Source organism: Streptomyces sp. Root431, assembly GCF_001426585.1.
Classification (GTDB): domain Bacteria; phylum Actinomycetota; class Actinomycetes; order Streptomycetales; family Streptomycetaceae; genus Streptomyces; species Streptomyces stackebrandtii.
Window position 1 is genome coordinate 562,197 of sequence record NZ_LMEI01000012.1, and the last position, 56,458, is coordinate 618,654.

50 protein-coding genes, 1 tRNA gene, 1 pseudogene and 1 riboswitch (1 of these 53 running past the window's edge) are annotated in these 56,458 nt (G+C 72.2%); of the genes and pseudogenes, 26 read left to right on the forward strand and 26 right to left on the reverse strand.

Annotation, left to right across the window (positions count from 1 at the left end; all coding sequences use genetic code 11):
- A protein-coding gene (locus ASC82_RS24735) for a hypothetical protein (protein WP_056652076.1) crosses the window boundary here: on the forward strand, nt 1-1,264 show its 3' portion. It extends 359 nt beyond the left edge of the window; only the last 1,264 of its 1,623 coding nucleotides appear in the window; its start codon lies beyond the left edge, outside the window; its stop codon occupies nt 1,262-1,264.
- Nucleotides 1,254-2,981 (forward strand): hypothetical protein, encoded by a 1,728-nt coding sequence (locus tag ASC82_RS24740; RefSeq protein ID WP_056652079.1) that lies wholly within the window; start codon nt 1,254-1,256, stop codon nt 2,979-2,981. The genes ASC82_RS24735 and ASC82_RS24740 overlap by 11 nt, the downstream gene beginning before the upstream one ends.
- Nucleotides 2,982-3,099: 118 nt before the next feature.
- Here the strand turns inward: ASC82_RS24740 and groL are convergent, their stop codons facing one another.
- The 4 genes from groL to thrC all read right to left on the reverse strand — a co-directional run bounded on the left by groL (nt 3,100) and on the right by thrC (nt 7,271).
- The gene (groL, locus tag ASC82_RS24745) at nt 3,100-4,722 is read right to left on the reverse strand and encodes a chaperonin GroEL (RefSeq protein ID WP_024760532.1); all 1,623 of its coding nucleotides are present in this window, start codon (nt 4,720-4,722) and stop codon (nt 3,100-3,102) included.
- A gap of 333 nt (nt 4,723-5,055) precedes the next feature.
- Nucleotides 5,056-5,259 (reverse strand): cold-shock protein, encoded by a 204-nt coding sequence (locus tag ASC82_RS24750; protein ID WP_015035246.1) that lies wholly within the window; start codon nt 5,257-5,259, stop codon nt 5,056-5,058.
- A gap of 436 nt (nt 5,260-5,695) precedes the next feature.
- A complete protein-coding gene (locus tag ASC82_RS24755) occupies nt 5,696-5,971 on the reverse strand; it encodes a MoaD/ThiS family protein (RefSeq protein ID WP_024760531.1) in 276 nt (91 codons plus the stop codon).
- A gap of 13 nt (nt 5,972-5,984) precedes the next feature.
- Nucleotides 5,985-7,271: a threonine synthase gene (gene thrC, locus ASC82_RS24760; protein ID WP_056652082.1), complete on the reverse strand. Its 1,287-nt coding sequence runs from the start codon at nt 7,269-7,271 to the stop codon at nt 5,985-5,987.
- 18 nt (nt 7,272-7,289) lie between these two features.
- A riboswitch (SAM riboswitch) is annotated at nt 7,290-7,434 on the reverse strand.
- Nucleotides 7,435-7,593: 159 nt separating this feature from the next.
- Here thrC and ASC82_RS24765 point away from each other — a divergent pair.
- From ASC82_RS24765 to ASC82_RS24775, 3 genes are all read left to right on the forward strand, one after another.
- Nucleotides 7,594-8,562 carry a glucosyl-3-phosphoglycerate synthase gene (locus ASC82_RS24765; protein WP_056652084.1) on the forward strand — a complete coding sequence of 323 codons (969 nt, stop codon included), beginning with the start codon at nt 7,594-7,596 and terminating at the stop codon, nt 8,560-8,562.
- A 38-nt stretch (nt 8,563-8,600) separates the two neighbouring features.
- Entirely contained in the window at nt 8,601-10,460 is a 1,860-nt protein-coding gene (locus ASC82_RS24770) for a DUF11 domain-containing protein (RefSeq protein ID WP_056652089.1), read from the forward strand.
- Nucleotides 10,461-10,594: 134 nt separating this feature from the next.
- Nucleotides 10,595-12,037 carry a trehalose-6-phosphate synthase gene (locus ASC82_RS24775; protein ID WP_056652093.1) on the forward strand — a complete coding sequence of 481 codons (1,443 nt, stop codon included), beginning with the start codon at nt 10,595-10,597 and terminating at the stop codon, nt 12,035-12,037.
- Between the two features lie 27 nt (nt 12,038-12,064).
- On the opposite strand, the gene ASC82_RS24780 is transcribed toward ASC82_RS24775, so the two are convergent.
- A complete protein-coding gene (locus ASC82_RS24780; RefSeq protein WP_056652097.1) occupies nt 12,065-12,427 on the reverse strand; it encodes a helix-turn-helix domain-containing protein in 363 nt (120 codons plus the stop codon).
- Between the two features lie 98 nt (nt 12,428-12,525).
- Here ASC82_RS24780 and ASC82_RS24785 point away from each other — a divergent pair, with 98 nt between their 5' ends.
- Nucleotides 12,526-13,428, forward strand: coding sequence for an NAD(P)-binding domain-containing protein (locus ASC82_RS24785; protein WP_056652100.1), 903 nt, complete (start codon nt 12,526-12,528; stop codon nt 13,426-13,428).
- A 144-nt stretch (nt 13,429-13,572) separates the two neighbouring features.
- Nucleotides 13,573-15,885: an immune inhibitor A domain-containing protein gene (locus ASC82_RS24790; RefSeq protein ID WP_056652102.1), complete on the forward strand. Its 2,313-nt coding sequence runs from the start codon at nt 13,573-13,575 to the stop codon at nt 15,883-15,885.
- Nucleotides 15,886-15,918: 33 nt separating this feature from the next.
- On the opposite strand, the gene otsB is transcribed toward ASC82_RS24790, so the two are convergent.
- The 3 genes from otsB to ASC82_RS24805 form a co-directional block, all read right to left on the reverse strand.
- Nucleotides 15,919-16,764, reverse strand: a complete 846-nt coding sequence (otsB, locus tag ASC82_RS24795) for a trehalose-phosphatase (protein WP_056652105.1) — start codon at nt 16,762-16,764, stop codon at nt 15,919-15,921.
- 72 nt (nt 16,765-16,836) lie between these two features.
- The gene (locus tag ASC82_RS24800; protein WP_056652108.1) at nt 16,837-17,088 is read right to left on the reverse strand and encodes a DUF3263 domain-containing protein; all 252 of its coding nucleotides are present in this window, start codon (nt 17,086-17,088) and stop codon (nt 16,837-16,839) included.
- Between the two features lie 32 nt (nt 17,089-17,120).
- A complete protein-coding gene (locus ASC82_RS24805; protein ID WP_056652110.1) occupies nt 17,121-18,404 on the reverse strand; it encodes an extracellular solute-binding protein in 1,284 nt (427 codons plus the stop codon).
- Nucleotides 18,405-18,789: 385 nt separating this feature from the next.
- On the opposite strand from ASC82_RS24805, the gene ASC82_RS24810 reads away from it, so the two are divergent.
- From ASC82_RS24810 to ASC82_RS24820, 3 genes are all read left to right on the forward strand, one after another.
- A complete protein-coding gene (locus ASC82_RS24810; protein ID WP_056652114.1) occupies nt 18,790-19,740 on the forward strand; it encodes an ROK family protein in 951 nt (316 codons plus the stop codon).
- On the forward strand, nt 19,740-20,894 hold the full coding sequence (nagA, locus tag ASC82_RS24815) for an N-acetylglucosamine-6-phosphate deacetylase (RefSeq protein WP_056652117.1): 1,155 nt from the start codon (nt 19,740-19,742) through the stop codon (nt 20,892-20,894). Before ASC82_RS24810 ends, nagA begins: the two co-directional genes overlap by 1 nt.
- Nucleotides 20,895-21,017: 123 nt before the next feature.
- Nucleotides 21,018-21,938 (forward strand): 1-phosphofructokinase family hexose kinase, encoded by a 921-nt coding sequence (locus ASC82_RS24820; protein ID WP_056652121.1) that lies wholly within the window; start codon nt 21,018-21,020, stop codon nt 21,936-21,938.
- Nucleotides 21,939-22,002: 64 nt separating this feature from the next.
- Here ASC82_RS24820 and ASC82_RS24825 read toward each other — a convergent pair whose 3' ends face one another.
- Together ASC82_RS24825 and cdgB are read right to left on the reverse strand one after the other, a co-directional pair.
- A complete protein-coding gene (locus ASC82_RS24825; RefSeq protein WP_056652124.1) occupies nt 22,003-22,971 on the reverse strand; it encodes a CBM35 domain-containing protein in 969 nt (322 codons plus the stop codon).
- A 108-nt stretch (nt 22,972-23,079) separates the two neighbouring features.
- Nucleotides 23,080-24,900: a diguanylate cyclase CdgB gene (gene cdgB, locus ASC82_RS24830; RefSeq protein ID WP_056652127.1), complete on the reverse strand. Its 1,821-nt coding sequence runs from the start codon at nt 24,898-24,900 to the stop codon at nt 23,080-23,082.
- A gap of 428 nt (nt 24,901-25,328) precedes the next feature.
- Between cdgB and ASC82_RS24835 the strand changes: the two genes are divergently transcribed.
- Nucleotides 25,329-25,895 (forward strand): flavin reductase family protein, encoded by a 567-nt coding sequence (locus ASC82_RS24835; RefSeq protein ID WP_079039453.1) that lies wholly within the window; start codon nt 25,329-25,331, stop codon nt 25,893-25,895.
- A 33-nt stretch (nt 25,896-25,928) separates the two neighbouring features.
- On the opposite strand, the gene arfB is transcribed toward ASC82_RS24835, so the two are convergent.
- Entirely contained in the window at nt 25,929-26,369 is a 441-nt protein-coding gene (arfB, locus tag ASC82_RS24840) for an alternative ribosome rescue aminoacyl-tRNA hydrolase ArfB (protein ID WP_024760515.1), read from the reverse strand.
- Between the two features lie 115 nt (nt 26,370-26,484).
- On the opposite strand from arfB, the gene ASC82_RS24845 reads away from it, so the two are divergent.
- Both ASC82_RS24845 and ASC82_RS24850 read left to right on the forward strand, forming a co-directional pair.
- Complete coding sequence (locus tag ASC82_RS24845; protein WP_056652132.1) at nt 26,485-27,060, forward strand: TerD family protein; 576 nt, start codon at nt 26,485-26,487, stop codon at nt 27,058-27,060.
- 124 nt (nt 27,061-27,184) lie between these two features.
- Nucleotides 27,185-27,712 carry a GNAT family N-acetyltransferase gene (locus ASC82_RS24850; protein WP_056652135.1) on the forward strand — a complete coding sequence of 176 codons (528 nt, stop codon included), beginning with the start codon at nt 27,185-27,187 and terminating at the stop codon, nt 27,710-27,712.
- Nucleotides 27,713-27,719: 7 nt separating this feature from the next.
- Here ASC82_RS24850 and ASC82_RS24855 read toward each other — a convergent pair whose 3' ends face one another.
- On the reverse strand, nt 27,720-29,135 hold the full coding sequence (locus ASC82_RS24855) for a M1 family metallopeptidase (protein WP_056652138.1): 1,416 nt from the start codon (nt 29,133-29,135) through the stop codon (nt 27,720-27,722).
- Nucleotides 29,136-29,249: 114 nt separating this feature from the next.
- A pseudogene (locus ASC82_RS24860) lies at nt 29,250-29,769 on the reverse strand (heme-binding protein).
- A gap of 380 nt (nt 29,770-30,149) precedes the next feature.
- Between ASC82_RS24860 and ASC82_RS24865 the strand changes: the two are divergent.
- The 3 genes from ASC82_RS24865 to ASC82_RS24875 all read left to right on the forward strand — a co-directional run bounded on the left by ASC82_RS24865 (nt 30,150) and on the right by ASC82_RS24875 (nt 33,338).
- On the forward strand, nt 30,150-31,328 hold the full coding sequence (locus ASC82_RS24865; RefSeq protein WP_056652142.1) for a sensor histidine kinase: 1,179 nt from the start codon (nt 30,150-30,152) through the stop codon (nt 31,326-31,328).
- A gap of 55 nt (nt 31,329-31,383) precedes the next feature.
- Entirely contained in the window at nt 31,384-32,004 is a 621-nt protein-coding gene (locus ASC82_RS24870) for a response regulator transcription factor (RefSeq protein WP_024760510.1), read from the forward strand.
- Between the two features lie 92 nt (nt 32,005-32,096).
- A complete protein-coding gene (locus tag ASC82_RS24875; RefSeq protein ID WP_056652145.1) occupies nt 32,097-33,338 on the forward strand; it encodes an FAD-dependent monooxygenase in 1,242 nt (413 codons plus the stop codon).
- A gap of 101 nt (nt 33,339-33,439) precedes the next feature.
- Here ASC82_RS24875 and ASC82_RS24880 read toward each other — a convergent pair whose 3' ends face one another.
- Together ASC82_RS24880 and ASC82_RS24885 are read right to left on the reverse strand one after the other, a co-directional pair.
- Entirely contained in the window at nt 33,440-34,252 is an 813-nt protein-coding gene (locus ASC82_RS24880) for an ABC transporter permease (protein ID WP_056652148.1), read from the reverse strand.
- On the reverse strand, nt 34,249-35,313 hold the full coding sequence (locus tag ASC82_RS24885; protein WP_056652152.1) for an ATP-binding cassette domain-containing protein: 1,065 nt from the start codon (nt 35,311-35,313) through the stop codon (nt 34,249-34,251). Before ASC82_RS24885 ends, ASC82_RS24880 begins: the two co-directional genes overlap by 4 nt.
- Nucleotides 35,314-35,390: 77 nt before the next feature.
- Between ASC82_RS24885 and ASC82_RS24890 the strand changes: the two genes are divergently transcribed.
- From ASC82_RS24890 to ASC82_RS24910, 5 genes are all read left to right on the forward strand, one after another.
- Entirely contained in the window at nt 35,391-36,716 is a 1,326-nt protein-coding gene (locus ASC82_RS24890; RefSeq protein ID WP_079039454.1) for a sensor histidine kinase, read from the forward strand.
- Nucleotides 36,717-36,784: 68 nt separating this feature from the next.
- Nucleotides 36,785-37,456 (forward strand): response regulator transcription factor, encoded by a 672-nt coding sequence (locus ASC82_RS24895; RefSeq protein WP_056652544.1) that lies wholly within the window; start codon nt 36,785-36,787, stop codon nt 37,454-37,456.
- 13 nt (nt 37,457-37,469) lie between these two features.
- Entirely contained in the window at nt 37,470-37,970 is a 501-nt protein-coding gene (locus tag ASC82_RS24900) for a hypothetical protein (RefSeq protein ID WP_024760505.1), read from the forward strand.
- A gap of 105 nt (nt 37,971-38,075) precedes the next feature.
- Nucleotides 38,076-39,239 carry an NAD(P)-binding protein gene (locus ASC82_RS24905; protein WP_056652155.1) on the forward strand — a complete coding sequence of 388 codons (1,164 nt, stop codon included), beginning with the start codon at nt 38,076-38,078 and terminating at the stop codon, nt 39,237-39,239.
- 64 nt (nt 39,240-39,303) lie between these two features.
- A complete protein-coding gene (locus tag ASC82_RS24910) occupies nt 39,304-40,302 on the forward strand; it encodes a zinc-binding dehydrogenase (protein ID WP_056652157.1) in 999 nt (332 codons plus the stop codon).
- Between the two features lie 111 nt (nt 40,303-40,413).
- Here the strand turns inward: ASC82_RS24910 and ASC82_RS24915 are convergent, their stop codons facing one another.
- The 4 genes from ASC82_RS24915 to ASC82_RS24930 are packed head-to-tail and all read right to left on the reverse strand — an operon-like array spanning nt 40,414 to nt 42,938.
- Entirely contained in the window at nt 40,414-40,743 is a 330-nt protein-coding gene (locus ASC82_RS24915; protein WP_056652160.1) for a hypothetical protein, read from the reverse strand.
- Nucleotides 40,744-40,752: 9 nt separating this feature from the next.
- Nucleotides 40,753-41,250, reverse strand: coding sequence for a GNAT family N-acetyltransferase (locus ASC82_RS24920; RefSeq protein ID WP_056652162.1), 498 nt, complete (start codon nt 41,248-41,250; stop codon nt 40,753-40,755).
- Between the two features lie 19 nt (nt 41,251-41,269).
- Nucleotides 41,270-42,163 (reverse strand): aminoglycoside phosphotransferase family protein, encoded by an 894-nt coding sequence (locus ASC82_RS24925; protein WP_056652164.1) that lies wholly within the window; start codon nt 42,161-42,163, stop codon nt 41,270-41,272.
- A gap of 10 nt (nt 42,164-42,173) precedes the next feature.
- Nucleotides 42,174-42,938 (reverse strand): thioredoxin domain-containing protein, encoded by a 765-nt coding sequence (locus ASC82_RS24930; RefSeq protein ID WP_056652167.1) that lies wholly within the window; start codon nt 42,936-42,938, stop codon nt 42,174-42,176.
- A 184-nt stretch (nt 42,939-43,122) separates the two neighbouring features.
- On the opposite strand from ASC82_RS24930, the gene ASC82_RS24935 reads away from it, so the two are divergent.
- A complete protein-coding gene (locus ASC82_RS24935; RefSeq protein WP_056652169.1) occupies nt 43,123-44,514 on the forward strand; it encodes an FAD-dependent oxidoreductase in 1,392 nt (463 codons plus the stop codon).
- Between the two features lie 51 nt (nt 44,515-44,565).
- On the opposite strand, the gene ASC82_RS24940 is transcribed toward ASC82_RS24935, so the two are convergent.
- On the reverse strand, nt 44,566-46,626 hold the full coding sequence (locus ASC82_RS24940) for a restriction endonuclease (protein WP_056652172.1): 2,061 nt from the start codon (nt 46,624-46,626) through the stop codon (nt 44,566-44,568).
- A gap of 260 nt (nt 46,627-46,886) precedes the next feature.
- Between ASC82_RS24940 and ASC82_RS24945 the strand changes: the two genes are divergently transcribed.
- A complete protein-coding gene (locus tag ASC82_RS24945) occupies nt 46,887-47,435 on the forward strand; it encodes an SMI1/KNR4 family protein (protein ID WP_056652176.1) in 549 nt (182 codons plus the stop codon).
- A gap of 95 nt (nt 47,436-47,530) precedes the next feature.
- On the opposite strand, the gene ASC82_RS24950 is transcribed toward ASC82_RS24945, so the two are convergent.
- Nucleotides 47,531-47,607 (reverse strand) — tRNA-Thr (locus ASC82_RS24950).
- 181 nt (nt 47,608-47,788) lie between these two features.
- Here ASC82_RS24950 and ugpC point away from each other — a divergent pair.
- The 3 genes from ugpC to ASC82_RS24965 all read left to right on the forward strand — a co-directional run bounded on the left by ugpC (nt 47,789) and on the right by ASC82_RS24965 (nt 50,345).
- Nucleotides 47,789-48,886, forward strand: coding sequence for a sn-glycerol-3-phosphate ABC transporter ATP-binding protein UgpC (gene ugpC, locus ASC82_RS24955; protein WP_024756345.1), 1,098 nt, complete (start codon nt 47,789-47,791; stop codon nt 48,884-48,886).
- A 246-nt stretch (nt 48,887-49,132) separates the two neighbouring features.
- The gene (locus ASC82_RS24960) at nt 49,133-49,543 is read left to right on the forward strand and encodes a hypothetical protein (RefSeq protein WP_056652178.1); all 411 of its coding nucleotides are present in this window, start codon (nt 49,133-49,135) and stop codon (nt 49,541-49,543) included.
- A gap of 85 nt (nt 49,544-49,628) precedes the next feature.
- Nucleotides 49,629-50,345 (forward strand): nucleotidyltransferase family protein, encoded by a 717-nt coding sequence (locus ASC82_RS24965; RefSeq protein ID WP_056652181.1) that lies wholly within the window; start codon nt 49,629-49,631, stop codon nt 50,343-50,345.
- A 101-nt stretch (nt 50,346-50,446) separates the two neighbouring features.
- Here the strand turns inward: ASC82_RS24965 and ASC82_RS24970 are convergent, their stop codons facing one another.
- The 5 genes from ASC82_RS24970 to ispD form a co-directional block, all read right to left on the reverse strand.
- Nucleotides 50,447-52,111: a DoxX family membrane protein gene (locus ASC82_RS24970; protein ID WP_056652184.1), complete on the reverse strand. Its 1,665-nt coding sequence runs from the start codon at nt 52,109-52,111 to the stop codon at nt 50,447-50,449.
- Between the two features lie 104 nt (nt 52,112-52,215).
- A complete protein-coding gene (rlmB, locus tag ASC82_RS24975; RefSeq protein WP_056652187.1) occupies nt 52,216-53,172 on the reverse strand; it encodes a 23S rRNA (guanosine(2251)-2'-O)-methyltransferase RlmB in 957 nt (318 codons plus the stop codon).
- 80 nt (nt 53,173-53,252) lie between these two features.
- Nucleotides 53,253-54,653 carry a cysteine--tRNA ligase gene (gene cysS, locus ASC82_RS24980; RefSeq protein ID WP_056652190.1) on the reverse strand — a complete coding sequence of 467 codons (1,401 nt, stop codon included), beginning with the start codon at nt 54,651-54,653 and terminating at the stop codon, nt 53,253-53,255.
- 74 nt (nt 54,654-54,727) lie between these two features.
- Nucleotides 54,728-55,285: a 2-C-methyl-D-erythritol 2,4-cyclodiphosphate synthase gene (gene ispF, locus ASC82_RS24985; RefSeq protein ID WP_056652193.1), complete on the reverse strand. Its 558-nt coding sequence runs from the start codon at nt 55,283-55,285 to the stop codon at nt 54,728-54,730.
- Nucleotides 55,275-56,024: a 2-C-methyl-D-erythritol 4-phosphate cytidylyltransferase gene (gene ispD / locus ASC82_RS24990; RefSeq protein WP_056652196.1), complete on the reverse strand. Its 750-nt coding sequence runs from the start codon at nt 56,022-56,024 to the stop codon at nt 55,275-55,277. The genes ispF and ispD overlap by 11 nt, the downstream gene beginning before the upstream one ends.
- Nucleotides 56,025-56,458 lie beyond the last annotated feature (434 nt).

Here is a 56,458-nt window from a genome sequence, read left to right on the forward strand (position 1 = left end):
CCGACCGCACATCGGTGTCTCCGAGATGTCCTGGAACCGCGCCACCACCAGCTACGACCAGCGCCAGGCCGTCCTCTCCGGGAAGACGACCCTCTGGAACCCGGCGACCGGCGACCGGACCGCCGCGCCCCAGGGCACGAAGGTGTCGCTCAAGATCAGCACGTACTCCGGCAACTACGGCACCATCACCACCACGGCCACCACTCGCGCGGACGGCACCTTCTCGGTGCCGGTCACCCCGAACGGCTCGGTGCAGAGCGGCACCGCGACCGTGGTCACCGCCGGCACCGTCAACGACCCGGACGCCGACGCCTACATCCCGTCCCTGGGCGTCGACCCGCTCGTCTACCGGATCAGCGCCAACGTGAACAAGTACCGCGTGCTCGCAGGTACGAACGTGCAGGTCACCGGGCATGTGCAGCGGTACACCCCGAGCGGCTGGAAGCCCTTCGCGGGCGCCCCCGTCGTCGGGACCGGCACGGAGCCGGGCTACAACGACACGACCGCGGTGAACGTCCTGGGCGGTGCCACCTCCTCCGCGACCGGCACCTTCTCCTTCGCCGCGAAGGCCCAGTACAGCACCGACTTCGTGTACACCTCGCTTCGGCCCTCGGTGTACATCCAGAACTCCCGCGCGTTCGACCGCAGCGACATCGTCGTCCCGCAGCAGTTCACGTTCTCCCCGTACGTGATCACCCTGGACGAGCACGGCACGGTCACCGCCACGGGCGGGTTCAACGGCTACTGCACCGTCACGCAGCCCGTACAGCTCCAGGCCTCCCTGGACGGCGGACGCACCTGGCGCGTCCTCCGCTCCGGCACGAACAACACGTACTGCGGCTACAAGTTCGTCGTCCAGGGCTACGCGAGCGCCCTCTACCGGGTCCACCACCCGGAGACGAACGAGTTCGTCGCCAAGGCCGGTCCGTCCCTGAAGCGGGCCCGCACGCCCAGCCGCTTCTCCGCCTTCACCATCAGCCCCACCCGGCCCGCGGTGAACGGCAAGATGACCGTCTCCGGCACCGTCCAGCGGAAGGTCGGCGGCCTCTGGAAGCCGCTCGCCGGGGCCAAGCTGACCCTGGTCTTCAAGCCCCGGAACGAGAGCCAGTGGTACTGGGTGACCAAGAGCATCACCACCGACAGCAGCGGCCGGTTCAGCTACCGCGCCACCGCCTACGAAGACGGCTCCTGGGCCGCGTACCTCAACACGACGGGGACCTACTTCTACAGCGAGACGAAGGCGGTCTACATCGATGCGCGCTGACCTCCGCCCCTCCCGCTCCCTCACGGCGCGCCTCACGGCGCGCCTGACGGCCGGCCTGGCCGCCGCCGCCGCCCTCGCCGCAACGACCCTGGCCGTCACGGCCGGGCAGGCCTCGGCGGCCGACCCGCTCGTCGGCGTCGGCCGGGCCGTCACCGACGACGCCCAGCGCGGCATCTTCCAGGTGACCGCCTGGACCGACGCCCCGCAGGCGAGGATCACCCGTGTCTCGGCCAAGGTCCGGCAGGGCGACACCGTCCTCGTCGACATCCCGACCCTTCCCGTGGTGCCCGACCCCTGGGACCCGTCGGTGGCCAACCTCTTCCGGCTGCCGGACACCGCCGTGCTGAAGCTCGTCGAGGACGGCGGCCGCATCCCGGCCCTCGGTACGTACGCCATCGACGTCACCGCCACCGACTCCCTCGGCAACAAGGTGACCCGCACCGACGCCGGACAGCTCGACTTCCGGCTCCGCCCGGAACTCACCTTCGACCCCGGCAAGCCCACCTACGCCGACCGCAACGCCCGCCCCTCGGGCACCCTCGTCGGCATCCAGCCCGGCTCGGGGGACCGCGTTCCGCTGGTCGGCCGGCCGGTCTCCGTCGAGCGCCTGGCCCCCGTGAAGACCGCCGCGCAACAAGCGGTCACCGACGCGGCCGGCCGGTTCACGGCGGCGCCGTACCCGGTGCCCAGCGCGGATCTCGAAGCCGGGACCAGGTTCCACGCGGCGTTCACCGACGACTCGGCCGAGGTCCACGGCACCGTGGAGGACTACCGCGATCTCTCCGTGTGGGTGCCGCGCAAGGTGGCCGTCACCGCCACCGCCGACAAGAAGCGGGCGCTCAGCGGGCAGACCGTCACCATCAGCGGCCGGATGACCGACCCGGCGGCGGCGAACGCCCCGGTCGCGGACCACCCGGTCCGCGTGCGGCTCGGCGGCCCCTACGGAACGGGCCCGAACGCGACCGTCCGGACGAGTGCGGACGGCCGGTTCACCGCGCGGCTCGTCGCCGCCGCGGGCAGGTACTCGGGCGGCTGGACGGTCGAATCCTCCGACCGGTACGTGGACTTCCCGACGCGCTCCGGCGCGCTGGCCATCCCCCTGGAATCCCGCACCGACCTGACCTCCATCCGCCTCTCCGCCGACGGCCGGGTCACGGTCTCCGGCACCTTCCGCGCCCGGTACGAGACCGACCCGTCCTTCCCGGCGGCGCAGTTCGTCCGGCTGGAGCAGCTCGTCGGCGGCGGCTGGAAGGCGATCGCCTGGGCGAGCGTGAACTCGGCCTACTACAACGACTTCACGCTCTCGGCGGCGAGCAAGGGCGGCTGGTTCCGCGTCCGGCACCTCACCACCGACGACTTCGCCGAGTCCGTCACCCCGTCGTTCCGGCTGACCCGGCTCGACACCCGGATCGTCTCCCTGAACGCCGGCCCCGAGCCGGTCGCCAAGGGCGGGTACGTGACGGTCACCGGCGGGCTCCAGCACTACGCGGACTTCAACTGGCGCGCGTACGCGAACGCCCCGGTCGTCCTGCAGTTCCAGCCGCGGGGCTCCACGGCCTGGAAGCAGATGGCGACCGGCCGCTCGAACGCGAGCGGCAACGTCTCCCTGAAGGCGAAGGTGACCGGGGACGGCACCTGGCGCATCCGCCACTACGGCGACGCCAAGCACTTCAACACCCCGGCCTCGGCCGGCGGTGACTACGTCGACATGCGCTGACCGAGCGCACCACGGCACACCACAACGCCCGAGGGCGGCACCCCCCTGCTGGGGAGTGCCGCCCTCGGTCGCGTTCAGCAGTACAGCGGTACTGCGATGAACCACCGATCCCGGAGGATCAGAAGTCCATGTCACCGCCCGGCATGCCGCCGCCGGCCGGCGCGGACGCCTTCTCCGGCTTGTCGGCGATGACGGCCTCGGTGGTGAGGAACAGCGCGGCGATCGACGCGGCGTTCTGCAGCGCGGAGCGCGTGACCTTCGCCGGGTCGATGATGCCCTCGGCGATGAGGTCGACGTACTCGTTGGTCGCGGCGTTCAGGCCGTGGCCGACGGGCAGGTTGCGGACCTTCTCCGACACGACGCCGCCCTCGAGGCCGGCGTTGACGGCGATCTGCTTCAGCGGAGCGTCGAGCGCCTTGCGGACGATGTCGGCACCGGTGGCCTCGTCACCCTCGAGCTCGAGCTTGTCGAAGACGCCATCGGCCTGCACCAGGGCGACGCCGCCGCCGGCGACGATGCCCTCCTCGACGGCCGCCTTCGCGTTGCGAACGGCGTCCTCGATGCGGTGCTTGCGCTCCTTGAGCTCGACCTCGGTCGCGGCACCGGCCTTGATGACCGCAACACCGCCGGCGAGCTTCGCCAGGCGCTCCTGCAGCTTCTCGCGGTCGTAGTCGCTGTCCGAGTTCTCGATCTCGGCGCGGATCTGGTTCACGCGACCGGCGACCTGCTCGCTGTCACCGGCACCGTCGACGATGGTGGTCTCGTCCTTGGTGATGACGACCTTGCGGGCGCGGCCCAGCAGGTCGAGGCCCGCGTTCTCCAGCTTGAGGCCGACCTCCTCGGAGATGACCGTGCCGCCGGTGAGGATGGCGATGTCGTTCAGCATGGCCTTGCGACGGTCGCCGAAGCCCGGGGCCTTGACCGCGACGGACTTGAAGGTGCCGCGGATCTTGTTGACGACCAGGGTCGACAGGGCCTCGCCCTCGACGTCCTCGGCGATGATCAGCAGGGGCTTGCCCGACTGCATGACCTTCTCCAGCAGCGGGAGCAGGTCCTTCACGGAGGAGATCTTGGAGTTGACGATCAGGAGGTACGGGTCGTCGAGCGACGCCTCCATACGCTCCATGTCGGTGGCGAAGTACGCCGAGATGTAGCCCTTGTCGAAGCGCATGCCCTCGGTGAGCTCGAGCTCCAGACCGAAGGTCTGCGACTCCTCGACGGTGATGACGCCTTCCTTGCCGACCTTGTCCATCGCCTCGGCGATGAGCTCGCCGATCTGGGTGTCGGCGGCGGAGATGGAGGCCGTCGAAGCGATCTGCTCCTTGGTCTCGACATCCTTCGCCTGCTCGAGGAGGGCGCCGGAGACGGCCTCGACGGCCTTCTCGATGCCGCGCTTGAGGGCCATGGGGTTGGCACCGGCGGCGACGTTGCGGAGGCCCTCGCGGACGAGCGCCTGGGCGAGAACGGTGGCGGTGGTCGTACCGTCGCCGGCGACGTCGTCCGTCTTCTTGGCGACTTCCTTGACCAGCTCGGCGCCGATCTTCTCGTACGGGTCCTCGAGCTCGATCTCCTTGGCGATGGAGACACCATCGTTGGTGATCGTGGGGGCGCCCCACTTCTTCTCGAGGACGACGTTGCGACCCTTGGGGCCGAGGGTGACCTTGACGGCGTCAGCGAGCTGGTTCATGCCGCGCTCGAGACCGCGCCGGGCCTCCTCGTCGAACGCGATGATCTTGGCCATGTGAAGTGGTCCTCCCGGACATGGGGTGGATAACGCTCCAGGACCGCGCCGACGCCCGCGACGGACGGCCTCCGGATGCTCCGCGTGGTTCCTTGCCCCACCCGGCCGGCGGCCTCGTCTGCCCGATCCTCGTAGCACTCTCACCTTCCGAGTGCTAACGCCAATGATTAGCACTCGCCCTAGGAGAGTGCAAGCGACTCTCGACTTTCGGGCACCTCTGGCGCCACCCCCGCAGCCGCCCCCGCACAGGTGTGGGAACGCGCGAGGGGCCCGCGTCCCCTCAGGGATGCGGGCCCCTCGACGGCGTTGCGTCGGTGGCCGATCGCGCCGCGCTCAGACGGCGAGCTTGACCATGTCCGCCTGCGGACCCTTCTGGCCCTGCGAAATCTCGAACTCGACCCGCTGCCCCTCTTCGAGGCTGCGGTAGCCATCCATCTGGATCGCGCTGTAGTGGACGAAAACATCCGCACCACCGTCGACCGCGATGAAGCCGTAGCCCTTCTCCGCGTTGAACCACTTGACGGTGCCCTGAGCCATGCCTAACTCCCCTATTACTGGCCCTTGCGCGGGAACCGCACTTCGCGGACCCGGGTCAGACCCTGCGCCGGAACGCGTCGACCGCCGCTGAATGTATCTGCCCAACTGCCCTCTGCAACAGGTCATTCGAGCGAGAATTCTGGGCACGGCGGAAAGGGGAATTAGGGAGAATCCCCGGAGTTCCGGGGCAAGTCGGGCCCGGCAAAACGCGCAGAACGTACACAACGCACACGCACTTTGGCTGCTTCCTGTCGCGCAGGGACGCATTCTCATATGCGTCCGGCATGAGCAGCGGAGGGGACTTCCCCAACTCTACCCCGCTCAACCATGCAGAATTGCCCCCTCCGCTTTATGGAGCGGAAGGGGCAATTCAAGAAAGACGGGACAACTTATGCGACGGGTGGGGCGGTTCGGGAACCGCCCCACCCGTGCCGGATCAGCCTCCGGCGACGGCCGGAATGATCGAGACGCCCGCGCCGGCCGGGGTGGCCGTCTCCAGGCCCTGCTCGAAGCGCACGTCGTCGTCGTTCACGTAGACGTTGACGAAGCGGCGCAGCTTGCCCTGGTCGTCCAGGACGCGGGCGGCGATGCCCGTGTGGTTCTTCTCCAGGTCCGCGATGACCTCGGCGAGGTTCGCGCCCTCGGCCTGGACCTCGGACTGCCCGCCCGTGTAGGTGCGGAGGATGGTGGGGATGCGGACGTTCACGGCCATGTCTTCGTACCTCTCAGAGGGCGAGGCCCGCGGCGCGGAACGCGTCCAGGCTCGGTCGGATGGTGGCGGTCGCCTGCGAGCCCTCGGCCACGGCGTCCAGGGTCTTGAGGCCGTCGCCGGTGTTCAGCACGACGGTGGTGAGCTCCGGGTCGATCAGACCGGCCTCGACGAGCTTCTTCGTGACGCCGACGGTCACGCCGCCCGCGGTCTCGGCGAAGATGCCCTCGGTCTGGGCGAGCAGCCTGATCGCGTCCACGACCTGCTCGTCGTTGACGTCCTCCACGGCGCCGCCGGTGCGGCGGGCGATGTCGAGGACGTACGGGCCGTCGGCCGGGTTGCCGATCGCGAGCGACTTGGCGATCGTGTTCGGCTTCTGCGGACGGACGACGTCGTGGCCGGCCTTGAAGGCGACGGAGACCGGGGAGCAGCCCTCGGCCTGGGCGCCGAAGATCTTGTACGGCTTGTCCTCGACGAGGCCCAGCTTGATGAGCTCCTGCAGACCCTTGTCGATCTTGGTGAGCTGCGAGCCGGAGGCGATCGGGATGACGAGCTGGTCGGGGATGACCCAGCCGAGCTGCTCGCAGATCTCGTACGCCAGCGTCTTGGAGCCCTCGCCGTAGTACGGGCGGAGGTTGACGTTGACGAAGCCCCAGCCCTCGCCGAGCGGGTCGCCGATGAGCTCGGAGCAGAAGCGGTTGACGTCGTCGTAGTTGCCCTCGATGGCGACGAGGTCGCCGCCGTAGACGCCGGCCATGACGACCTTGCCCTGCTCCAGGTCGTGCGGGATGAAGACGCAGGAGCGGAAGCCGGCGCGGGCGGCGGCGGCGCCGACGGCGCCGGCCAGGTTGCCGGTGGAGGAGCAGGAGAGCGTGGTGAAGCCGAAGGCGCGGGCGGCCTCGATGGCCTGCGCGACGACCCGGTCCTTGAAGGAGTGGGTCGGGTTGCCCGAGTCGTCCTTGACGAAGAGCTTGCCGGGGGCGACACCGATCTCGCGGGCGAGGTTGTCGGCCTGGACGAGCTTGGTCCAGCCCGGGTTCAGGTTCGGCTTCTCGGCGACGTCGGCCGGGACGGGCAGGAGGGGGGCGTAGCGCCAGATGTTGGCGGGGCCTGCCTCGATCTGCTTGCGCAGCGCCTCGGGGTCACCGGTGGGGAGGTCGTACGCGACTTCGAGAGGTCCGAAGCAGAGTTCGCAGGCGAAGATCGGTCCGAGTGCGAAGACTTCACCGCATTCGCGACAGGAAAGCCCGGAAGCGGGACCGAGGTCGACGGTGGTGGCGGAAGCGACGGTCTGTACAGCCATTGGAGGCGAGGCCCTTTCTCCTCATCTTTCCCATGGCGAATTTTTCGCCATGAGACGGATTTGGCACCTTCCCGAGTCGGGGACCTCGCTGGAGGACGAGTAACCGACTGGAGGGTTGCCGGGGCTTCAACGGGCCGTTTCCCTCTGCCCCTCTGGATGAGCGGTATTCGATTGTGAAGTGCGGTGAAGTCCTTGCGGGCTTCGTTCCTGCGCTCCGACGCGGGCGGCACCCCGACGTGCATCGGGCATCCGCGTTGTTCAAGACTGTAACCGAAGGCCTGGAAGCTTGGACGGGCCGTCCGTACCGCGAGATGGAGATCACGTGCTGGAAGAGGTGGAGCGCTGGCTGGACCGGCGGTCCTGGTCCGTGGCTGACCGGCCGATGGAGCGGATCCTCGCCGCCAAGCGAAACACGAAGGTCAGCGTCGTGCTGCCGGCGCTGAACGAGGAGGCGACGGTCGGCGACATCGTCGCCGTGATCCGCCGCGAGCTGATGTCCGACGCGGTGCCGCTCGTCGACGAACTGGTGGTCCTCGACTCGGGCTCCACCGACCGTACGGCGGAGGTGGCCGCGGCGGCCGGGGCACGGGTGGTCGCGCGGGACGCGATACTCCCCCGGATACCGGCCGTCCCCGGCAAGGGCGAGGTCCTGTGGCGGTCGCTCATGGTGACGAGCGGGGACGTGGTCTGCTTCGTCGACGCGGACCTCAGGGACTTCTCGGCGGACTTCGTGACGGGGATCGTGGGCCCGCTGCTCACCGACCCGGACGTCGACTTCGTCAAGGCGATGTACGACCGCCCCTTCGGCACTGAACTCGATGGGCTCGCCTCCGGCAAGACCCCAGGTCAGGGCGGCCGTGTCACGGAGCTGGTGGCGCGCCCGCTGCTCAATCTCCACTGGCCGCAGCTGGCCGGCTTCGTCCAGCCGCTCGGCGGCGAGTACGCGGCGCGGCGCTCGCTGCTCGAACGGCTGCCCTTCCCCGTCGGTTACGGAGTGGAGCTGGGGCTGCTCGTCGACGCGCTGCACACGGTGGGCCTGGACGGGCTCGCCCAGGTGGACGTGGGCGTGCGCAAGCACCGGCATCAGGACGAGCGGGCGCTGGGCCGGATGGCGGCGGCGATCTACCGGACGGCGCAGCTGCGGCTTTCGCGCGGGCACCTGGTGCGGCCGCGGCTGACGCAGTTCGAGCGGGGCGAGGAGGGGTTCACTCCCCGGACCTACGCGGTGGACACGGAGGAGCGGCCGCCGATGCTCGACATCACGGAGTACACGCGCCGCCGCGTGGCGTAACGCCACCAGATGATCCGTTTTGCCTACATTGCCCTTTTATGCGCTTCAGACAACAACACCTGGGCAGTGTGGCGGCGGTCGTCGGCCTCGTGGCGGCCTCGCTCGCGCTGGCGACGGCCGGGACGGCCTCGGCGGATGTCGTCGAGCCCTTCGGCAAGCGGTACGACGAGTCGCTGTACGGCGACTTCGCCACGATCGGCAACACGGTCATGGGGTGCCCCACCTCCCCCGCCGACATGGCGGCACGCTGCAGGACGGCGTCGGCCGGGCAGGGCTCCGACAACAACAACACCTTCGAGATGCACCGCAGGGACGCGGCCGGCCTGTCGCCCGACTTCGGCTCCAGCACCGGCCACGTCGTGATCCCGGCGGGCGCCGAGGTCGCGTACGCCCGGCTGTTCTGGGGCGGCAACGACGGCACGTACAAGGGGCCGAGCGGGGCGCAGCTCACGCGCTGCGACATCTCCGGCGCCAACGTCGAGTTCTCCCCCGGCGACCCGGCGACGACCGCGCCGGTGATCAAGGTCGGGGCGGGGGCCGCGACCCCGGTCTCGATCGACAGCATGGTGACGGACCCGGCCGACACCAACGGCCCGCACTACTACACGGGCGAGTCGGACGTGACGGCCGCCTTCGCGGGCGTCTCGGGGACGGACGCGCAGGTGGCCGTCGGCAACATCTGGGCGCCGACGGGCAAGGGCTGCGTGGGCGGCTGGTCCCTGACCGTCGTCCACAAGTTCCCGGGCCCGGACCCGGTGAAGGCCCCCGAGCGGCGGAACGTGTACGTCTACGGCGGCCACGTCCTGCAGCGCTCGACCTCCCCTGCGACGACCATCACCGTCGACGGCTTCCACCGGGGCCCCGGCACCGTGCGGGCGAGCGTCACCGCGTACGAGGGCGACTGGAACACCCCGGGCGACAAGTTCCTCGTCGACGGCAAGAACGTCACCGAGGGCCACACCGGCAACACCAACAACTTCTTCATCAGCGAGGACGACGGGGCCGTCACACCCAAGCTCGTCAACAACCTGAGCATCGACGCCAAGGCCTTCGACGTCCCGGCCGGAGCGGTCCCGCCGGGCGCGAGCAAGGCCGATCTGACCTTCTCGACGAGCGGCGACACGTACGTACCGTCGGGCCTCGCCTTCTCCGTGCCGGTGCCCGACCTGGAGATCACCAAGACGGCGAGCCCGCGCACGGTGAAGCCGGGCGACACCCTCACGTACACGATCACCGCGAAGAACATCAGCGCGGTCGACTACCCGAACGCCAAGTTCAGCGACGACCTGACCGGGAACCTCGACGACGCCGACTACAACGGCGACGTGCGGACGGACCTGCCCACGGGCACGGTGTCGTACACGAAGCCGAGGATCGGCTTCGTGGGGAACATCCCCGCGGGGAAGACGGCCACCGTCACGTACTCGGTGAAGATCAAGAACCCGGTGACCGGCGACGGGAAGCTCCGCAACAGCGTCGAGGTGGAGAGCCCGCGCTCCAACTGCGGCACCGGCAGCGAGGACCCGGCCTGCGTGGTGGCCCCGGTGATCGACAAGCCGAAGCCGACCCCGACGCCGACGCCCACCCCGACGGACCCGACGGAGCCCTCGAACTCGCCGACGCCGACGACCCCGGCGCCGACCGAGCCCACGGACTCCCCGTCGGGCTCCCCCACCTCCCCCGCACCCTCCACCTCGGTGCCGGCGTCGACGTCGGCTCCGGCGAACACGTCCACCCCCGTCCCCCCGGCCCCCGGGCCGCACGGCCAGAACGGCGGCTCGATGGCCGAGACGGGCAGCAGCGGTGAGCGGCTGTGGCTGCTCGGCGCGCTCGGCGTGGCACTCGCGGCGACGGGCCTGGTGGCGAAGGCGGCGATGCGCGGCCGACGCGACCTCTGATCCCCCGGATCCCCTGCGGATCCCCCGCGGATCCCCCGCTGACGCTCGCTGACCCCCGTTGACCCTCCGTGGCCGGATCGGCCCGTCTCGTATACGTACGTTTGAGCGTTTACGGGACGGGCTAGGTTCGCCACATGGCTACTGTGCTCGTGGCATCCAACCGGGGACCCGTCTCGTACACGCTCGGCGAGGACGGTGAGCTCGACGCCCGCAGGGGTGGCGGCGGCCTGGTCTCGGGCCTGAGCGCCATCGACTCGCAGGACAGCCTGTGGGTGTGCGCGGCGCTCGGCGAGGGCGACCGGGAGGCCGTACGGCGCGGGGTCGCCGAGCCCGGCGTGCGGATGCTGGACATCGCCCCGGACGTGTACGCCGACGCGTACAACGGCATCGCGAACTCGGTGCTGTGGTTCCTCCACCACCACCTGTACGACATCCCGCGCGAGCCCGTCTTCGACGCGGAGTTCCGGCGCCGGTGGGAGGCGTACCGCGCCTACAACCGCGCCTTCGCGGAGGCCCTCGCCGCCGAGGCGGACGAGGGCGCGGCGGTCCTCGTGCAGGACTACCACCTGTCGCTCGTCCCCTGGATGCTCCGGGAGCTCCGCCCCGACCTGAAGATCGGGCACTTCACGCACACCCCGTGGGTCTCCTCCGAGTACCTGCGGATGGTGCCGGACGACATCGTCGAGGAACTGCTGTGGGGGATGCTCGGCGCCGACGAGCTGGGTTTCCACACCTGGGGATGGGCCTCGCTCTTCATCGGCTGCTGCTCCCAGCGGGACGACGCGACGGGCATGTCCCAGGGCGTCTGGCCGAGCGGCGACCCCTGGTACGGGGTGACGTACCGGCGCTACGGCGTCGGGAAGGGCCGCACCCGGGTCCGGGCGTTCCCGCTGGGCGTGGACGGCGAGGAGCTGCGGGCGCTCGCGTACCGGCCGGAGGTGGACGAGCGGGTCGCCCTGCTCCGCGAGGAGGTCGGCGACCGGCGGACCATCGTCCGCGTCGACCGCACCGAGCTGTCGAAGAACATCCTGCGCGGCCTGCTCGCCTACCGGGAGCTGCTGACCGTCCACCCCGAGTGGCGCGACCGGGTGGTCCACCTGGCCTCGGCGTACCCGTCCCGGCAGGACCTGGAGTCGTACCGGGCGTACACGGCCTCGGTGGCGGAGCTGGCGGAGGAGATCAACGCCGAGTTCGGCACACCGGAGTGGACACCGGTCCTGGTCTCCGTGGAGGACGACTTCACCCGCTCCCTCGCCGCCTACCGCATCGCGGACGTGGCCCTGGTGAACCCGGTGCGCGACGGCATGAACCTGGTCGCGAAGGAGATACCGGTCGTCTCCGAGGAGGGCTGCGCCCTGGTCCTGTCGACGGGCGCGGGCGCCCACCGCGAGCTGGGCCAGGACGCGATCACCGTGAACCCCTTCGACGTCTCGCAGACCGCCGAGGCCCTCCACACCGCCCTCTCGATGCCGGCGGCCGAGCGCGCCGACCGCACGAAGCGCCTCGCGGCCGCTGCGACCGCCCTGCCTCCACAGCGCTGGTTCCTGGACCAGCTGGAGGCGCTGCGGGGCAGCTGAGCCCTGGGGCGGACACGCGGACACGCCTTAAGCGCCCCGCTCCCCCCGCTCCCGCCGTTCCCGCCGCTCGCGCCCCCAGGCCGCGAGCGGTTCGAGGGCTTCGATGAGGCGCGTCCCGTCCTTGGTCAGGCCGTACTCGACGCGGGGCGGGACCTCGTCGTACGAGACGCGGTCGACGATCCCGTCCGCCTCCATCTCCCGCAGGTGGGAGGCGAGGACCTTCTCGGTGATGCCGGGGACGATGCGCCGCAGCTCGCCGAAGCGGCTCTGCGGGTACGTGTGGAGCGCCCAGAGGATGAGGACCTTCCACTTGCCGCCGATCACCTCCATCGAGGTGTCGATCCCGCAGACGTGCCCGTCGTCGGTTGCCGGCCGGTTCAGCGTCGCCATCTGCCCCACCCTCCTGACCTGTTCGCTCACCTCAGGGTAACCACCCACTTCCAAGTGGGTACTTGAGCGGCCCGAGGCCCTCGACCAGCCTGGTCGTCATGACAGCGAACACACGCGAGAAGACCTCCACCTCGGGCAAGACCCCCGTCACCCTGCTCGGCCTCGGCGCGATGGGCACCGCCCTGGCACGTACCTGGCTCGCCGCCGACCACCCGCTCACCGTCTGGAACCGGACCCCGGGCCGCGCTGCCGGGCTCGTCGGCGAGGGGGCGAAGCCCGCCGGCAGCGCCGCGGAGGCGGTCGCCGCGAGCACCCTGGTCGTCGTCTGCCTCCTGGACGACGCCTCGGTCGGCGAGGCCCTCGCCGAGGCCGACCTGGCGGGGAAGGACCTCGTCAACCTCACCACCACGACCCCGGCCCAGGCCCGCGCCCGCGCCGAGTGGGCCCGCGAGCGCGGCGCCCGCTACCTGGACGGCGGCATCATGGCCGTACCGCCGATGATCGGTGTCCCGGAGGCCGGCGGGTACGTCTTCTACAGCGGGTCGACCGAGCTGTTCGAGGAGCACGGGGAGACGCTCGCCGTGCCCGCGGGCACCCGGTACGTCGGCGAGGACGCGGGCCACGCGGCCCTGCACGACGTGGCCCTGCTCAGCGCGATGTACGGGATGTTCGCCGGCGTCCATCACGCCTTCGCCCTGATCAGCAAGGAGGAGAGCATCGACCCCGTCACGTTCGCCCCGCTGCTCGCCGAGTGGCTCTCCGCGATGGCCGGGGGTGTGCATCTCACCGCCGACCAGCTGCGGAGCGGCGACTACACCAAGGGTGTCGTGTCCCATCTCGCCATGCAGGTCGCCGGTACGCCCACCTTCCTCGCCACCGCCGAACAGCAGGGCGTCAGCACGGAATTGCTCCGCCCGTACTTCGACCTGATGGCCCGGCGCCTGGCCGAGGCGGGTGGCGAGGAGGATCTGACGGGTGTGGTGGACCTGCTGCTCCGGTAACACCGCCGAAACAGTGAAATTTTACCCTGATCAACCCCTCCTCCCTACGGGTCCTTTCGTGCCAGACTCTGCCGCGATCGTTCCCCCAGGCGATCCGTTTTCCCCCATGAGCACCATGAGGCAAGCGGAAGGATCGCAAGAAACGTGAAGAAGATTGTCGTGAGCATGACCCTCGGGTCGGCGCTCACCGCACTCCTCGCCGCGGGGCTCACCCCCGCCGCCGCGCAGGAGCCCCAGGACACGGCACGAGCGGGCGCGGGAGCGGCCCCGCACCGGTCCGACAACCGTCCGGGACCGCTTACCAAGCAGCGCACCGAGCTGCGTGAACAGGCGATCGACAAGATCGCGAAGGGCAAGGCGCGGGCGAACGCCGACGGCGTCGTCGAGGTGGCCAACAGCAAGTTCACCGAGACGGTGACGACCACCGCCGACCGCCAGGAGAAGATCTTCACGATCCTCTCCGAGTTCGGCACGGACGGCTCCGGCAAACTCGGCACCGCCCCCGGCCCCCTGCACAACGAGATACCCCAGCCCGACCGGAGCGTCGACAACTCCAACGCCTGGACAGCCGACTTCGACAAGGCCTACTACGAGAACCTCTTCAACGGCTCCGGCGAGTCCATGAAGTCGTACTACGAGAAGCTGTCGGGCGGCCGCTACTCCGTCACCAACGTCGTCGAGGACTGGGTCAAGGTCCCCCACAACGCCTCCTTCTACGGCGACAACGCCGTCGAGGACACCGGCGGTTCGTGGGCCTTCGTCCAGGACACCGGCGACGCCTGGTGGAACGCCCAGATCGCGAGCGGGAAGACCCCCGCCGAAATCGACGCGTATCTCGCCCAGTTCGACGTCTGGGACCGCAACGACTGGGACCACGACGGGAACTTCGACGAGGCCGACGGCTACATCGACCACTTCCAGGCCGTCCACGCCGGCATGGGCGAGGACGCCGGCGGCGGCGCGCAGGGCGAGGACGCCATCTGGTCCCACCGCTGGTACGTGAACGGCGACGACTACGGCCTGACCGGCCCCGAGGTCAGCGGCGTCCAGAACAAGGCCGGCGGCGCCCGCATCGGCCAGTCCACGTACTGGCTCGGCGACTACACCACCGAGGGCGAGAACGGCGGCCTCGGCGTCTTCTGCCACGAGTTCGGCCATGACCTCGGCCTGCCGGACTACTACGACACCGACGGCGGCGAGAACTCCACCGCCTTCTGGACCCTCATGAGCTCCGGCTCCTGGCTCAGCCACGGCGCCGCCGCGAACCAGGGCATCGGCACCCACCCCGGCCTCATGGGCGCCGAGGAAAAACTCTTCCTCGGTTGGCTGGACCACACCGACGCCCCGCTCGGCGCCTCCGGCACCTACACCCTCAACCCGGCCCAGCTCCAGGTCACCGGCAAGGACCAGGCGGTCCGCGTCACGCTCCCGGACAAGACGAGCAGCACCACGTACACCACCCCCACCTCGGGGACGCACGCCTGGTGGACCGGGTCTGCCGACGGACTCAACCAGTCCCTCACCCGCTCCGTGCCCGCCGCCCCGCGCGTCACCGTCAAGGCGAGCGCCTGGCACGAGATCGAGGCGGACTACGACTACCTCTTCGCCGAGTACTCCCTCGACGGCGGCGTCACCTGGGCCCGCGCGGGCGAGGCCGTCGACGGCTCCTCCGGCGGCAAGTGGACGACGCTGCGGTACTCGTACGACGCCGGGGGTCAGGCCTCCCTCTTCCGGTTCCGCTACCAGACCGACGGCGGCGTCCACTTCGCCGGCGCGTTCCTCGACGACATCTCGCTGACCTCGGGCGGTACGAGCCTGGCGTCCGACGACGTCGAGAGCGGCGCCGGCGGCTGGACGGCCTCGGGCCGCTGGAAGATCTCGACCGGCACCGAGACCGCCACCTCCTCGCGCTACTACCTCCTGGAGAACCGCGAGTACGTCGGCGCCGACGCGCTCCTCGCCGAGGGCCCGTACCAGTTCAGCAAGGGCGTCACGGCGCCGGACTGGGTGGAGTGGTTCCGCTACCAGAACGGCCTGCTCGTCTGGTACGTCGACCGGTCCTTCGACGACAACAACGTCAGCAACCACCCCGGCGGCGGCCAGGCCATGGCCGTCGACGCCCGCCCGGCCCCCTTCAAGTACGCCGACGGGACCGCGCCCAGCAACCGACGCCAGCCCTTCGACGCGACCTTCGGCCTGGAGGCCACGGACGCGACCTGCCTCCACAAGGAGGTCCTGGTCGGCAAGGGCGGCAACAGGACCGTCGAGACGCAGGCGGCCTGCGCCCCCTCCGTCCCGGGCATCCCGGTCTTCGACGACACCGACCCGAACGCCTACTGGGACGCCTCGGCGCCGCAGGCCAGCGTCAAGGTCGCCGGTCACGGCGTCCGGGTCACCGTGACCGGCGACGCCGGTGACGACCTGACGATCAGCGTGACCAACCCGGCCGCGCACTGATCCGTACGGCCGAAGGGGCGGTACGGGCGGGCCTCAGGCCCGTTCCCGTACCGCCTCCGCGAGCGCGGTCAGGAACTCCACCACCCCCGGCGGGCCCGCCACCGACAGGTCCGCGCGGTCGGCGAGCTCCGGGACCTCGGTGGAGCCGCTGCACACCAGGAGGCCGGGGATGCCGTCCGAGCGGAGCTTCTCCACGGCGGCGAAGGCGGGCAGGTCGCCCAGGTCGTCGCCCGCGTAGAGCACGGACCCGGCGCCCGTCTCCCGTACGTACTCGGCGAGCGCCACGCCCTTGTCCATGCCCGGGGGCCGCAGCTCCAGGACCATGCGGCCCGGCTCCAGGACCAGGCCGTGGTGGGTGGCGAGTTCGCCGAGGGGGCCCTTGAGGGCCTCGAAGGCGCCCTCCGGGTCGAGCGCGCGGCGGGTGTGGACGGCGACCGCCCGGCCCTTCTCCTCGATCCAGACGCCCGGCCAGGCGCCCGCCCGGTCGAGGAAACCGGGGAGTTCGGCGCGGACGGAGGCCACGCCCGGGTGCGGGGCGGCGGCCCGGACGGTGCCGCTGACGGCGTCCCAGCGTTCGGCGCCGTAGTGACCGAGGACGACGAGGTGTTCGAGGCCGGGGACTCCGGCGAAGCCGCCGTAGCGGACGGCGACCCCGGCGGGGCGGCCGGTCACGACGGCCACGGAGGCGACCTCGGGCGCGAGGGCGGCGAGGGCGGCGACGGCGCCGGGGTGGGCGCGGGCCTGCTCGGGGTCGGGCACGATCTCGGCGAGGGTGCCGTCGAAGTCGAGGGCGACGACGGCTTTCTCGGGCCGCGCGAGGAGCGCGGCCAGACCGTCGCGGCCGGCGGGTGTGGTCGGGTGCGGAAGGCTGCTGACCATGTTCACGACCCTACCGACGCGCGGCCCCGGCGTCAGCGTGGCCGGAGTCACCGGCACCCCGGCTTGACCGCCCTACCGCCTCTGCTGCCGCTCCGCCCTCACCCGGCGCAGCCGGTTGACCGTCACGGGGTCGTGCTCCAGGGCACGCGGGTCGTCGAGGAGGGCGTTGAGCAGCTGGTAGTAGCGGGTCGGCGACAGCCCGAGGCCCTCACGGACGGCCCGCTCCTTGGCACCGGGCCCGGGCCAGGAGCGGCGCTCGACGGCGAGGAGGGCCCGCTCGCGCTCGCCGAGCCCACCACCGCCGCCGTCCCGCTCTTCGGTCATACGACCAACCTATTACTACTCGCTACTCGGCGTTACTCGGCGTTCTCCGCCGCCGTCGCCGCCCGGCCGATCCTGCCGAGGACCTCGGAGGGACGGCCGGCGGGGGTGACGGCCTTGCCGATGTTCTGCTTGACGTTCTCGCTGACCGTGGCCCACGAGGTCTTGCCGACGGGCGGGAGCTGGGCGTCCGGGAGTCCCTTGAGGAACTCGCGGAGGTTGGCGTACTCGGGGTCGGTCTCCATGCGGGCGGAGGCGCTGACGGTGACCGGCAGCAGGTCGTTGTCCCCGGCGAACTTCAGGACGTTCTCGTCGCTGAAGACGAAGTTGAGGAAGTCGCCGATCTCCTTGCGGTGACCGTTCTGCTTGAAGCCCATGATCCAGTCGGCGACGCCCATGGAGCTCTTGGGCTTGCCGCTGATGCCGGGCAGCGGCACCTGGCCGACCTCGACGCCCTTCTTCGCGGCCTCCTTGAGCAGCGAGGGGTGGCCGTTGAGCATGCCGACCTCGCCGCTCGCGAAGGCGGCGAAGGCGGCCTTGCGGTTGAGCTTGCCGGGGGCGACGGGACCGGTGAGGCCCTTGCCGACGAGGTTGTCCTTCAGCCAGGTGAAGGTGTCGACGTTCGCGTCGGAGTCGACGGCGTAGTGGTCGGTGGCGTCGGTCCAGCCGCCGCCGCCGCTGAGGAGCCACATCAGGGCCTCGGCCTGGGCCTCCTCGGGGCCGAGCGGCAGCGCGAAGGGGGTGCGGACGCCCTTGTCCTTGAGCTTCTCGGCGGCTGCGGCCAGCTCGTCCCAGGTGGTGGGGGCCTCGGCGCCGGCCTCCTCGAAGAGGGCCTTGTTGTAGAACAGCGGCCGGGTGGAGGCGACGAAGGGCAGCCCGTACTGGGTGCGCTTGGTCTCTCCGGCGGCGGCGAGCGGCGCGAGGAAGTTGGCCTGGACGGGGATGGAGAGGACCTCGTCGGCGGAGTAGAGCTCGCCGGCGGCGGCGTAGTCGGCGTAGGCGCCGATCTGCGCGATGTCGGGGGCCTCGTCGGCCTTGACCATCTCGGCGACCTTGCGGTCGACGTCGTCCCAGGACTCGATCTGGATCTCGACCTTGACGCCGGGGTTCTTCGCCTCGAAGGCGGCGACGAGGTCGGTCCAGTACTTCTTGGTCGTGTCACCGCCGGTGAGGTCGTAGTCGGCGGCGACCAGTCTGAGGGTCACGTCGCCGGAGTCGCCCCCGAGGACGCCGCACCCGGCGACCGTCGCGGTCAGTCCGAGGGCGGCGGCGGCCGCGGTCAGTCCAAGGAATCGTCGCCGCTCCACGGCTTCATCCACCTTTTCGCTCGTCGTTGAGCTGCGGTCGAGCTGCACGCGCGCCACACACGCACGACGTACGAGACGTGCACGCACCGCGTACACGTGACGCACGAGACACGTGCGTGCCACGCATGTGCCACGCGCGCACCACGTACGTGGCACATTCGCGTCGCGTTTGCGTCGCATTTGCACGGTATTCGCACCGCTGTGAGCTGCGCGTTTGCTCTCCGCAGGGCCGCAAGTCTCCCCCGCAAACGGGCATGAGGTCTACACCACCTGGGTATCACTTCCGCAACACAGCCGGGACCATGGACCCATGACGGGTCCCGAATTTGTATCCGTACGCAACAATCCTCGGCAGTGGACTAGACCTTTTGGGTCCCCGCGCGCCAAACTGTCCCCCGTGAGACACGTCATCGCCCTGGATGTGGGCGGCACCGGCATGAAGGCCGCCCTAGTCGGGGCGGACGGCACCCTGCTCCACGAGGCCCGCCGCGCCACCGGGCGCGACCGCGGCCCCGAGGCGGTGGTGGAGACCATCCTCGGCTTCGCCGAGGACCTCCGCGCCCTCGGCCAGGAGCGCTACGGCGAGCCCGCCGCGGCCGCCGGAGTCGCCGTCCCCGGCATCGTCGACGCCGAGAACGGCATCGCCGTCTACGCGGCCAACCTCGGCTGGCGCGACGTTCCCATGCGCGAACTCCTCAGCCGCCGCCTCGACGGCATCCCCGTCGCCCTCGGCCACGACGTGCGCACCGGCGGCCTCGCCGAGGGCCGCATCGGCGCGGGCAACGGCGCCGACCGCTTCCTCTTCGTGCCCCTCGGCACCGGCATCGCCGGCGCCATCGGCATCGGCGACCGCATCGAGGCCGGCGCCCACGGCTACGCCGGCGAGATCGGCCACATCGTCGTCCGCCCCGGCGGCACCGACTGTGGCTGCGGCCAGCGCGGCTGCCTGGAGCGGTACGCCTCCGCCTCCGCCGTCTCGCAGGCCTGGGCCGCCGCCTCCGGCGACCCCGAGGCCGACGCCGCCGACTGCGCCAAGGCCGTCGAGTCCGGCGACGCCACGGCCGTACGGGTCTGGCAGGACGCCGTCGACGCCCTCGCCGACGGCCTCGTCACCGCGCTCACCCTGCTGGACCCCCGCACGCTCATCATCGGTGGCGGTCTCGCCGAGGCAGGGGAAACCTTGTTCACACCACTCCGGGCCGCGGTGGAGGAGCGAGTCACGTTCCAGAAGCTGCCCGCCATCGTCCCGGCGGCCCTCGGGGACACCGCCGGATGCCTGGGCGCGGGCCTCCTCGCCTGGGACCTGCTCGCCGACCAGCACCCCACCGACTCGGAGGTTTCCGCCTGATGGCCGATCACCAGGTTCTCGCCGGCGCACACGTCGTGCTGCCCACCGGAATCGTCGAGAACGGACGCGTGATCGTCGAGGGCGACCGCATCGCCGGAAGCTCCCCCGAGGGCGCCCCCAGCATCGACCTCACCGGGCACTGGCTCGTCCCCGGCTTCGTCGACATGCACAACCACGGCGGCGGCGGCGCGTCCTTCACCTCCGGCACCGTCGACGAGGTCCTCAAGGGCGTCCACACGCACCGGCTGCACGGCACCACCACCGTCGTCGCCTCCTTCGTCACCGGCGAGATGGACTTCCTCACCCAGCGGGCCGGGCTGCTCTCCGAGCTCGCCGAGCAGGGCGAGATCGCCGGCCTCCACTTCGAGGGCCCGTTCATCTCCCCCTGCCGCAAGGGCGCCCACGACGAGACGCTCCTGCGCGACCCCGACCCGGCCGACGTCCGCAAGCTGATCGACGCCGCCCGCGGCCAGGCCAAGATGGTCACCCTCGCCACCGAACTGCCCGGCGGCCTCGACTCCGTACGCCTGCTCGCCGAGCACGGCGTGATCGCCGCCATCGGCCACACCGACGCCACCTACGAGCAGACCGTCGAGGCCATCGACGCGGGCGCCACCGTCGCCACGCACCTCTACAACGCGATGCCCGCCCTCGGTCACCGCGCGCCCGGCCCGATCGCCGCCCTCCTGGAGGACGAGCGGATCACCGTCGAGCTCATCAACGACGGCACGCACCTCCACCCCGCCGCCCTGGAGCTCGCCTTCCACCACGCGGGCGCCGACCGCGTCGCCCTCATCACCGACGCCATGGACGCCGCCGGCTTCGGCGACGGCCGCTACATGCTCGGCCCGCTGGAGGTCGAGGTGAAGGACAGCGTCGCCCGGCTCGTCGAGGGCGGCTCCATCGCCGGCTCGACGCTCACCCTGGACCGCGCCTTCAAGCGCGCCGCCACCATCGACGGCCTCCCCGTCGAATCGGTCGTCCAGGCCATCTCCGCCAACCCGGCCCGCCTCCTCGGCGTGTACGACCGGGTCGGCTCCCTGGAGCCCGGCAAGGACGCCGACATCGTCGTCCTCGACGCCGACTTCACGCTCAAGGGCGTCATGCGCAAGGGCGTCTGGATCGTCGACCCGACGGCGGACACCGCGGTCTGATCAGGAGTCATACGGAGGGGCGGTAGGTCGCGGGTCTGGGCCAACCGCCTTTCGTTTGGCATGATCGGTGCCCGTCGGGGCGCCCGTTCCGACGGACGACACACGGAGTACGGGGGTGCACAGGTGATTCTGACGGTCACCCTCAACACGGCGCTGGACCTGACCTACCGGGTCCCGGCCCTCACCCCGCACGCCAGCCACCGCGTCACGCAGGTCATCGAACGCCCCGGCGGCAAGGGGCTGAACGTCGCCCGCGTGCTCGCCGCCCTCGGTCACGAGACCGTCGCCACCGGCTTCGCGGGCGGCGCCACCGGCGCAATGCTGCGGGACCTCCTCGCCGCGACCCCGGTCCGGGACGAGCTCGTCGGGACCGCCGGCCCCACCCGCCGCACGGTCGCCGTCGTCGACACCGCGAGTGGCGACACGACCCAGCTCAACGAACCCGGCCCGGCCGTCACCGCAGACGAGTGGGCCGCCTTCCGCGCCCGCTTCACCGAACTCCTCGACGGGGCCCGGGCGGTCGCCCTCTGCGGCAGCCTGCCGCCCGGCATCCACGTGGGCGCGTACGCGGAACTCGTCCGCCTCGCGCGCGCCGCCTCCGTACCCGTACTCCTCGACACCAGCGGGGAGCCCTTGCGGCGGGGCATCGCCGCCCGCCCCGACCTGGTCAAGCCGAACGCCGACGAGCTCGCCCAGCTCACCGGCTCCCGCGAACCCCACCGCGCCACCCGCGACGCGCGCCGCCGCGGCGCCCACGCCGTGGTGTCCTCGCTCGGCCCCGAGGGCATGCTCGCCGCGACCCCCGAGGGCCTGTGGCGCGCGGCCCCGCCCGCCGCCGTCAAGGGAAACCCCACGGGCGCGGGCGACTCGGCCGTCGCCGGCCTGCTCTCCGGCCTGGTCGACGACGCCCCCTGGCCCGACCGCCTCACCCGCGCGGTCGCCCTCTCGGCGGCGACGGTCCTCTCCCCGGTGGCCGGCGAGTTCGACGCGGCGGCCTACGAGGAGCTGCTGACGCGCGTGAAGGTGACGCAAGAGACCCCCTGATCCCGGAAGGGACAGGGGGCCGAAGGCCGAAGGGCCGCATGCCGAAGGGCGGAACGCCGCGGGCTCACTCGCCGGGCGTGACTTCCAGCCAGTCGAGCAGCACGTTGCACTGGTTGCCAGCCTCGCACGAGATCTTGATCTCGTTGTCGCCCTTCTGGAGGGTGACCGGCGCCCAGGTGGTCTGCCAGTTCTTCTCCAGGTTCGGGTCCGAGGAATGGACGAAGTTCTTCAGGCCGAGGGGCGAGGAGTTCGCCTTGCCGTTGACCGTCAGGGTGGCGTTGGCGTCGACCGCGGGGATCGCGTAGCGCACGGTCAGGCGGTACGCCCCCTCCGTCGGCATGTTCGCCTTCCACGTCACGGAGGAACCGACCTGGTTGAAGCCGGAGACGTAGGTGCCGCCCACGCCCTCGGCGCCCTTGACGGTCTTCTCCGTGCCGGCCGAGCCGCCCAGCTTCAGCGTCGCCGCGTCCTGCTTCGGCAGCTTGACCGGGGTCGGCTCCGTGCTCGGCTCGGTGCTGGGCTCCTCGGAGACCTGGGAGGGCGCGGTCGACGGCGTGTTGCCATCGGCCTGGCCGTTCTTGTCGTCCTTGTTGCCCTGGTTCGTGATCACGGCGGCGGCGATGCCGACGACGACGACCGCGACGACCGCGACAGCGCCGATCAGCAGACCCCTCGTGTTGGGGCCGCGGCCGGAGTTGCCGCGCGGGGGCTGCGGCGGGGTCTGCCGGGTCGGCGGGCCGCCGTAGGTCTCGGGCGCGGCGTACTGCGCGTGCGGCTGGCCGTACGGGGCCTGCTGCTGCGGCGGAACGTAGGGCTGCGGCTGGTGCTGGTGCTGCCCGTACTGGCGCTCGCCGACCGTCCTGACCTGGTTGTACGAGGTCCGGGGCACGCCGGGCTGAGCGGGTCCGGGGCCGGGGTAGCCGTAGCCACCGCCCTGCGGCGCCTGGGCGCCCGCCGCCTGACCGTCTTCGTACAGGTAGCCGAACGGATCGTCGTCCTCGGGCTTGCTCGCGCCGTCGTTACCGGCAGCCATCCGGGTCACTCCTATCCATGCTCGCCAGCCGTCGCCGACCGGCCGAGCCTACCCCGAACGGACCAGCGCCCGGAGCGGGCCTTGACAGGCGGACGGGTGGCGGTGGCCTCAGCCGGCCCGGCGCTGGACCTTGGCGCGGGAGCGCTTCTCGACGTACATCCGCTGGTCGGCGGAGTTCAGGACCTCTTCGACGGTCATGCCGCACTCGGCCCAGCCGATGCCGAAACTGGCCCCGACACGGACCGCCCGGCCGTCCACCCGGATCGGGGGAATGATCGCGTTCCGCAGGCGTACGGCCAGATCGGCGGCGTCGGCCGCGCCGAGGCCGTCGGCGAGGACGACGAACTCGTCACCGCCGAGCCGGGCCACGGTGTCCCCGTCCCGGACGCCGGTGGTGAGCCGACGGGCGACCTCGATGAGGACGGCGTCGCCGGTGTGGTGCCCGAAGCGGTCGTTGATCGACTTGAAGCCGTCGAGGTCGCAGAAGAGGACGGCGAGCCCCTTCGTGCCGTCGTCGACCTCGCCGGTGGACGGGGCGACGATGTGGACGTGGTGGTCGTACGGCCCCGCGCCGTTCGCCGGCTCGAAGCCGAAGCCGTGCTCGTGCTCGTACGGCGACTCGTAGGCGGAGTCGTAGCCGGGCCCGGACTCGTAGACGGGGACGGAGTCGTAGCCGGCCGCGGATCCGTATCCGGAGTCGTGGCCCGCGTCGTGGCCGGTGTCGTGGCCGGCGTCGTGGCCCGAGCCGTAGCCGCCGTCGCGGGCGGAGTCGTAGCCCCCGGCGTGCCCGCCCCCGCCGCCGTAGCCGTCGTAGCCGGCGGTCGCCGCCGCGCCGACCGCCTGCGCGGGGCGCTCGCAGAGGCGGGCGGAGAGCCGGGAGCGCAGCTCGGCGCTGTTGGGGAGTCCGGTGAGGGCGTCGTGCGAGGCGCGGTGGGCGAGCTGGAGCTCGTGGCGCTTGCGCTCCTCGATGTCCTCGACGTGGGTGAGGAGGAAGCGGGGCCCGTCGGCGGTGTCGGCGACGACCGAGTTCCGCAGGGACACCCAGACGTACGTGCCGTCGCGCCGCCCGAGGCGCAGCTCGGCGCGGCCGCCCTCGGCTGAGGTCCGGAGCAGGGTCCCTATGTCCTCGGGGTGGACGAGGTCGGCGAAGGAGTAGCGCCGCATGACGGAGGCGGGCCGGCCGAGGAGCCGGCACAGGGCGTCGTTGGTACGGAGCAGCCGGCCGTGCTGGTCGCCGCCCATCTCGGCGATGGCCATGCCGGAGGGGGCGTACTCGAAGGCCTGCCGGAAGGACTCCTCGCTGGCGCGCAGGGCCTGCTGCTCCCTTTCGAGCCGGACGAGGGCGCGCTGCATGTTGGAGCGGAGGCGGGCGTTGCTGATCGCGATCGCCGACTGCGAGGCGTACATCTGGAGCGCTTCCTGGCCCCAGGGGCCGGGGTGCCGGCCGTTGCGCGGGCGGTCGACGGATATGACGCCGAGCAGTTCACGGCCGGAGCCGGAGGCGTACATGGGGGCGTAGAGGCGGTCGTGGGGGTGCCACTCGTCCTCGAAGCGGGGCGCGGGGCCGTCGGTGTGCCACTGGGGGACGTCGTCCTCCATGAGCACCCAGCCCTCGGTGTGTGGGATGAAGCGGAGGTCGCCCCACTCGGAGCCCATGGACAGGCGGCGGTCCCAGGAGGCACGGGAGCCGACCCGGCCGGTGATCAGGGCTTCGGCGGCGGAGCTTCCGGCGAAGGCGGCGACGACGAGGTCACCGTCGGGGCGTACGAGGTTGACGCAGGCCAGCTCGTAGTTGAGACCGGCGACCACACCGTCGGCGACGGTCTGCAGGGTGTCCGCCAGGCTGCGGGCTGTGTTGAGGTCCGCCACGACCTGATGCAGCTGCCGCAGGGTCGAGAGACGGACGTACGGCTCCGACTCGGTCTCCATCGCTCGCTCTCCCCGAGACCTCGACAGCAACTCCAGGGTTCTCATCGGCTTCGTGCTGCACTGTCCCTGCCACTGAATCACAGCGAGCTGCGCACCCGGTACACAGGGTCAGCAAATACTGGCGTCTGTGACTCAAGTCACAAGAGGTCATGGCGGGTCGCGCACAACCCTCCGCGGTGGTCTGGGCCTAGGGGTCTCCGCAGTGAGACACGTGCCACCTGAGGCCGCCGAGGGGGCGGGCGCCCGCCGGGCTCGGCCGCCCGGCCTCAGTCGCCGGCCGGCAGGGCCGGGGGCTTGCGGAGCAGCCACTGCCCGAAGGCCCGGCACGGGACGCGAGGGTCCCGGGCGGGGTCCTAGGACCCCCGGAGGTGGCGGACTGGTCCCCGGGCCCGATGCGGCTCGCCACCGGCCCGGTCTAGCGTGCTGGTGTGCTGCAGAAGACCCCCGCCCCGCCCCCCGTCTCCGATCTGGCCATCCCTCATGCTGAGGGGGTGAGCAACGACGAGTTCCGGGCGGCGATGTCCCGCCTCGCGGCGGGCGTGGTCCTGGTGACGGCGCACGACCCCGACGAGGGCCCGCGCGGCGAGGACGTCGGCATGACGGCCACCGCCTTCATGTCGGTCTCCCTCGACCCGCCCCTGGTCCTGGTCAGCCTCCGCAACGGCTCCCGCATGGACGACCTGCTCGCGGAGGTCCCGGTCTGGGCGGTGTCGGTGCTCTCCGATGGCCAGCGGCAGGTCGCCGGGCGCTTCGCGATGAAGAACCGCGTCAGCGACCGGCTCCTCTTCGCCGACCTTCCGTACACGCGCGGCGAGGAGAGCGGCGCGCCGCTGCTCGGCGGGGCGCTGGCGGTCCTGGAGTGCCGCACGGAGAGCCGGGTCGTGGCCGGGGACCACACCCTGGTCGTCGGCCGGGTCCTGGCGGCCGGTCTGCCCTCGACGGACGGCAGCGGCCCGCTGACGTACTTCCAGGGGAAGTACCGCCACCTGAGCTGAGAGCGACGAGGGGGGCCTCGGAGGAGGGGGGCCTCAGCCCCAGTCCCCCCGGGAGTTCCGGGTCCGCTTGGTCTCCGAGCGCTGCTTCTTCTCGCGCAGCCGGCGTTCGTTGATGCCGCGCGGGATCTTGGTCGCCCTGCGGGGCTTCGGCGGCGGGGCCGTCGCCTCGGCGAGGAGGGCGGCGAGGCGGACCGCGGCCGTCTCGCGGTTCCGCCACTGGGAGCGGTGCTCCGAGGCGCGGACCGTGACGACGCCGTTGACGAGGCGGGAGGCGAGGCGCTCCAGGGCGCGGGCCTTCCACACCTCGGGGAGCGACGCGGTGGCCGCGAGGTCGAAGCGGAGCTCCACCTGCGAGTCGCTGGTGTTCACGTGCTGCCCGCCCGGCCCCGACGACCGCGAGAAACGCCACTGAAGCTCGGCCTCGGGGAGCGAGACGGAGCCGCGGATGGGATAGGGACCGGACATGCCCCCCATGTTCCCCGCAGTGGGCCGTTGGAGTCATCCTCTTTTCACCGGGAACCCTCCGGGAACCGCTGGAGGCCCGCGCGCGTTTCTCCAGGCGAAGACACCACGATGAAAGGGACTTTCCATGGCTGTGAGCCTGTCCAAGGGCGGCAACGTCTCCCTGACCAAGGAGGCCCCGGGCCTCGCCGCCGTCACCGTGGGCCTCGGCTGGGACGTCCGCACCACCACCGGCACCGACTTCGACCTCGACGCTTCCGCGATCGGTGTGGACGCAGCCGGCAAGGTCGCCTCCGACGCCCACTTCGTCTTCTTCAACAACAAGGCGACGCCGGACCAGACCATCGTCCACACCGGTGACAACCGCACCGGCGAGGGCGGCGGCGACGACGAGCAGATCAACGTCAACCTGGCAGCGCTGCCGGCCAACGTCGACAAGATCGTCTTCCCGGTCTCGATCTACGACGCGGTCGCCCGCTCGCAGAACTTCGGCCAGGTGCGGAACGCCTACATCCGCATCGTCAACCAGGCCGGCGGCGCCGAGCTCGCCCGCTACGACCTCTCCGAGGACGCCGCCGTCGAGACCGCCATGGTCTTCGGCGAGCTCTACCGCAACGGCGCCGAGTGGAAGTTCCGCGCGGTCGGCCAGGGCTACGCCTCGGGCCTCGAGGGCATCGCCCGCGACTTCGGCGTCAACCTCTAGGACTCCTTAGAAGAGCCGTAGAGAAGAGCCGTAAGGCAGAGCCGTAAAGCAGAGCCGCAAAAGGCTCGGGAGCCCCGGCGCGATTTCTCCGCGCCGGGGCTCCGCGCGTGTCTACCCTTGCCGCGTGATCGTCGAAGCCCTCGCCCCCAAGGCCCTGGAGGACGGCGCCGCCCTCCCCGGCGCGCTGCTCACCGAGCTCACCGCGCTCTACGCGTCGAACGAGGAGTTCCAGCAGCTCAGCGGCGACTTCCCGGACCCCTCCGACATCCGCCCCGAGCAGGTCGCGGCGGCCCTCGCCGACGAGCTCGCGCAGCCCACCGCCGAGGTCCTCCTCGCCCGCTCCGAGGGCCGGCTCGTCGCCGTCGCCGTCACCCTCGGCCGCCACCCCGACCCGGCCGATCCGGACCCGTGGCTCGGACTGCTCATGGTCCACACCGGCGAACAGCGCGCCGGCCACGGACGCCGGCTCGCCGCGTACGTCGAGGACCGCTTCCGCGCCGCGGGCCGCACCGGTCTGCGGCTCGCCGTCCTGGAGAACAACCCGAAGGCCCTCGCCTTCTGGACCTCCCTCGGCTACGAGGAGACCGCCCGCCGCCCGGACCTCGCCCACGGCCGCCCGTGCGTCGTCCTGCGCAAGAGCCTGAGCGGCTAGCCGTCGGCTACGGGGCGGACGGCTTGTCGTCTCCGTACAGCCAGACCTTCCACAGCGCGCCGAGGTCCTTCCCCGCCACGCTCTCCGCGTAGGCCGTGAAGTCGTCCGTGGAGGCGTTGGCGTGGCGGTACTTCGCGGGCCAGCCGCGCAGGATCTCGTCGAAGGTGGCGTCCCCGACCGTTTCCCGCAGCTTGTGGAGGACCATCGCGCCCCGCTGGTACACGGGCGGGTCGAAGAGGTTCTCGGCGGCGGGCGGGGCGGCCGGCGGGAAGGCCCAGTTGGCGTCCTGGGCGAAGGCCCGCTCGAAGTGCGTCCGCGCGGGGACGCCCTCGTGCTCCTCCGTGTACAGCCACTCGGCGTACGTGGCGAAGCCCTCGTTCAGCCACAGGTCCCGCCAGGTCGCGGGGGTGACCGAGTTCCCGAACCACTGGTGGGCCAGCTCGTGGACGAGGGTCGTCCGGTCGAAGGCGGCGGCGGGGAAGACGGGCCGCGTCTGGGTCTCCAGGGCGTAGCCGAGGGTCCCGTCGACGGTGACGATCGCCCCGGCGGCCGAGAAGGGGTACGGGCCGAAGCGCTCGGCCTGCCGGGCGAGGATCGCGGGGATCTCGCCCCGCAGCGCCGCGCTGCCCGCCGCGACCGACGGCTCGGCTGCCGTCAGGACGGGCAGGGACGCGGGGCCGGTCGCCGACGCCGTCTCGTACCGGCCGATCGCGACCGTCGCCAGATAGCTCGCCATCGGCTCGGCCGTGTGCCACACGGTGGTGACCCGGCCGTCCCGCTCCGTCCGCCGCTCGGTCCTGACGCCGTTGGAGAGCCCTTCGAGCCCGGCCGGCACGGTGAGTGTGATGTCGTAGGCGGCCTTGTCGGCGGGGTGGTGGTTGCCGGGGAACCACGTCATGGAACCCTCCGGTTCGCCGACCGCGACCGCCCCGCCGGCCGTGCGCAGCCAGCCCTCCTCGGAGCCGTCCGCGTCCGTGATCGGCTCCGGCACGCCCGTATAGGTGACGGTGACGGTGAACTCCGCCCCGTCGCGGATGTCCTCGCGCGGACGGAGCGTCAGCTCGTTCCCCGCCCTGTTGTACGCGGCGGGGGCGCCGTCCACGGTGGCGCCGGAGACGCGGAGCCCGGCCAGGTCGAGGTTGAAGGCGCTGAGGTCCTGGCCGGCGCGGGCGGTGATCTCGGCGGTGCCGTCGAGGCGGCCGGTGCCCGGGTCGTAGGCGAGGGACAGGGCGTAGTGCCGCACGTCGTAGCCGCCGTTGCCGAGCCTGGGGAAGTACGGGTCGCGCAGCCCGGCGGCCCCGGGGGCGCCCTCGACCCCGCCGCCGACCGCTGTGCAGCCGCCCGCGAGGAGCGCGAGGGCGAGGAGGCCCGACGCGGCCCCGATCCGCCGGCGCCGCCGGGTCACGTCCCCGTTTGCGTCCATGCACCGATCCTAAGCAGGACGGACGGGCGGGGCCGGGCACGCGAAAACGGTGGTGGCGCCCGGCGGGGGATCCGGGCGCCACCACCAGCTGGGGGGCTACTGCCGAGCGTGAGCTCAGTTGGCGAGGGCGGCCACGCCCGCCTGGGCGAACTTCTCGTCCAGGTCGCCGGACGGGGCACCCGCGACGCCGATGCCCGCGATGGGCGCGCCCTTGGCGGTCACCGGGGCGCCGCCGGCGAGGAAGAGGGTGCCGGGGATGTCCTTCAGGGTCGGGGCCTGGGCGAGGCGGCCCGCGAGGACGGAGGTCGGGGCGTTCCACGAGACGGCGGTGAAGGCCTTGCGCTCGGCGGACTCGTAGGACTGCGGGCCGGCGCCGTCGCCGCGCAGGGTCACGATGGTGTTGCCGTTGCGGTCGACGACGGCGACGGAGACGCGCTGGTTCTCCTTCTCGGCGGCGTCGAGGGTCGCCCGCGATCGTCAGGTGCGTCGACTGCTGGAGGTTGGCGTTGCCGGCGTCGGCACGGACGACGGCGGCGGGGGCCGCGGCCGGGGCGGAGGCGTTCGCGGAGACCGCGCCGAAGGTGCCGGCGGCGACGACAGCGGCGGCGGTGGCACCGAAGAGGATCTTCTTCATGAGGGACTCCGTGAGGTGAGGTGGGGCGAGGAGGAGAGGGGAGGGCGTTCGGGGCGAGTTCGGGGCGAGGAGGCCGTTCGTTCGCTCTGAGATCCATCCTGTGGCCGGACCCGGGGCCGTTCGGTCCACGGTCCGGCTGCCCTCGCCGCGCACACTGGAGGACGGCCGGGTCAGCCGATCGGCTGATGCCGGTCTGGTCCCTCCGGGTCAGGATGGATTGATATCCCCAGGTCAGACCCGTTGGTATCCCTCTGCCAGACCCGTACGTCAGACCCCGGGTACGTCAGACGGGGTACGTCAGACCCCAGGTACGTCAGACCCCGGGTACGTCAGACCCCGGGTACGTCAGACCGCCACGTCCGTCAGGAAAGGAGTCCGGAATGGAAGCCAGGCAGGCGACACGGCCGCCCACCGAGCAGGACCCGGACGCCCCCTGGCTCGCGCGGGTCATGCACATCGCGTTCTTCCTCCTCCTCGGCGCCTCCCTCGCCCGCTTCCTGCTGCGCCACCCCTGGGAGGACCGCAGCCCCTGGATCGTCGCCCTCTCCGGCGCCCTCGCCTCCCTCTACCTGCTCGGCCCCGTCGTCGGCACCCGCGCCGCCCCGCGCCGGATCGCCTGGCTGAGCACGGTCGTCGCCGTCTGGATCGTCCTCGTCGTCCTCGCGCCCAGCTTCGCCTGGTGCGCGGTCCCGCTCTTCTACACGGGCCTGCGCACCCTCCCCCCGCGTGCCGCGCTCGGCCTCGTCGTCCTGCTCACCGCCTTCGTCGTCTTCGCGCAGGTGCAGCTCGCCCACGGCGGCTGGGACCCGAACCTGATCGTCGCGCCGCCGGCCGTCGCCGCCATCGCCACCGGGGTGTTCGTCTACTCCGACCGGCAGGCCGCGCGGCAGCGGGCACTCATCCACGACCTGATCCGCACCCGGCGCGAACTGGCCGCCATCGAGCGCCGCGAGGGCACCCTCGCCGAGCGCCAGCGGCTCTCCATGGAGATCCACGACACCCTCGCGCAGGGCCTGTCCAGCCAGCAGATGCTGCTCCAGGCGGCGGACCGCACCTGGGACAGCGACCCCGTCACCGCGCGCCGCCACGTCCGTACCGCCGAGTCCATCGCCGAGCGGAACCTCGCCGAGGCGCGCCGCTTCGTCCACGACCTCGCCCCCGCCGACCTCGCCGAGGGCGGCGGTCTCGAAGAGGCCCTGCGCGGTCTGGCGGCCCGCGAGTCGGCGGACTTCCGGGTGGACGGCACGGCGGTGCCGCTGCCCGACCGGACGCAGTCGGCGCTCCTGCGGATCGCGCAGGGCGCCCTCTCCAACATCCGCGAGCACGCGGGCGCCGACACCGCCGCCCTGACCCTCACGTACCTGGACGACCAGGTGGTCCTGGACATCGCCGACGACGGCCACGGCTTCGACCCGGCGCTCACGCGCGACCCGGGCCTGCGCGGCCACGGGCTGCGCGCGATGCGGGTGCGGGCGCAGCAGCTCGGCGGCACCCTGACGGTCGAGTCGGCCCCCGGCGAGGGCACGGTCCTCTCCGTCGCGATACCCCTGACACCCTGAACCCCGATGACCCTCTGAACCCCGAGCCCCCCCACCCCTGGACCTGGAGTCGTGAATGTCCGTACGGATCCTCCTCTGCGACGACCACGTCGTCGTCCGCGCCGGCCTGCTCGCCCTGCTCGGCAGCACCCCCGACATCGAGGTCGTCGGCGAGGCCGGCAGCGGTGAGGAGGCCGTCGCCATGGCGGCCAAGCTGAAGCCCGACGTCGTCCTCATGGACCTCCAGCTCGGCCCGGGCATCGACGGCGTCGAAGCGACCCGGCAGATCGCGCCCACCGGCGTCCACGTCCTCGTCCTCACCACGTACGACACCGACGCCGACATCACCCGGGCCATCGAGGCGGGCGCCACCGGCTACCTCCTGAAGGCCGAACGCCCCGAGGAGCTCTTCGCCGCCATCCACTCCGCCGCGCAGGGCCGCACCGCCCTCTCGCCGCCGGTCGCGAGCCGGGTCATGGACCGGATGCGGGGCGCGGCGGGCCCGAGCCTCACCGACCGCGAGCGGGACATCCTCGGCCAGCTCGGGCGGGGCCTCGGCAACCGCGAGATCGCGCGGGCGCTGTTCATCAGCGAGGCGACGGTGAAGACCCACCTCGGCCGGATCTACGCAAAGCTCGGCGTCGACACGCGCGCGGGCGCGGTGGCGGTGGCGAAGGAACGCCGCCTGCTGCCGTAGCGGCGACACGGCCCCGAGACGCGACCCACACTGCTACCGTGCGTTGCCATCCATACGCACGGTGTCATGACCCAGTCTCAGTGGGAGCGCACGTGAAGCTCGCCATCGTCGGCGGCGGCCCCGCCGGCCTCTACCTCTCGATCCTGCTGAAGCGGCAGGACCCGTCCCACGACATCGCCGTGTACGAACGGAACCCCGAGGGCTCCACGTACGGCTGGGGCGTCACCTACTGGGCCGGGCTGCTCGACAAGCTGCGCGCCGGCGACCCCGAGTCCGCCGCGGCCGTCGCGGAGGCCTCCGTCACCTGGACCGACGGCGTCGCGATCGTCCGCGACGAGCGGACCGTCCACCGCGGCGACGCGGGCTTCGGCATCGGGCGGCGCCGGATGCTCGCGCTCCTGGCCGACCGGGCCGAGGAGCTCGGCGTACGGGTCTCCTTCGAGCACGACGTGACCGGCCCGGACGCGCCCGAACTGGCCGACGCGGACCTGGTCGTCGCCGCCGACGGGGTCAACAGCGTGCTGCGCGCGGCGCACGCGGACCACTTCGGCAGCGAGGTCACCGCCGGCCGCAACCAGTACATCTGGCTCGGCACCACCAAGGTCTTCGACTCCTTCAGCTTCGCCTTCAAGGAGACCGAGCACGGCTGGATCTGGTGCTACGCCTACGGGTTCAGCGGCGAGCGCTCCACCTGCGTCGTCGAGTGCTCCCCCGAGACCTGGACCGGCCTCGGGCTCGACACGAGCAGCGAGACCGACAGCCTGCGCCTCCTGGAAAAGCTCTTCCACGACCTCCTCGACGGCCACGAACTGATCGGCCGCGCGCAGACCGCCGGCGCCGACGGCGCCGCCCGCGCCGCCCAGTGGCTCACCTTCCGCACCCTCACCACCCGGGTCTGGCACCGCGGCAACGTGGTGCTCCTCGGCGACGCCGCCCACACCACGCACTACTCGATCGGCGCGGGCACCACCCTGGCCCTGGAGGACGCGCTCGCCCTCGCGGACGCCCTGCGCGCCCCCGAGGCGCTGCGCTCCCCCGCCGGTCTCGACGCCGCCCTCACCTCGTACGGGAAGCGCCGCCGCGCCGAGCTCGTCTCGGCCCAGAGCGCGGCGCGGTACAGCGCGCAGTGGTACGAGAACCTCCCCCGCTACATGCGGCTCGAACCGGCGCAGATGTTCGCGCTCCTCGGCCAGCGGCACTCGCCGCTGCTCCCGCACATCCCGCCGCAGCTGTACTACCGGATCGACCGGGCCGCCGGACAGCTGGAAGCCCTGCGGCGCCTCAAGCGCTGGCTGGGCCCCCGCGTCGCCCGCGCGGTCCACGGTCGCCGCTGAGTCCCCCACGGTCCACGGCCGCCGCTGGGTCCCGCACGGTCCGCGGTGAGTCCCCCACCGTCCACGGCCGCCGCCGAACCCTCTCCCGCACGCCGGCCGCGTCACACGTCCCGGCGGTGGACCGCGATCAGGGCCACCGCCACCGCCCCGAGCGACCAGGCCGCGTACACGGTCCACGCCCCGCCCGCCGTCCACGGATAGTCCACCGGCACCGGCGAGTCCCCCACCTGCGTGAGCCGCCGCCACGCGCCCTGCGGCAGGGCGTGCAGGAACGTCGCGGACCAGCGGCTGCGGTCGTCGACGAGCGCCGGCAGCAGGAGCAGGACACCGGTGACGGTGACGATCGTGGTCGCCGTGTGCCGCAGGAGCGCCCCGAGGCCGAAGCCGGCGAGCGCGCACACGGGGGCGAGCAGCGCGGACGCGGCGACGGCGGCCGGCGCGCCCTCGTAGGTGATCGACATGCCGACGCCCCGGCCGGAGAGGACGGCCTGCGTGGCGGCGAAGGAGACGGCGGCGACGAGGAACCCGTACAGGAGCATGACGCCCGTGAGGACGAGCGTCTTCGCGGCCGTCACGGCGCGCCGGTCGGGTACGGCCGCGAAGGTCGTACGGATCTGGCCGGTGCCGTACTCGCCGACGATCACGAGCGCGCCGATGGAGCCGGTCGCGAGCATGAAGATCATGGCCCCGCCGAGGGTGAAGGCGTCCCGCATCGCCCAGATGGGCACGAACAGGTCGCGGATGCCCTGGGCGTAGTTCGGGTAGTTGCGGTAGTCGGCGAAGGTCGCGTTGAGGTTGACGCCGAGCACGGCGAACGCGCCGACGCCGAAGGCCCAGGGGGTGGAGCGGAGGGACCACAGCTTCATCCACTCGGCGGCGAGGAGATCACGGAAGCGGACGGCGGGCGCGTTCATCGGGCCTCTCCCTCTTTCTTCTTCCGGAACTCGACGCTGTCGGCGGTGAGTTCCATGAACGCGTCCTCCAGGGAGGAGGTGCGGACGGCCAGTTCGGCGAGCGCGGCGCCCGACCGGAAGGCGAGCGCGCCGACGCGGTCCGCGTCCATCCCGGTCACGGTGAACGCCCCGCCCGCACCTCCCGGGGGCCGTACGGTCGCGCCCTCGCGGGCCAGGGCGGCGGCGAGGCCCGCCGCCGCGGCGGGGTCGGCGGTCCGCACGGTCACCCCGCCGCCGGAGCCGCGCGCGGCGAACTCCGCCAGGCTCTCCGCGGCGATCAGCGCGCCGCGGCCGATGACGACGAGGTCGTCGGCGGTGTGCTCCATCTCGCTCATCAGATGGCTGGAGACGAAGACCGTGCGCCCCTCGGCGGCGAGCCGCCGGAACAGGCCGCGCGCCCACAGGACGCCCTCCGGGTCCAGGCCGTTGACCGGCTCGTCGAAGAGCAGGACCGGCGGGTCGCCGAGCAGGGCGGCGGCGATCCCGAGCCGCTGCCGCATGCCGAGGGAGTAGCCGCCGATCCGGCGCCGGGCCGCCTCGGCGAGCCCCACCTCGTCGAGGACCTCGCCGACCCGGCGGCGCGGGAGGCCGTTGGTGCGGGCGAGCGCGGCCAGGTGCCCCTCGGCGGTCCGGCCGCCGTGCACGTCGTGCGCGTCGAGCAGCGCCCCGACGTGCCGCAGCCCCCGGGGCAGGTCCCGGAACCGCAGCCCGTCGACGGTCGCGCTCCCGGAGGTGGGTTCGTTCAGCCCCAGGATCAGCCGCAGGGTCGTGGATTTCCCGGCCCCGTTGGGCCCGAGGAACCCGGTCACCCGCCCGGGCCGGACGGTGAAGCTGAGCCGGTCGACGGCGACGCGACCGCCCCCGTCCGAGGCCGGACCGTCCGAAGCGCGCCGGGCGGAGAGAAAGAGGCGGCGGTGAGGCGGCCGAGGGCGGCCATAACGTTTCGTCAGTTCTCGTACGTCGATCACCCGGCCCACGGTGCCGGGAGGGCGCCCCCGCCGACATCGGCCCGCCGGCCACAAGAGCCCCGGCGGGGTGGCCCGGAGGCGTACGCCCGCGGGCCGATGACCGGCCGCACGCCCCCGCCTACGATCGGCCCATGCCCGCCACCGCCACCGCGACCACCGCCCCTCCGCCCACCGGGCGCGTGTCCGGTGGGGTCGTGCCCGCGGTCCTGGCCTGGTGCACGGCCGCCGCCCACCCCTTCGTCGTCTTCTTCGGCGTGCAGGCCGGGCCGTTCCGCTCGACGGAGCTGCGCCTCGCCCTCACCACCCTCGGCATCGGCATGCTCCTGCCCCTGGCGCGGCGCCGGCCGGAGGCGGCGCTCGGCCTGCTCCTCGTCGGCCTGTTCGCGGCGGCGACCACCCGGCCGGTCCCCGAGGCGACGTACCTCCTCGCCCTCGCCGCCGACGCCGGCGTCGGCCGGCTGACGGCCCGGCGGCCGCTCAAGGTCGCGGTGCCCGCCGCCCTGGCGACGCTCGCCGTGCAGATCGGCGCGGCGACGTACACGACCTCGGGGCAGAACGTCTTCGTCACCACGATCGTCGCGCTCGCCCTCGCGCTCCTCACCGCCGGTCTGCTCGGCCATTCGGTACGCGAGCGGCGCACGCACGCGGCGGAGCTGCGCGCCCGGACGGCTGCGGAGGCCGTCACCGCCGAGCGGCTGCGGATCGCCCGCGAGCTGCACGACGTCATCGCGCACAGCATCGGCGTCATCGCCATCCAGGCGGGCGTCGGCCGCCGGGTCATCGACACCCAGCCCGCCGAGGCCCGCAACGCCCTCGCCACCATCGAGACCACCAGCCGGGAGACCCTCGCGGGGCTGCGCCGCACCCTGGGCGCGCTCCGGGCCCCGGCGAAGGACACCGACGGGCGGGGGCCGGGGGCCACGCCCGCGCCGCGCGATCCCGCGCCGGGCCTCGCCGATCTGGACCGGCTCGTCGCGTCCACGGCGGACGCGGGCGTACGGGTCGAGGTGCGGCGGCTCGGGGACCCGGGACGGTCCCTCCCCCCGGAGGTCGACCTCGCCGCGTACCGGATCGTGCAGGAGTCGCTCACGAACGTCGTGCGCCACGCCTCCACACCCGCCTGCCGGGTGACCGTGGAGCGGAGCGAGGACACGCTGCTCGTCGAGATCACCGACGACGGCGGCCCGGCGAGGCCGTCCGGCCCGCCCGCCGGGGCCGGGTACGGCATCGTCGGCATGCGGGAGCGGGCCGCGCTCCTCGGCGGCCGCTTCACCGCGGGCCCCCGCCCGGGCGGCGGCTTCCACGTGACCGCGGCCCTGCCGCTCCCGACCGACACGGCCCTGTCACTCCCGACCGACACGGCCCGACCGCTTCCGACCGACACCGACCTGTCACTCCCGACCGACGCGGCCCGACCGCTCCCGACCGGCCGCCCGGAAGGAACCCCCGCCCCGTGAACCCTGTGAACCCTGTGAACCCCGTGGACCCCGTGGACCCCGTGGACCCCGTGGAACCCGTGGCCCCCGTGGACCCCTCGACCCAGTCCATCCGCGTCCTCCTCGTCGACGACCAGCCGCTCGTACGGGCGGGCCTGCGCGTCCTGATGGCCGACTCCCCCGACCTCGTGGTCGTCGGCGAGGCGGGCACCGGCACGGACGCCGTCCGGCTCGCCCGCGACCTCCGGCCCGACGTGGTCGTGATGGACGTCCGGATGCCCGGCATGGACGGCATCGAGGCCACCCGGCTCGTCACCGCGGGCCCCGGCGCGCCCCGGGTCCTCGTCCTCACGACCTTCGACGACGACGAGTACGTGTACGGCGCGCTCCGCTCCGGGGCGAGCGGCTTCCTGGTCAAGGACATGGCCCTGGACGACATCCTCGCGGCGCTCCGCGTGGTCGCCGCCGGGGACGCCCTGATCGCGCCGGCCGTCACGCGCCGGCTGATCGAGGAGTTCGCCGCCCGCCCCGAACCGGGCCCGGCGCCCGCCCCGCGCCGCCCCCTCACCGGCGTGACGGCGCGGGAGCGGGAGGTGCTCACCCTCGTCGGCCGCGGCCTGTCCAACGGCGAGATCGCGGTACGGCTCCACATCAGCGCGGCCACCGCCAAGGCGCACGTCGCGCGCCTCCTCGCCAAGCTGGACGCGCGCGACCGGGTGCAGCTCGTCGTCCTCGCGTACGAGACGGGCCTGGTGCCGTGACACCATCGGTCCCGTGCTCGACATCGGCTACTCCCTCTCCCGTCGCTTCCCCGACCCGCCGCAGACCGACTACCGCCGCGCGGACGTCCACACCCTGCGCCACGACCTCTTCTGCGGGGACGTCTATCTCGCCGACACCAAGGCCGACCGCGAGGTGTCCACAGCCTGGGGATGGGTCCCGGTCCTCGACTTCGCCTGGGCCCTGTGCGACATCGTCGAGCAGCTCGACCAGGACCCGCGCGGCAGCCGCGCGGCGCAGCCGCAGTACGCGGAGCTCGACTTCACCGAGTCCTCGGACCGGATGCTCTTCGAGCGCCGCTTCGGCTGGGTCGACGTCGAGGCCGACTGGATGCCGGGCGACGAACCGCCGGTCACCTTCAACCACGCCGAACTGCGCCGCGAGGCCCGCGACTTCCTGCACGACCTGATCGCCGACCTCACCGACATGCACGAGGGCCTCGGCGACAACCCGGCCGTCTGGTCCCTCCAGGCCCGCTTCCCCCGCCTCCCGTAGGACCCCCGCAGAACTCCCTGGCGCCCCGATGTCACAAACGCGCCCCCGCCATCCGTCCCCCACATGAACCGGGAACGGATCGGCACGGGAACGAGGGAGACGGACATGCGCAAGCTCACGATCATCGGGGGCGGCTTCGCGGGACTCACCGCGGCGATCACCGCCGCCGAGGCCGGCGCGAAGGTGACCGTGTACGAGGCGCACCGGACGCCCGGCGGCCGGGCCCGTACCGCCGAAGGCCCGTACCTCATCAACGAAGGCCCGCACGCCCTCTACAACGGCGGCCCGCACTGGACCTGGCTCAAGCAGCGCGGCCTCATCGGCCCTCTCGCCTCGCTGCCGCCCGCCGAGGCCCTCCGCTTCCGCATCCACCGTGACGGCGCCCTGCGCCGCACCCCGCCGCTCGGCCTGCTGCGCCAGGCCCGCCGTACCGCCGCAGAGGCCCCCGTCGACGTCGACTTCCGCACCTGGGTCACCGGTCTCGCGGGCGAGCGCACCGCCCGCGTCGCCGCCGCGTACAGCGCGGTGGCGCTCTTCCACCACGACCCCGGCTCCCTCTCCGCCCGCTTCGTGCAGGAGCGGCTGCACCGGGCCGCCTGCCTGCCGCCCGAGGCGCACTACATCCGGGGCGGCTGGGGCCGGCTGATCGAGCGGATGGTCGCCCGCGCCTGGGAGATGGGCGTACGGATCGAGACCGGGGCCCGCGTCGACACCCTGCCGCTCGGCGAGGGCCCGGTGGTCGTCGCCACCGCCCTGCCCGCCGCCGCCCGGCTCATCGGCGACCCGTCGCTGACCTGGGAGAGCGGCCGTACGGTCCTGTTCGACCTGGCCCTCGGCACCCGGAAGGGCGACCCGTTCGTGGTCTCCGACCTGGACGCGCCCGGCTGGATCGAGCGGTACACGGCACAGGACCCCTCGCTCGCCCCGGCCGGGCAGCAGCTGATCCAGGCACAGCTTCCCATCGGCCCCGACGCGTCCAAGGCGGACGGCGTCGCCCACGCCGAGCGGCTCCTCGACCTCGGCTTCCCCGGCTGGCGCGAGCGGACGGTGTGGCGGCGCGAGGCCGTGTCCCAGGGCCGTACGGGCGCGGTGGACCGGCCCGGCACCACCTGGCGCGACCGGCCGGCCGTCGACCGGGGCGACGGCGTGTACCTGGTGGGCGATCAGGTGGCGGCTCCGGGCGTGCTGGCGGAGGTCTCGTTCACGAGCGCGATCGAGGCGGTGTCGCTGGCCGTCCGCACGGAACTGCTTGACCTCAAGCGTGCTTGAGGTCGGAGGCTCTTCCTGTCACCGCGAAAGCAGCAGTAGGACGACACACGACAGGGGAACCGCCATGCACGCCATCCGCCTCCACGCTTTCGGACCCGCCGAGAACCTCACGTACGAGGAGACGACCGACCCCGTGCCGGCCCCCGACCAGGTCCGCATCCGCGTCGCGGCCGCCGGCGTGCACCTCCTGGACACCGCGCTGCGCCTCGGCCACACCGGCCCGTTCCCGGCCCCCGCCGAACTGCCCACGATCCCGGGCCGCGAGGTCGCCGGCACCGTCGACGCGCTCGGCGAGGGCGCCGACCCGTCCTGGCTCGGCAAGCGGGTCGTCGCCCACCTCGGCATGGCACCCGGCGGGTACGCGGAGTTCGCCGTCGCCGACGCCGCCCGCCTGCACGCCCTGCCCGAGCACCTCGGGGAGGCCGAGGCCGTCGCGATGATCGGCACCGGCCGCACGACCCTGGGCATCCTGCAGTTCACCGAGCTCGGCCCCGACTCGATCGCGATCGTCCCGGCCGCCGCGGGCGGCATCGGCACCCTGCTCGTCCAGTACGCGAAGAACGCCGGCGCGACCGTCATCGGCCTCGCCGGCGGCCCCGCGAAGGTCGCGCTCGTCGAGGCGAACGGCGCCGACCTCGCCGTCGACTACAAGCAGCCGGACTGGCCGGAGAAGGTCCGCGCCCACCTCGGCGAGCGCTCCGCGACCGTCGTCTTCGACTCGGTCGGCGGCGAGACCGGCCGCGCCGCAGTCGACCTCCTCGGCAAGGGCGGGCAGCACGTCGTGTTCGGCTGGTCCAGTGCGGGCCTGCACGACGGCGAGCCGCTGACGTTCACGCCGGAGGAACTCGCGGCGCGGGGCATCACCTCGGAGTCCGTCCTCGGCCCCGTCATGATCCGGAAGGCGGGCGGCGACGTCCGGAACCTCGAACTCGCCGCCCTCGCCGCCGCGACCGACGGCACGCTCCGCCCGGCGGTCCACCGCTTCCCCCTGGCGGACGCGGCGGGGGCCCATCGCGCCCTGGAGAACCGGGGCACGACGGGCAAGGTGGTCCTGATCCCGTAGAAGGTCCTCAGGTCCGGGGAGGACTCGGCGAGGGCCCGGGGAGGACTCGGCGAGGGCCCGGGGAGGACTCGGAAAAGGCCCGGGAGGACTCGGCGAAGGCCCGGGGAGGGCTCAGACGCCGATGACGTCCCAGGAGTGCGCCTTGAACTCCTTCTGGAAGTCGGCGTGGTCCTCCCACATCCGGGCGGCGGAGCGCAGCACGTCCCAGTTGTGCTCAAGGGCCTGGTCGACCACGGGCCGCAGCTCCGGCGCCGACTCCCGCTTCTCCACGAGCCCCTTGACCGCCGACGCGGCCTGCACCGTGTAGCGCAGGGCGCGCAGGGCCCGGGACGTGTCGTCCATCCCGAAGCCGTGGTCCTTCCCGTTGGCGGGGTCGAAGAGGGGCGTCAGACGCGCCTCGATGAAGTCGGTGATCCGCTGAAACCGCTGCTCGATATCCATGGCTCTTTCCTACAACACTTCCCGGACGGCCCCGGACCCGCCGCCGAGCTCGGCCAGCGCCCCGTCCGTGAGGCGGTAGACCGTCCACTCGTCCTGCGGGCGGGCGCCCAGGGACTCGTAGAAGTCGATCGACGGCTTGTTCCAGTTCAGTACGGACCACTCCAGGCGCTCGTAGCCGCGGTCCACGCAGATCCGGGCCAGCTCGCTCAGGAGGGCCTTGCCGTGGCCGCCGCCCCGCGCCTCGGGACGGACGTACAGGTCCTCCAGGTAGATGCCGTGGACTCCGCGCCAGGTCGAGAAGTTGAGGAACCAGAGCGCGAAGCCGACGACCTCGCCGGACTCGGTCTCCGCGATGTGGGCGAAGGCGGCGGGGCGGTCGCCGAAGAGGGCCTCGTGGAGCTGCTCCGGGGTCGTACGGACCTCGTGGAGGGCCTTCTCGTACTCCGCGAGGTCGCGGATCATGGCGAAGACGACGGGGACATCGGCAGGGGTGGCGGTACGGATCATGGGGCCAGCCTGCCCCGGATCACGCCCTCCTGGCCAACAGGATTCGCGCGAGCGCGACCTGCTCGGCGTCCAGCGCCGGCTCTCCGTCCTCGACGTCCCAGAGTCCGTTCTGCAGGACCCGGCCGAGCGTCCACGCCACCGCACGCCGCCGGTCGCCGACGACCTCGGCGAGGAGGTCGAACCGCCACAGTAGCTCGTCGGGGTCGGGGTCGAAGCGGTCCGTCAGCGCGGGCAGCAGGTCGAAGCCGGGGTCCCCGGCGAGCGGCTTGGGGTCGATGGCCAGCCAGGGCTCCCGCTCCGCCGCGAGCACGTTGTTCAGGTGCAGGTCCCAGTGGAGCAGCCGGTCACCGGGCTCGCCCGCCACCTCCCGTACGGCCGCGGCGCAGTCCCGCAGGACGGCCGCGTCCGCAGCGGAGAGCCGGGCGGCCGCCTCCGGTACGTCCGCCAGCATCGCGGCGGCGATGTCGCCGAGGGTCCGCAGTCCCGGGGGCGCCGGGACCGCCACGAGCCGGGCGAGCAGCCCCGCCACGATCCGCAGGGCCTCCCGGGTGTCCGCGACCGAGGACAGCGGCCGGGCGGCGTCGAGCCACTCCAGGAGCATGGTCCCGGTCCCGGCGTCGTGCTCGACCAGCCGCACCGCACCGGCCCCGTCCCACACCCGCAGCCCGACGGGCTCCCCCTCGGACTCGTCGTCGAGGAGCTGCATCTTCAGCGCGGCACGGCCGCCGTCCGCGACCCGCTCCACGGGCAGCACGAGCGAGGCGACCCCGTACATCGAGGGCCCGGTGACCCGCAGCCCCCACCGGCCGAGGAACTCCTCGGCCAGCACGGGCAGCCCGGCGACGAACGCCCGCCCCGCCTCTCCGTTGTACTTGGCCTGCGACCGCGCGAGTTCCTCGGGTACGTGAATCACGCACCCGACCTTAGACACCGGCGTCGCGCAGCGCCTTCGAGAATGCGGCGGCGTCGTACAGCGCGTCCCCGCCGGGCAGCGCGGTCCCGTCGACGAGCACGGTGGGCGTACCGCCGACGCCGGAGGCCTCGAAGGCCTTCTGCGAGTCGGCGACCCACGACCGGTACGACTCGTCCCGCACGGCCCGGTCGAAGGAGGGCGACCGCAACCCCTCGACCTGATCGGCGATCCGCAGGAGATGGTCGACGGAGAACCCGCCCTCGGCACCCCCGGAGGGCTGGGAGGCGAACAAGGCAGCCTGATACTCGGCAAACTTCCCACCCTCGACCCCGTCCCCGGCATCCCCGCCATCCCCGGCGTCCACGCCATCCCCGGCGTCCACGGCGGCGCGCAGGGCGTTGGCCGCACGAGCGGAGGCGGTCCCGCCGGTCCGGGCGTCGAGGAAGGAGGCGACGACGTACTCGACGCGCAGGTTCCCCGCGGCGGCCTCGTCGGCGAGAACCGTCCCGGCACTCGCCTCGAACTTCGCGCAGTAGCTGCACCGGGGATCGACGTACACGGTGACGGTATGGGGAGCGGCCGGCCGGCCGACGACGATCTTCGCACCGTCCACGGCCGCGGGAAGCGTGGCGAGCACCTCGGCGTGCTCGCCGGGAGCGGCGGTCACGGCCGCCGCGACGGGCGTGCGCGCCTCCGAACACCCCACCGCCACAAGCCCGATGAGGCCGACGGCGACAGCGGCGGCGACAGCGCGCCGGGTCCTGCGGACGACCATGGGAAAGCCCTTCCGGAGCAACGAAATCCGCACGGATGCGACGCGGAGTACGCACCGGATCCACTCCCCCGAACCTAGGCCGGGCACGGCCCGGAAACCGCCGCCACAAGACCCGTATCCACAGGCCCAAGGCCCCGGGTAACGTCCCGCCCACGCACCCGGCAGACGGACTGAGGAACGACACATGAGTACGGTCAACGGCGGCATCTCGTTCTGGTACGGGCAGGAGGGCGCCCCCGAGCCCCGCGAACCGCTCCCCGGCGACACCACGGCCGACGTCTGCATCGTCGGCGGCGGCTACACCGGCCTGTGGACCGCCTACTACCTCAAGAAGGCCGTCCCCTTCCTCAACATCACCGTCCTCGAAGCCAAGTTCTGCGGCTACGGCGCCTCCGGGCGCAACGGCGGCTGGCTCTACAACGGCATCGCCGGGCGCGCCCGCTACGCCAAGCTCCACGGCCACGAGGCGGCCGTCCGCCTCCAGCAGGCCATGAACGCCACCGTCGAGGAGGTCCTCGACGTCTGCGAGACGGAGAAGATCGAAGCGGACCAGCACCGCGGCGGCGTCCTCGAAGTGGCGCTGTCCCCGGCCCAGCTGTCCCGCCTGAAGGAGTTCCACTCCACCGAGCTCGGCTTCGGCGAAACGGACCGCGAGCTGTACGGCGCCCGCGCGACGGCCGCACGGATCCGCGTCACCGGAGCCGTCGGCTCGTCGTGGACACCGCACGGCGCCCGCCTCCACCCGGTGAAGCTGGTCAAGGGCCTCGCGGCGGCCGTAGAGGCCCTCGGCGTCACGATCCACGAGTCGACCCCGGTCACGGAGATCAAGCCGAAGCACGCGATCACCCCGTACGGCACGGTCCGCGCCCCGTACGTCCTGCGCTGCACCGAGGGCTTCACGGCCTCCCTCGCGGGCCAGCGCCGCACCTGGCTCCCGATGAACTCCTCGATGATCGCGACCGAGCCGCTCACCGACGCCCAGTGGGAGTCCATCGGCTGGGAGGGCCGCGAGACCCTCGGCGACATGGCGCACGCCTACATGTACGCGCAGCGCACGGCGGACGGCCGCATCGCGCTGGGCGGCCGGGGCGTCCCGTACCGCTACGCCTCGAAGACCGACAACGACGGCCGCACCCAGCCCCAGACGATCGAGGCCCTCCGCGAGATCCTCGTCCGCTTCTTCCCGCAGCTCGCCGGCGTCGGCATCGACCACGCCTGGTCCGGAGTCCTGGGCGTCCCCCGCGACTGGTGCGCCACGGTCACCCTCGACCGCTCGACGGGCCTGGGCTGGGCGGGAGGCTACGTCGGCTCCGGCGTCGCCACCGCCAACCTGGCGGCCCGCACCCTCCGCGACCTGATCCAGCAGGACTCGGGCCAGTCGGGCCCCACGGACCTCACCGCACTGCCCTGGGTGAACCACAAGGTCCGCAAGTGGGAACCGGAGCCGCTGCGCTGGCTCGCGGTCCAGACGATGTACGCGGCCTTCCGGGGCGCGGACCGCCGCGAACTCACGGGCCACAGCGCGGAGACGGACAGGGTGGCGACGCTGGCGGACAAGGTGGCGGGCCGGCACTGAGGGCGGACGGCCCGGACGGCGACAAACCGCCCGGGCCGCCAACAGCCCCACTCACTCCACTTCGATACCGAAGTCCCCGACCAGCTCCTCAAGGCCGCCCCGGTACCCCTTCCCGCCGAGGACGAAGTCCCAGTTGCCGCCGGAGCGCCGCCGGAACGATCCGAGGACGAGCGCCGTCTCCCCGGGCCGGCCGTCGGACACCTCAAGGCGGTCGAGCTCGACCCCGGAGTCGTCCCGCAGCCGGATCCCGGCGTCGGCGAACCCGCCGAGATCGGCGTCGGGGTTCACCTCGGGATCCACAGCGGCGACCAGCACGAGCCGGTCGGCTCGGGTGGGCAGCGCGTCGAAACCGACGCGTACGGCCGCCCGGTCGCCGGGGGCGGCGGCGACCATCGCGACGGAACCGTCGGGCGTGGCCGGGTTGTTGAAGAAGACGAACCATTCGTCGCCGAGTACGCGGTTGCCGGCACACACCAGGGCGCACACGTCGAGGCCGACGGACCCGGACCACACCATGCCGAGCAGATTGAAGTCGTCGTCGGCCTCGGCGGTAGCGCTCCCCACAGGCCCGTCGGAGACGGGCGGCGGCGCGACCTCCCCCGACCCCAACCGCCCCCGCAACCCGTGCTGATGAAGCAGATCGACGAGCTCGGTCCCGGAGATCAGCGTCAACGGCTTGCCGTTGGCGAAGGCGTAGGACCCGGGCCCGAACTTCGAGGTCGTGACGAGGACGCCCTTGTTGGCGCCGGCGTCCTGCACGGTCCCGTACAGGTCGCGCACGGCGGTCGGCGGGACGGTGTTCCGGTACCGCTTGACCTGCACGACGATCGAGCCGCCGCTGATCGGATCGGAATCCAGCGCCTCGACGTCCACGCCGCCGTCGTTGGAGCGGCGCGTGGTGACGGCCTGGAGCCCGCGGGCGCGGAACAGCTCGGCGACGAGCCCCTCGAAGGCGATGGGATCCATCGCCAGCAGGTCGGGTTCCTCCCCGTCGCCCTGCACGACGACGTCGGACCCGACCTGGTCCGGCGTGCGCAGCGGGGCGACGGCGACCCGCTCCTCGGGCTTGGTGGACAGCCGCCCGGCGAGGGCCCCGGTCAGACACTCCACGGCCCCGACGAGCTGCAGGTTCAGCCGGTCGAAGTCCTGCCGCCGCACGACGACGGACGCGACGCAGACGCGCCCGGCAAGCCCGGTGGCGGGATCGACACCGCCCACGTACCCGTTGAGGGCGACGCTCTCCAGCACCCCGCCGACATCGGCGGAGAACAACTCCCGCACGGCGAGCAGGACGCTCTGCGCGAGCACGTCCCGATAGAGGGCGCGCCGCTGCGTCACAGGCCGGGGCACTTCCTTCTCCTGGTCGGTGCTCGGCAGGTACTTGACGCCCTTGGCGGCCGGCACGACCTCGTACCCGGGCAGGTCCCAATCGAGAACGAACGTCCGGCCCGCGCGGTCGTAGGCGGCGGCCACCTCGCGAGGGAAGCCCTCCGGCCAGGAGGTGGAGGCAAAGAGCACGGCGGAGAAGAAGTCGACGACGGTGGAGGGCTCACCGGCCCTCAAGGCGTCAGCGGTCCCGGCAATCCCGTCGTTGTGCCGCCGGATCTCCTCGATCCGCCCCGCAGCCCAGGATTCGTACTCCCGCCGATAGGCGGCGAGTTGCTCAAGCCGCCGAGCCTCGGCGGCCTGCGCCGCGTACCAGTCCCGCTCGAACCGCGCCCGCCCGCCGCGCTCCTGGTAGTACCGCTGGTCCGGCATGGCGACGGGCACACCCAACGCACCCGGGGCGAAAGGCTCGATGTCCTCGCTCCGCCGCAACCCCGCCACGTCGAAGGCGGGAGCCCGGCACCCCAGGACGAGCAGCCCCTGAAGCTGAGCGACCCGCGCGTCCAGCTCATGGGTCCGCCGCAGGGCGTCCTCGTCCCGATGCCGCCGATAGGCGGCCCGCTGCTCCTTCTGCATCCGGGCGACATCCCGCTCGTGCGCCCGCTGCGCCCCCTCCGCCTCTCTCCGCTGCCGCAGCACCGCCTGCTGCTGCCCTTCCCGCTCCCTCTGCGCAATCCGCTGCTGCTCGGCCCAGATCCCGATCAGCCCACCGGAACGCCGCCCCATCCGCACCCCTCCCCGAACGCCACCAGTACGCCCCCCGTAACGCACAAGTGTCCCGGACGACGCCGGCCGGGCGACACGGAAACGACAACACCCCGCAGGCGCAGAGCCTCGCGAACACCTGCCTCAGGGTCTGCCGAGGCCGTGACGTCGGCGAAGCTCGCCGAGCCTCGATCAACATCGGTGGGAGGTCTTCGCATCACCCCTGGCGCCTCCTGCCAGGACGGCGCTCTCTGTCGTAGGCGCCTGACAGGATCGCGCACGTGACAGCCATCGAAGATCTCGTTCCCCGCGTAGCGGCGAAGGCCAAGGCCGCTACTACGGACTTGCCTCCCACCGCCGGCGCTGAGGAAGTGGCCAGGGCAGAGACAGTTCTCGGCTTCGCACTCCCGCCCCTGCTGGCGAGCCTGTATCGGGAGGTGGCCAACGGTGGCTACGGCCCCGATTACCAGCTTCTTCCGCTGGTGGGGCCAGGGCGTACGGCACTGAGCGAGTACCAGTCCGAACGATCCGCCTCAGCCGAGGGAGAGACGCCGTACTGGCCGGCAGGCGTGCTGCCGATCCTCGACTGGGGCTGTGGCATGTACGCCGCGGTGGACTGTCTCAGCGAGACCGCCACGGTCCTCCTCTTCGAGCCGAACGCCATGACGGACGACGGAGCCGCCGCCTGGTTCGTCGACGCCGGGAGCCTGGCCGAGTGGCTCGAAACCTGGCTTGCCGGAACAGGGTGGTACCGCGAAGACGCCGATGAGTACGAAGACGTGGCAGAGCCGACCCCATGGGAAATGGCCGCCTCCCGGATCGCGGAGTGAGTGAACGAACCGCGGCCGACCGTCGCCGTCGATGTCACCCGTAGATGCCAAAGACCCCCAACCAAGATCGGTTGGGGGTCTTCGCGTTTCCTACCTGGAGCCCCCTGTCGGGTTCGAACCGACGACCCCCGCTTTACAAGAGCGGTGCTCTGGCCAGCTGAGCTAAGGAGGCAGCGAGTGCAGTGTAACCAACCGCGCCCGGGCAGTGGCCGGAAATCTTGCGGCCTCGAGATGCTGACAGATCGGGCACGGCCAGGTAGCGTCACTTGCGGTTCACCCAGGTGGACTAGACCTCAATCCTTCCTTTACTCGGATCGTCCGGCACGTTCCTGCCGGTGAAGGGACACATCACCATGGCTTCCGTCACTTTCGACAAGGCGACCCGGGTGTACCCCGGTGCCACCAAGCCCTCCGTCGACCAGCTCGACATCGAGATCGCCGACGGCGAGTTCCTCGTCCTCGTCGGGCCCTCCGGCTGTGGCAAGTCGACCTCGCTCCGCATGCTCGCGGGGCTCGAGGACGTCAACGCCGGCTCCATCCGCATCGGTGACCGCGACGTCACGCACCTGCCGCCGAAGGACCGGGACATCGCGATGGTGTTCCAGAACTACGCGCTGTACCCGCACATGACCGTCGCCGACAACATGGGCTTCGCGCTCAAGATCGCCGGTGTCAACAAGAGCGAGATCCGCGCCAAGGTCGAAGAGGCCGCGAAGATCCTCGACCTCACCGAGTACCTGGACCGCAAGCCGAAGGCGCTCTCCGGCGGTCAGCGTCAGCGTGTCGCCATGGGTCGCGCCATCGTGCGTGAGCCGCAGGTCTTCCTCATGGACGAGCCGCTGTCGAACCTCGACGCGAAGCTCCGTGTCTCGACCCGTACGCAGATCGCCGGCCTCCAGCGCCGCCTGGGCATCACCACGGTCTACGTCACCCACGACCAGACCGAGGCCCTCACCATGGGCGACCGCGTCGCCGTGCTGAAGGACGGTCTGCTCCAGCAGGTCGACTCCCCGCGCAACATGTACGACCGTCCCGCCAACCTCTTCGTCGCCGGCTTCATCGGCTCCCCCGCCATGAACCTGATCGAGGTCCCGATCACCGACGGCGGCGTGAAGTTCGGCAACAGCATCGTCCCGGTCTCCCGCGATGCCATCGCCGCCGCCTCCGCCAACGGCGACACCACGGTCACCGTCGGCATCCGCCCCGAGCACTTCGACGTGCAGGGCTCGGAGAGCGACCAGGGTCTCGCCGTGACGGTCAACGTCGTCGAGGAGCTCGGCTCGGACGGCTTCATCTACGGCTCCACCCGCGTCGGCGGCGACGACAAGGACCTCGTCGTCCGCGTCGGCGGCCGTGACGTCCCCGCCAAGGGCTCCACGCTCCACGTCGTCCCGCGCGCCGCCGAGCTGCACGTCTTCTCCACCTCCACGGGCGCCCGCCTCAGCGACTGACCCGTAGCTGCTCCTCGCTGAACGGCCCTGTGCCCGCAGCGCCTCGCTGAACGGCCCCGCATCTCTTGCAGATGCGGGGCCGTTCGCCTAAGAGGCCGAAGTCGGGGTTTACCCCGGAAAACCCCGGCATTCAGGGCCCTCCCCGGCCCCCCGCGTCAACACGGAATTCGAAAAGCCGCCTCGAACCATCCCCCGCGAGAGTGACTAAATGTCGCCATATCACTACCGGCCGCTACGCTCGCTGGCGTGACGCACACTGCCCGCCGAATCGGCCGCTCTCTCGCCCTCGTCCTGCCCGTCGTCCTGGTGCTCTCGGGAACGCTCGCGGTATCCGCCGTTCCGTGGGCCGGCCAGGACTCCGCCACCCAGCTGACGGCCTCCTCCACGGACGTCTCCGTCCGCGCCAAGTCCCGTGCCCCGCAGGATATTCTCCGCGACCAGCTCCTCGCAGAGCTTCAGGAGAAGGACCCCGGCATCGCCCTCACGCACCTCCAGCGCGAGGTCGAGAACCGGCCGTCGATCGCCGAGCACTGCATGTCCATCGCCCGCGCCCTCGGCCGCGCCGCCGTCAAGCACTACGGCCCCTCCCGCGCCCAGTCCTTCTCCCGACCGGTCTGCGACACCGCGTACGCGACCGGCGTCATGCGCGCCAGCTGAGCCGCGAGCTGAGCACGGAGCATCCTCCACGCCGCCGCCGACCGTATCCGGCCGTCCCGGCGTGCGGGCGCCTATCGTTCCCCGTATGCACACCAATCCGACGCAGGCCGTGGTCCTGGCGGGCGGCCAGGGCTCGCGGCTGCGCCCCTACACCGACGACCGCCCCAAGCCGATGGTCGAGATCCCGGGCACCGGGACCCCGATCATCGGCCATCAGCTTTCCTGGCTCGCCGCCGAGGGCGTCACGGACGCCGTCGTCTCCTGCGGGCACCTCGCCGAGGTCCTCCAGGAGTGGCTGGAAACCGCCGACCTCCCCCTCAAGGTGACCACGGTCGTCGAGTCCGAGCCCCTGGGCCGCGGTGGCGGCCTCAAGTACGCCGCCGCGCACCTCCCCGCACCGGACCAGCCCTGGTACGCGACCAACGGCGACATCTGGACCCGCTTCTCGCTCCGCGAGATGGCCGCGTTCCACGCCGAGCGCGACGCCGTCGCGACGCTGGCCCTGGCCCGCCCCCGCATCCCGTGGGGCGCCGTCGAGACCGACACCTTCGGGCACATCACCGACTTCGTCGAGTCGCCGCCGTCGCCGTACCTCATCAACGCCGGCGTGTACGTCTTCTCCGCCGCCTTCACCGAGCTCCTCCCCGACCTCGGCGACCACGAGCGGACCACCTTCCCCCGCCTCGCCCGCGAGCGCCGCCTCGCCGGCTTCCCCCTGCCCCAGGGCGCGTACTGGCGGGCCATCGACACCGCCAAGGACCTCACCGAGGCCGCCAAGGAGCTCGCCGCCCAGCGGGCCTGAGGCAGGCAGGGAGCAGGAAACCCGGGATTCACGTCCGTACGCGTACGAGAAGGGCGGCACCGCGGAAGACGCGGTGCCGCCCTTCTCCCTGCCCCTCGCGCTCAGCCCAGCAGGCCACCGATCGGGTTCCTCGCGCCGCCCGTCGACGAGCCGCTCTCCGTCGGGGTGCTGCTGCCGCCCGTCGAGCCCGTGGACCCGGTGGAGCCGCCGCTCGACGTGCCGCCCGTGCTCGTCGGGGTGTCGCTGGTGGTCGGCGGGGGCGCCGGGTTCGACTTCGTCGGCGGGCGCGTGGTCGTGGAGGAAGAGGACGAAGAGGAGCCCGTGCTGGTGCTGCCCTGCGTGGCCGTCGGGCGCTGCTCCTGCGTGCGGGTGGCCTCGCGGGTGGTCTCGGGCTGCCGGGTCGCCTCCTCGGTCTCCTCGCGGCCGGCGGTGGCCTCCGTGGTCTCGGAGGTCGCGGCGGGCTCGGGCGCCGTGGAGGCGCTGCTGGACGGGGCGCGGCGCGTCGGCTCGGTGGGGAGCGGCCGGCCCGGGAGGTGGTTGATCGGGTCGTCGTTGGGGCCCGGGACGGTGACCATCTCGGTCGAGCGGACCGCGCCGCCGAGGACGGAGCCGATGAGGAGGGTGAGGCCGACGACGACCGAGGCGAGGAGCGTGCTGCGGCGGGTGACGCGGCGGCGCAGGGCCCAGAGTTCGGCGCGGGGGCCGAGGGTGCGCCAGGCCTCGCCGGCGAGGCGGCCGTCGAGCGAGTAGACGGGGGCGCCGGCGATGATCAGCGGGGACCAGGCGGCCAGGTAGATGATGTCGGCCGAGTCGTAGACCGGGACGGTCTTCCAGCTGACGGTCAGGATGAGCGCGGCGGAGAGCAGGGCGCCGACGACGGCCGCCGCGCGCTGCCAGAGGCCGAGGACGGTGAGGACGCCGACGACGACCTGGAGGAACGCGACGGTGAGTCCGGCGCCCACGGGGTGCTGGAGGGCGAAGTCGCGGAGCGGCTCGGCGAGGGGCCACGGGTGGAGCGAGTTGAGCCACTTCACCATGGAGCCGCGCTCGCCGCCGTCGAAGTAGACGGGGTCGCAGAGCTTGCCCATGCCCGCGTAGATGGAGATGAAGCCGAGGAAGACGCGGAGCGGGAGGAGGACGACACCGAGGTTCATCCGGCGGCCGGGGTAGTACGCGTGCCGGACGGGGTCGTGCGCCTGGCGCCGGCCGTCGCGGCCTTCGCGGCCGTCCGCCGTGGCGTCCTCGTACGGTCCCGGGGTCTCGGGCCGGAGGTCGTACACGTCGTCGTAGGCGCCCTCGGCACGGCGCATCGGCGGCAGCAGCGGCCCGGCGGCCTCCGCGGGCACGACCGGGGTGGGCATGGTGTCGTCGATGCGCGGGATGGCCTGGGTGGCGCCTGCGTCGAGGCCGCCGTGCCCGAGATGACCGCCGGGGCCGCCGTGGCCGACGGCCGGGTCCAGGGTCGAGACGGAGGAGGACTCGCGTACGGCCTGGAGGAGTCCGGTCGCGCCCGGCGCGGACTTCCCCGTCCATACGACGGGGCGGCGGCGCGGCGCGCCCCCTCCCGTCCCCCCGCCGGCACCGGCTCCGGAGAGCGCGGCGACGCGCGGGTTCGCGGCGAACGTCGGCGCCTGAGCCGGCGCGAGCCGCACACGGAAGCTGGCGTGGTTCACGATCACCTGGGCGGGATCGGAGTCCACTTTGACCATGCTCAGCGCGGGCTGATCGTCGAACCCCGGCCGGGGCGTTCTGGTGTCCACACTCATCTAACCGAGTGATCTGGGTTTAGGACACTGCCTTGACAGCTCGCAAATGTCCGAGACCCGTCAAGATCAACGCCGCGGCCGGGGCCGGGTCGTACGAGGGGGTGTTACGCCATACGGCGGCGGGCCGCTTCGTACAGCACGACACCGGCGGCGACACCGGCGTTGAGCGACTCCGCGCCGCCCGGCATGGGGATGCGGACGAGGTAGTCGCAGGTCTCGCCGACGAGGCGGGACAGGCCCTTGCCCTCGGAGCCGACGACGATGACGACCGGGCCGGACAGCGCCTCCAGCTCGTGGACCTCGTGGTCGCCGTCGGCGGCGAGGCCGACGACCGTGAGACCGGCCTTCTGGTACTGCTCCAGGCAGCGCGTCAGGTTGGTGGCGCGGGCGACCGGCGTACGGGCGGCGGTGCCGGCCGAGGTCTTCCACGCACCGGCGGTCATGCCGGCGGCGCGGCGCTCGGGGACGACCACGCCGTGGCCGCCGAAGGCCGCGACGGAGCGGACGACGGCGCCGAGGTTGCGCGGGTCGGTGATGCCGTCGAGCGCGACGATCAGCGGGTCCTCGTGCTCGTCGTAGGCGGCCGCGGCGAGGTCCTCGGGGTGCGCGTACTCGTACGGCGGGACCTGGAGGACGAGGCCCTGGTGGTTCAGGTTGTTCGTCATCCGGTCGAGCTCGGGGCGCGGCGCCTCCATGATGTGGATGTTGCCGCGGCCGGTCGCGAGGTTCAGGGCCTCGCGCACGCGCTCGTCGTTGTCGATGAACTGCTGCACGTACAGGGTCGTGGCGGGCACGCCGTCACGCAGGGCCTCGAAGACCGGGTTGCGGCCGACGACCATCTCGGACGTCCCCTTGCCGCCGCGGCGCGCGACGGGCTTGCGCTTGGCCACGTTCCGGGCCATCGCGTTGGAGACGCGGAACGCCTTGTGGCCCTTGCGGTCGGTGGCCTTGGGCGTCGGGCCCTTGCCTTCGAGGCCCTTGCGCCGCTGGCCACCGCTGCCGACCGTCGCACCCTTCTTGTTCGACGTGCGACGGTTCCTGCGCTGGCTGTTCCCGGCCATGACTACCTGTTTCCTCTATTGCCTGCGTACACAAGTCTGTAACTGAAGTGTGCCGCCCGGAGCCCCGAGCGGCACGTCTTCTAACGGTTGCCCAGCGTCCAGCGGGGGCCGTCGGGGCTGTCCTCGATGGCGAGGCCGGACTGGCTCAGCTGATCGCGGATCGCGTCCGCGGTCGCCCAGTCCTTTCGCTCGCGGGCCGACTCGCGCTGCTGGAGCACGAGCCGTACGAGGGTGTCGACGACGCCGTGGAGCTCCTCGCCGCCACCGGACTCCTCGGCCCAGTGCGGGTCGAGCGGGTCCAGGCCGAGGACGCCGAGCATGGCGCGGACCTCGGCGAGGCGGGCGATGGCCTCGTCCTTGTCGTCCGCGGCGAGGGCGCTGTTGCCCTGGCGGACGGTGGTGTGGATGATCGCGAGCGCGTGCGGCACGCCCAGGTCGTCGTCCATGGCCTCGGCGAAGGCCGGCGGCACCTCGGCGGCGGGGGCGACGGTCGTCCCGGCCTTCTCGGTGGCGCGCTGGACGAAGCCCTCGATACGGGCGAACGCCGACTCGGCCTCGCGCAGGGACTCCTCGCTGTACTCGATCATCGAGCGGTAGTGCGGGGTGCCCAGGTAGTAGCGGAGGACGATGGGACGCCAGTTCTTGACCATCTCCGACACCAGCACGCTGTTGCCGAGCGACTTCGACATCTTCTCGCCGGCCATGGTGACCCAGGCGTTGTGCACCCAGTACTTCGCGAACTCGTCGCCGTAGGCCTTGGCCTGGGCGATCTCGTTCTCGTGGTGCGGGAAGATCAGGTCGAGGCCGCCGCCGTGGATGTCGAAGGCGGAGCCCAGGTACTTGTGGGCCATGGCCGAGCACTCCAGGTGCCAGCCGGGGCGGCCGCGGCCCCACGGCGTCTCCCAGTCGGGCTCGCCCGGCTTGGTCGCCTTCCACATCGCGAAGTCGCGCGGGTCGCGCTTGCCGGTGATGCCGTCCTCGGCGGGCTGCCGCAGGTCGTCGATGTCCTGGTTGGACAGCTCCAGGTACCCCGGGAAGGAGCGCACGTCGAAGTAGACGCTGCCGTCGGCCTCGTACGCGTGACCGCGCTCGATGAGGCCGCGCATCATCTCGATCATCTCGGGGACGTGCCCGGTGGCGCGGGGCTCGTAGGTGGGCGGCAGGCAACCGAGCGCGTCGTAACCGGCGTTGAACGCCCGCTCGTTCTCGTACCCGATGGACCACCAGGGGCGGCCCTGGTCCGCGCCCTTGGCGATGATCTTGTCGTCGATGTCCGTGACGTTCCGGATGAACGTGACGTCGTAGCCCCGGTAGGCGAACCAGCGGCGCATGATGTCGAAGTTCAGCCCCGACCGGATGTGGCCGATGTGCGGGGCGGCCTGCACGGTCGCGCCACAGAGGTAGATCGAGACACAGCCCGGTGTGAGCGGGGTGAAGTCACGGATCTGCCGGGCGCTGGTGTCGTACAGGCGAATAGTCACCACTCCAGGGTAGTGGGCGTGTGGTAGTGCCCCGCGACCTGTTGGCGATCGCGGGACACGATTTTCCCCGGCTTTCACCGGGCCTGGGGGGACGTCTGAGGCGATACGGGGTACACGAGGGCGGTCGCGAGGGCGGCGAGGCCCTCGGCGCGGCCGGTCAGACCGAGCCCGTCGGTGGTCGTGCCGGAGACGGAGACGGGCGCGCCGGCCGCCGTGCTCAGCGCCTTCTGGGCCTCGTCGCGGCGCTTGCCGACCTTGGGGCGGACGCCGACGACCTGGACGGCGATGTTGCCGATCTCGTACCCCTCGGCGCGGACGATCCGGGCGGCCTCGGCGAGGAGGGTGACGCCGGAGGCGCCGGACCACTCGGGGCGCGAGGTCCCGAAGTGCGCGCCGAGGTCGCCGATGCCGGCGGCGGAGAAGAGGGCGTCGCAGGCGGCGTGGGCGGCGACGTCACCGTCGGAGTGACCGGCGAGACCGTACTCCTCGCCCTCCCAGAGGAGGCCGGCGCACCACAGCTCGCGGCCCTTCTCGAAGGCGTGGACGTCGGTGCCGATGCCCGTACGGGGGATCACGGACGGGGGTGCCCCCTGATCGAGCGGAGCCGAGAGCTTGGGGGAGTCAGAAGCCATCGTTGGCCCTCCTGCGGGCGAGTACGGCCTCGGCGAGGACGAGGTCGAGCGGACGGGTCACCTTGAACGCCTCCTCGTGGCCGGGCACGACGACGACGGGCGCGCCGAGCCTCTCGACCATGCCGGCGTCGTCGGTGGCGCCCTCACCGGTGAGGGCGATGGTGGCGTGGGCGTTGACCAGCGTGTCGTGGTCGAAGCCCTGCGGGGTCTGGACGGCGCGGAGGCGGGCGCGGATCGGCGTGGCGACGACCTGCTCGGGGTCGCCCGGCTTCTCGGCCGGCTCGACCTCCTTGACGGTGTCCGCGACGGGCAGCGCGGGGACGACGGCGACGGCCCCGTCCCGTACGGCCTCGATGACGGCGTCCACGGTGTCGACGGGGACCAGGGGGCGGGCCGCGTCGTGGACGAGGACGGTGGTGATGCCCTCGGGCAGTGCCTGGAGGCCGAGGTGGACGGACTCCTGGCGGGTGTCGCCGCCGGGGACGACGACGTAGTCGGTCCGCTCGGGGAGGGCGTGGGCGTCGAGGAGGTGCTTGACCTCGGCGGCGCCGTCGGAGGGGGCGACCACGACGACGAGCGAGACCGCGCGGGAGGCGGCCATCGCGCGGACGGCGTGGATGAGCATGGGGGTGCCGTTCAGCGTGCGGAGCGCCTTGGGGGCGCCCGGGCCGAGGCGTACGCCCCGTCCGGCAGCCGGGATCACCACGGCGGTACGAGAAGGACGCGCTTCGTCTGACATCGGTTGCACTCCGGCAGGTTTGTTTCCGCGGCCGACATGGGTATGGCCTCACCGTGCCGGACGCGACGCCTTGACCGGGCCCTTTCCGTGACGACGGTCGAGGCGTTGCCGCGTGAGCACAGGGGTTCGGACGTAACAGGGGGTGCGGGTTCTTTCAGCGGTACGCACGGGGCGGCGATTCAGCCGACGGTCCGCCCGGTGGCGGCCCATCCGGTGGCAGTCCGGCCGACGGGAATCCGTCAGGCGACAGTCTGTCCGGCGAGGGGCCGGCCGCGTGTGTACGGTCGCGCGTACGCTCCGCAAACGTACGCGAACATGCCGCAGCGCCCGGCGACAGCGCTGTGTGGTTCACAGCGCGCCAGCGGGCACCGCGGCATCGCTTCACTTGGAAGCACGCTCACAACGAATCGCCCGGAGAGATCCCTTTCCGGTTG

What these genes read in the sequence shown, in the direction of transcription:
- ASC82_RS24740 (WP_056652079.1), top strand. Translation starts at nt 1,254, where the DNA reads ATGCGCGCTGACCTCCGCCCCTCCCGCTCCCTCACGGCGCGCCTCACG.
- groL (WP_024760532.1), bottom strand. Translation starts at nt 4,722, where the DNA reads ATGGCCAAGATCATCGCGTTCGACGAGGAGGCCCGGCGCGGTCTCGAG.
- ASC82_RS24750 (WP_015035246.1), bottom strand. Translation starts at nt 5,259, where the DNA reads ATGGCTCAGGGCACCGTCAAGTGGTTCAACGCGGAGAAGGGCTACGGC.
- ASC82_RS24755 (WP_024760531.1), bottom strand. Translation starts at nt 5,971, where the DNA reads ATGGCCGTGAACGTCCGCATCCCCACCATCCTCCGCACCTACACGGGC.
- thrC (WP_056652082.1), bottom strand. Translation starts at nt 7,271, where the DNA reads ATGGCTGTACAGACCGTCGCTTCCGCCACCACCGTCGACCTCGGTCCC.
- ASC82_RS24770 (WP_056652089.1), top strand. Translation starts at nt 8,601, where the DNA reads ATGCGCTTCAGACAACAACACCTGGGCAGTGTGGCGGCGGTCGTCGGC.
- ASC82_RS24775 (WP_056652093.1), top strand. Translation starts at nt 10,595, where the DNA reads ATGGCTACTGTGCTCGTGGCATCCAACCGGGGACCCGTCTCGTACACG.
- ASC82_RS24780 (WP_056652097.1), bottom strand. Translation starts at nt 12,427, where the DNA reads ATGGCGACGCTGAACCGGCCGGCAACCGACGACGGGCACGTCTGCGGG.
- ASC82_RS24785 (WP_056652100.1), top strand. Translation starts at nt 12,526, where the DNA reads ATGACAGCGAACACACGCGAGAAGACCTCCACCTCGGGCAAGACCCCC.
- otsB (WP_056652105.1), bottom strand. Translation starts at nt 16,764, where the DNA reads ATGGTCAGCAGCCTTCCGCACCCGACCACACCCGCCGGCCGCGACGGT.
- ASC82_RS24800 (WP_056652108.1), bottom strand. Translation starts at nt 17,088, where the DNA reads ATGACCGAAGAGCGGGACGGCGGCGGTGGTGGGCTCGGCGAGCGCGAG.
- nagA (WP_056652117.1), top strand. Translation starts at nt 19,740, where the DNA reads ATGGCCGATCACCAGGTTCTCGCCGGCGCACACGTCGTGCTGCCCACC.
- ASC82_RS24825 (WP_056652124.1), bottom strand. Translation starts at nt 22,971, where the DNA reads ATGGCTGCCGGTAACGACGGCGCGAGCAAGCCCGAGGACGACGATCCG.
- cdgB (WP_056652127.1), bottom strand. Translation starts at nt 24,900, where the DNA reads ATGGAGACCGAGTCGGAGCCGTACGTCCGTCTCTCGACCCTGCGGCAG.
- arfB (WP_024760515.1), bottom strand. Translation starts at nt 26,369, where the DNA reads ATGGGGGGCATGTCCGGTCCCTATCCCATCCGCGGCTCCGTCTCGCTC.
- ASC82_RS24845 (WP_056652132.1), top strand. Translation starts at nt 26,485, where the DNA reads ATGGCTGTGAGCCTGTCCAAGGGCGGCAACGTCTCCCTGACCAAGGAG.
- ASC82_RS24855 (WP_056652138.1), bottom strand. Translation starts at nt 29,135, where the DNA reads ATGGACGCAAACGGGGACGTGACCCGGCGGCGCCGGCGGATCGGGGCC.
- ASC82_RS24865 (WP_056652142.1), top strand. Translation starts at nt 30,150, where the DNA reads ATGGAAGCCAGGCAGGCGACACGGCCGCCCACCGAGCAGGACCCGGAC.
- ASC82_RS24870 (WP_024760510.1), top strand. Translation starts at nt 31,384, where the DNA reads ATGTCCGTACGGATCCTCCTCTGCGACGACCACGTCGTCGTCCGCGCC.
- ASC82_RS24880 (WP_056652148.1), bottom strand. Translation starts at nt 34,252, where the DNA reads ATGAACGCGCCCGCCGTCCGCTTCCGTGATCTCCTCGCCGCCGAGTGG.
- ASC82_RS24890 (WP_079039454.1), top strand. Translation starts at nt 35,391, where the DNA reads ATGCCCGCCACCGCCACCGCGACCACCGCCCCTCCGCCCACCGGGCGC.
- ASC82_RS24905 (WP_056652155.1), top strand. Translation starts at nt 38,076, where the DNA reads ATGCGCAAGCTCACGATCATCGGGGGCGGCTTCGCGGGACTCACCGCG.
- ASC82_RS24910 (WP_056652157.1), top strand. Translation starts at nt 39,304, where the DNA reads ATGCACGCCATCCGCCTCCACGCTTTCGGACCCGCCGAGAACCTCACG.
- ASC82_RS24915 (WP_056652160.1), bottom strand. Translation starts at nt 40,743, where the DNA reads ATGGATATCGAGCAGCGGTTTCAGCGGATCACCGACTTCATCGAGGCG.
- ASC82_RS24920 (WP_056652162.1), bottom strand. Translation starts at nt 41,250, where the DNA reads ATGATCCGTACCGCCACCCCTGCCGATGTCCCCGTCGTCTTCGCCATG.
- ASC82_RS24930 (WP_056652167.1), bottom strand. Translation starts at nt 42,938, where the DNA reads ATGGTCGTCCGCAGGACCCGGCGCGCTGTCGCCGCCGCTGTCGCCGTC.
- ASC82_RS24935 (WP_056652169.1), top strand. Translation starts at nt 43,123, where the DNA reads ATGAGTACGGTCAACGGCGGCATCTCGTTCTGGTACGGGCAGGAGGGC.
- ASC82_RS24940 (WP_056652172.1), bottom strand. Translation starts at nt 46,626, where the DNA reads ATGGGGCGGCGTTCCGGTGGGCTGATCGGGATCTGGGCCGAGCAGCAG.
- ugpC (WP_024756345.1), top strand. Translation starts at nt 47,789, where the DNA reads ATGGCTTCCGTCACTTTCGACAAGGCGACCCGGGTGTACCCCGGTGCC.
- ASC82_RS24965 (WP_056652181.1), top strand. Translation starts at nt 49,629, where the DNA reads ATGCACACCAATCCGACGCAGGCCGTGGTCCTGGCGGGCGGCCAGGGC.
- ASC82_RS24970 (WP_056652184.1), bottom strand. Translation starts at nt 52,111, where the DNA reads ATGAGTGTGGACACCAGAACGCCCCGGCCGGGGTTCGACGATCAGCCC.
- rlmB (WP_056652187.1), bottom strand. Translation starts at nt 53,172, where the DNA reads ATGGCCGGGAACAGCCAGCGCAGGAACCGTCGCACGTCGAACAAGAAG.
- ispF (WP_056652193.1), bottom strand. Translation starts at nt 55,285, where the DNA reads ATGGCTTCTGACTCCCCCAAGCTCTCGGCTCCGCTCGATCAGGGGGCA.
- ispD (WP_056652196.1), bottom strand. Translation starts at nt 56,024, where the DNA reads ATGTCAGACGAAGCGCGTCCTTCTCGTACCGCCGTGGTGATCCCGGCT.